General features: G+C 40.8%; 58 protein-coding genes and 1 pseudogene (1 of these 59 only partly in view). 37 read left to right on the forward strand and 22 right to left on the reverse strand.

What is annotated here, in order from left to right; all coding sequences use genetic code 11:
• The 3 genes from RMX69_RS18300 to RMX69_RS18310 form a co-directional block, all read right to left on the reverse strand.
• Window positions 1-383 carry the start of an adenylate/guanylate cyclase domain-containing protein gene (locus RMX69_RS18300; protein WP_322638335.1) on the reverse strand. Its footprint begins 1837 nt before the window's first position, so 383 of the gene's 2220 nt are visible here — the first part of the coding sequence; it begins with the start codon at window positions 381-383; its stop codon lies off the left edge, out of view.
• Between the two features lie 88 nt (window positions 384-471).
• Complete coding sequence (locus RMX69_RS18305) at window positions 472-1221, reverse strand: DUF928 domain-containing protein (protein WP_289799578.1); 750 nt, start codon at window positions 1219-1221, stop codon at window positions 472-474.
• A gap of 206 nt (window positions 1222-1427) precedes the next feature.
• On the reverse strand, window positions 1428-2105 hold the full coding sequence (locus tag RMX69_RS18310; protein ID WP_289799577.1) for a Mo-dependent nitrogenase C-terminal domain-containing protein: 678 nt from the start codon (window positions 2103-2105) through the stop codon (window positions 1428-1430).
• 230 nt (window positions 2106-2335) lie between these two features.
• Between RMX69_RS18310 and RMX69_RS18315 the strand changes: the two genes are divergently transcribed.
• The 7 genes from RMX69_RS18315 (at window position 2336) to RMX69_RS18345 (ending at window position 7752) form a co-directional block, all read left to right on the forward strand.
• Window positions 2336-2467, forward strand: coding sequence for a hypothetical protein (locus tag RMX69_RS18315; protein ID WP_322638299.1), 132 nt, complete (start codon window positions 2336-2338; stop codon window positions 2465-2467).
• A gap of 25 nt (window positions 2468-2492) precedes the next feature.
• Entirely contained in the window at window positions 2493-3593 is a 1101-nt protein-coding gene (locus tag RMX69_RS18320; RefSeq protein WP_289799575.1) for a glutamate-cysteine ligase family protein, read from the forward strand.
• A gap of 555 nt (window positions 3594-4148) precedes the next feature.
• Complete coding sequence (locus RMX69_RS18325) at window positions 4149-4505, forward strand: hypothetical protein (RefSeq protein WP_289799574.1); 357 nt, start codon at window positions 4149-4151, stop codon at window positions 4503-4505.
• A gap of 438 nt (window positions 4506-4943) precedes the next feature.
• Entirely contained in the window at window positions 4944-5483 is a 540-nt protein-coding gene (locus RMX69_RS18330; RefSeq protein ID WP_289799573.1) for a Dps family protein, read from the forward strand.
• 565 nt (window positions 5484-6048) lie between these two features.
• Window positions 6049-6816 carry a ChaB family protein gene (locus RMX69_RS18335; RefSeq protein ID WP_322638300.1) on the forward strand — a complete coding sequence of 256 codons (768 nt, stop codon included), beginning with the start codon at window positions 6049-6051 and terminating at the stop codon, window positions 6814-6816.
• Between the two features lie 428 nt (window positions 6817-7244).
• Window positions 7245-7478, forward strand: coding sequence for a hypothetical protein (locus RMX69_RS18340; protein WP_289799571.1), 234 nt, complete (start codon window positions 7245-7247; stop codon window positions 7476-7478).
• Entirely contained in the window at window positions 7471-7752 is a 282-nt protein-coding gene (locus RMX69_RS18345; RefSeq protein ID WP_289799570.1) for a hypothetical protein, read from the forward strand. The genes RMX69_RS18340 and RMX69_RS18345 overlap by 8 nt, the downstream gene beginning before the upstream one ends.
• A 291-nt stretch (window positions 7753-8043) precedes the next feature.
• Here RMX69_RS18345 and RMX69_RS18350 read toward each other — a convergent pair whose 3' ends face one another.
• The 7 genes from RMX69_RS18350 to RMX69_RS18380 form a co-directional block, all read right to left on the reverse strand.
• Complete coding sequence (locus RMX69_RS18350) at window positions 8044-9261, reverse strand: glycosyltransferase family 4 protein (RefSeq protein ID WP_289799569.1); 1218 nt, start codon at window positions 9259-9261, stop codon at window positions 8044-8046.
• A gap of 25 nt (window positions 9262-9286) precedes the next feature.
• A complete protein-coding gene (locus tag RMX69_RS18355) occupies window positions 9287-10819 on the reverse strand; it encodes a response regulator (protein WP_322638301.1) in 1533 nt (510 codons plus the stop codon).
• Window positions 10819-16800 (reverse strand): AAA family ATPase, encoded by a 5982-nt coding sequence (locus tag RMX69_RS18360; protein WP_322638302.1) that lies wholly within the window; start codon window positions 16798-16800, stop codon window positions 10819-10821. The genes RMX69_RS18355 and RMX69_RS18360 overlap by 1 nt, the downstream gene beginning before the upstream one ends.
• 98 nt (window positions 16801-16898) lie before the next feature.
• Window positions 16899-17531, reverse strand: a complete 633-nt coding sequence (locus RMX69_RS18365) for a response regulator transcription factor (RefSeq protein ID WP_322638303.1) — start codon at window positions 17529-17531, stop codon at window positions 16899-16901.
• A complete protein-coding gene (locus RMX69_RS18370) occupies window positions 17528-18364 on the reverse strand; it encodes a S1C family serine protease (protein ID WP_322638304.1) in 837 nt (278 codons plus the stop codon). The genes RMX69_RS18365 and RMX69_RS18370 overlap by 4 nt, the downstream gene beginning before the upstream one ends.
• Before the next feature lie 331 nt (window positions 18365-18695).
• Window positions 18696-19607, reverse strand: a complete 912-nt coding sequence (locus tag RMX69_RS18375) for a S1C family serine protease (RefSeq protein WP_322638305.1) — start codon at window positions 19605-19607, stop codon at window positions 18696-18698.
• Window positions 19570-19746, reverse strand: a complete 177-nt coding sequence (locus RMX69_RS18380) for a hypothetical protein (RefSeq protein ID WP_289799563.1) — start codon at window positions 19744-19746, stop codon at window positions 19570-19572. The genes RMX69_RS18375 and RMX69_RS18380 overlap by 38 nt, the downstream gene beginning before the upstream one ends.
• Window positions 19747-19913: 167 nt before the next feature.
• On the opposite strand from RMX69_RS18380, the gene RMX69_RS18385 reads away from it, so the two are divergent.
• The 12 genes from RMX69_RS18385 to RMX69_RS18440 all read left to right on the forward strand — a co-directional run bounded on the left by RMX69_RS18385 (window position 19914) and on the right by RMX69_RS18440 (window position 29675).
• Window positions 19914-20768 carry a uroporphyrinogen-III synthase gene (locus RMX69_RS18385; RefSeq protein ID WP_322638306.1) on the forward strand — a complete coding sequence of 285 codons (855 nt, stop codon included), beginning with the start codon at window positions 19914-19916 and terminating at the stop codon, window positions 20766-20768.
• A gap of 103 nt (window positions 20769-20871) precedes the next feature.
• On the forward strand, window positions 20872-21171 hold the full coding sequence (locus RMX69_RS18390; protein ID WP_289799561.1) for a 2Fe-2S iron-sulfur cluster-binding protein: 300 nt from the start codon (window positions 20872-20874) through the stop codon (window positions 21169-21171).
• A 75-nt stretch (window positions 21172-21246) separates the two neighbouring features.
• On the forward strand, window positions 21247-21399 hold the full coding sequence (locus RMX69_RS18395) for a hypothetical protein (RefSeq protein ID WP_289799560.1): 153 nt from the start codon (window positions 21247-21249) through the stop codon (window positions 21397-21399).
• 71 nt (window positions 21400-21470) lie between these two features.
• On the forward strand, window positions 21471-21896 hold the full coding sequence (locus RMX69_RS18400; RefSeq protein ID WP_322638307.1) for an endonuclease domain-containing protein: 426 nt from the start codon (window positions 21471-21473) through the stop codon (window positions 21894-21896).
• 34 nt (window positions 21897-21930) lie between these two features.
• On the forward strand, window positions 21931-22707 hold the full coding sequence (locus RMX69_RS18405; protein WP_289799558.1) for a class I SAM-dependent methyltransferase: 777 nt from the start codon (window positions 21931-21933) through the stop codon (window positions 22705-22707).
• A gap of 177 nt (window positions 22708-22884) precedes the next feature.
• On the forward strand, window positions 22885-23583 hold the full coding sequence (locus tag RMX69_RS18410) for a glutathione binding-like protein (protein ID WP_289799557.1): 699 nt from the start codon (window positions 22885-22887) through the stop codon (window positions 23581-23583).
• Window positions 23584-24287: 704 nt separating this feature from the next.
• The gene (locus tag RMX69_RS18415) at window positions 24288-24416 is read left to right on the forward strand and encodes a hypothetical protein (RefSeq protein WP_322638308.1); all 129 of its coding nucleotides are present in this window, start codon (window positions 24288-24290) and stop codon (window positions 24414-24416) included.
• A gap of 8 nt (window positions 24417-24424) precedes the next feature.
• A complete protein-coding gene (locus RMX69_RS18420; protein WP_322638309.1) occupies window positions 24425-25711 on the forward strand; it encodes a glycosyltransferase family 2 protein in 1287 nt (428 codons plus the stop codon).
• Between the two features lie 13 nt (window positions 25712-25724).
• On the forward strand, window positions 25725-25925 hold the full coding sequence (locus tag RMX69_RS18425) for an element excision factor XisH family protein (RefSeq protein WP_289799554.1): 201 nt from the start codon (window positions 25725-25727) through the stop codon (window positions 25923-25925).
• Window positions 25913-26248 (forward strand): XisI protein, encoded by a 336-nt coding sequence (locus RMX69_RS18430; RefSeq protein ID WP_322638310.1) that lies wholly within the window; start codon window positions 25913-25915, stop codon window positions 26246-26248. The genes RMX69_RS18425 and RMX69_RS18430 overlap by 13 nt, the downstream gene beginning before the upstream one ends.
• A gap of 150 nt (window positions 26249-26398) precedes the next feature.
• Window positions 26399-27871, forward strand: coding sequence for a Fic family protein (locus RMX69_RS18435; protein WP_289799552.1), 1473 nt, complete (start codon window positions 26399-26401; stop codon window positions 27869-27871).
• A gap of 97 nt (window positions 27872-27968) precedes the next feature.
• Window positions 27969-29675 (forward strand): D-aminoacylase, encoded by a 1707-nt coding sequence (locus RMX69_RS18440; protein WP_322638311.1) that lies wholly within the window; start codon window positions 27969-27971, stop codon window positions 29673-29675.
• A 63-nt stretch (window positions 29676-29738) separates the two neighbouring features.
• Here the strand turns inward: RMX69_RS18440 and RMX69_RS18445 are convergent, their stop codons facing one another.
• Complete coding sequence (locus RMX69_RS18445; protein WP_322638312.1) at window positions 29739-30053, reverse strand: helix-turn-helix transcriptional regulator; 315 nt, start codon at window positions 30051-30053, stop codon at window positions 29739-29741.
• 10 nt (window positions 30054-30063) lie between these two features.
• Window positions 30064-30399 carry a type II toxin-antitoxin system RelE/ParE family toxin gene (locus RMX69_RS18450; RefSeq protein WP_322638313.1) on the reverse strand — a complete coding sequence of 112 codons (336 nt, stop codon included), beginning with the start codon at window positions 30397-30399 and terminating at the stop codon, window positions 30064-30066.
• A gap of 364 nt (window positions 30400-30763) precedes the next feature.
• Here RMX69_RS18450 and RMX69_RS18455 point away from each other — a divergent pair, with 364 nt between their 5' ends.
• The 9 genes from RMX69_RS18455 (at window position 30764) to RMX69_RS18495 (ending at window position 38143) form a co-directional block, all read left to right on the forward strand.
• A complete protein-coding gene (locus tag RMX69_RS18455; protein ID WP_289799548.1) occupies window positions 30764-31675 on the forward strand; it encodes a restriction endonuclease in 912 nt (303 codons plus the stop codon).
• Window positions 31676-31781: 106 nt separating this feature from the next.
• Complete coding sequence (locus tag RMX69_RS18460; protein WP_322638336.1) at window positions 31782-32117, forward strand: hypothetical protein; 336 nt, start codon at window positions 31782-31784, stop codon at window positions 32115-32117.
• Between the two features lie 35 nt (window positions 32118-32152).
• Window positions 32153-32575: an Mpo1-like protein gene (locus tag RMX69_RS18465; RefSeq protein ID WP_289799547.1), complete on the forward strand. Its 423-nt coding sequence runs from the start codon at window positions 32153-32155 to the stop codon at window positions 32573-32575.
• Window positions 32559-33563: an aromatic ring-hydroxylating dioxygenase subunit alpha gene (locus RMX69_RS18470; RefSeq protein ID WP_322638314.1), complete on the forward strand. Its 1005-nt coding sequence runs from the start codon at window positions 32559-32561 to the stop codon at window positions 33561-33563. The genes RMX69_RS18465 and RMX69_RS18470 overlap by 17 nt, the downstream gene beginning before the upstream one ends.
• Before the next feature lie 261 nt (window positions 33564-33824).
• Window positions 33825-34565: a hypothetical protein gene (locus RMX69_RS18475; protein WP_322638315.1), complete on the forward strand. Its 741-nt coding sequence runs from the start codon at window positions 33825-33827 to the stop codon at window positions 34563-34565.
• A 5-nt stretch (window positions 34566-34570) separates the two neighbouring features.
• Window positions 34571-35632 carry an aromatic ring-hydroxylating dioxygenase subunit alpha gene (locus RMX69_RS18480; RefSeq protein WP_322638316.1) on the forward strand — a complete coding sequence of 354 codons (1062 nt, stop codon included), beginning with the start codon at window positions 34571-34573 and terminating at the stop codon, window positions 35630-35632.
• Window positions 35616-36521 (forward strand): ferritin-like domain-containing protein, encoded by a 906-nt coding sequence (locus tag RMX69_RS18485; RefSeq protein ID WP_289799543.1) that lies wholly within the window; start codon window positions 35616-35618, stop codon window positions 36519-36521. Before RMX69_RS18480 ends, RMX69_RS18485 begins: the two co-directional genes overlap by 17 nt.
• A gap of 39 nt (window positions 36522-36560) precedes the next feature.
• A complete protein-coding gene (locus tag RMX69_RS18490; protein ID WP_322638317.1) occupies window positions 36561-37838 on the forward strand; it encodes a P-aminobenzoate N-oxygenase AurF in 1278 nt (425 codons plus the stop codon).
• 14 nt (window positions 37839-37852) lie between these two features.
• A complete protein-coding gene (locus RMX69_RS18495) occupies window positions 37853-38143 on the forward strand; it encodes a 2Fe-2S iron-sulfur cluster-binding protein (RefSeq protein ID WP_322638318.1) in 291 nt (96 codons plus the stop codon).
• A 299-nt stretch (window positions 38144-38442) separates the two neighbouring features.
• Here the strand turns inward: RMX69_RS18495 and RMX69_RS18500 are convergent, their stop codons facing one another.
• Complete coding sequence (locus tag RMX69_RS18500; RefSeq protein WP_322638319.1) at window positions 38443-39030, reverse strand: Uma2 family endonuclease; 588 nt, start codon at window positions 39028-39030, stop codon at window positions 38443-38445.
• A gap of 153 nt (window positions 39031-39183) precedes the next feature.
• Here RMX69_RS18500 and fni point away from each other — a divergent pair, with 153 nt between their 5' ends.
• A complete protein-coding gene (gene fni, locus RMX69_RS18505) occupies window positions 39184-40233 on the forward strand; it encodes a type 2 isopentenyl-diphosphate Delta-isomerase (protein ID WP_322638320.1) in 1050 nt (349 codons plus the stop codon).
• Between the two features lie 202 nt (window positions 40234-40435).
• On the forward strand, window positions 40436-42271 hold the full coding sequence (gene sppA / locus RMX69_RS18510) for a signal peptide peptidase SppA (RefSeq protein WP_322638321.1): 1836 nt from the start codon (window positions 40436-40438) through the stop codon (window positions 42269-42271).
• Between the two features lie 76 nt (window positions 42272-42347).
• Here the strand turns inward: sppA and RMX69_RS18515 are convergent, their stop codons facing one another.
• Complete coding sequence (locus RMX69_RS18515) at window positions 42348-42905, reverse strand: HPP family protein (RefSeq protein ID WP_289799537.1); 558 nt, start codon at window positions 42903-42905, stop codon at window positions 42348-42350.
• A gap of 202 nt (window positions 42906-43107) precedes the next feature.
• Here RMX69_RS18515 and RMX69_RS29470 point away from each other — a divergent pair.
• The 3 genes and pseudogenes from RMX69_RS29470 to RMX69_RS18525 all read left to right on the forward strand — a co-directional run.
• Window positions 43108-43295: pseudogene (locus tag RMX69_RS29470) on the forward strand (signal peptide peptidase SppA); the annotation flags it as partial.
• 398 nt (window positions 43296-43693) lie between these two features.
• A complete protein-coding gene (locus RMX69_RS18520; protein WP_104909601.1) occupies window positions 43694-43933 on the forward strand; it encodes a hypothetical protein in 240 nt (79 codons plus the stop codon).
• A 208-nt stretch (window positions 43934-44141) separates the two neighbouring features.
• A complete protein-coding gene (locus RMX69_RS18525) occupies window positions 44142-45740 on the forward strand; it encodes an Hsp70 family protein (protein ID WP_322638322.1) in 1599 nt (532 codons plus the stop codon).
• Window positions 45741-46136: 396 nt separating this feature from the next.
• Here RMX69_RS18525 and RMX69_RS18530 read toward each other — a convergent pair whose 3' ends face one another.
• The 7 genes from RMX69_RS18530 to RMX69_RS18560 all read right to left on the reverse strand — a co-directional run bounded on the left by RMX69_RS18530 (window position 46137) and on the right by RMX69_RS18560 (window position 52396).
• Window positions 46137-46301, reverse strand: coding sequence for a hypothetical protein (locus RMX69_RS18530; RefSeq protein WP_322638323.1), 165 nt, complete (start codon window positions 46299-46301; stop codon window positions 46137-46139).
• Between the two features lie 26 nt (window positions 46302-46327).
• Window positions 46328-47479 carry a HAMP domain-containing sensor histidine kinase gene (locus tag RMX69_RS18535; RefSeq protein WP_322638324.1) on the reverse strand — a complete coding sequence of 384 codons (1152 nt, stop codon included), beginning with the start codon at window positions 47477-47479 and terminating at the stop codon, window positions 46328-46330.
• 82 nt (window positions 47480-47561) lie between these two features.
• Entirely contained in the window at window positions 47562-48008 is a 447-nt protein-coding gene (locus RMX69_RS18540; protein ID WP_322638325.1) for a response regulator, read from the reverse strand.
• A complete protein-coding gene (locus RMX69_RS18545) occupies window positions 48001-49764 on the reverse strand; it encodes an ATP-binding protein (RefSeq protein ID WP_322638326.1) in 1764 nt (587 codons plus the stop codon). The genes RMX69_RS18540 and RMX69_RS18545 overlap by 8 nt, the downstream gene beginning before the upstream one ends.
• Before the next feature lie 339 nt (window positions 49765-50103).
• Window positions 50104-50637 carry a L,D-transpeptidase gene (locus RMX69_RS18550; protein WP_322638327.1) on the reverse strand — a complete coding sequence of 178 codons (534 nt, stop codon included), beginning with the start codon at window positions 50635-50637 and terminating at the stop codon, window positions 50104-50106.
• A 497-nt stretch (window positions 50638-51134) separates the two neighbouring features.
• The gene (locus tag RMX69_RS18555; protein ID WP_289799529.1) at window positions 51135-51650 is read right to left on the reverse strand and encodes a L,D-transpeptidase; all 516 of its coding nucleotides are present in this window, start codon (window positions 51648-51650) and stop codon (window positions 51135-51137) included.
• 113 nt (window positions 51651-51763) lie between these two features.
• Entirely contained in the window at window positions 51764-52396 is a 633-nt protein-coding gene (locus tag RMX69_RS18560) for a bifunctional 4-hydroxy-2-oxoglutarate aldolase/2-dehydro-3-deoxy-phosphogluconate aldolase (RefSeq protein WP_289799528.1), read from the reverse strand.
• 229 nt (window positions 52397-52625) lie between these two features.
• Between RMX69_RS18560 and RMX69_RS18565 the strand changes: the two genes are divergently transcribed.
• Window positions 52626-52892 carry a hypothetical protein gene (locus RMX69_RS18565; protein ID WP_322638328.1) on the forward strand — a complete coding sequence of 89 codons (267 nt, stop codon included), beginning with the start codon at window positions 52626-52628 and terminating at the stop codon, window positions 52890-52892.
• A gap of 618 nt (window positions 52893-53510) precedes the next feature.
• Complete coding sequence (locus tag RMX69_RS18570; protein WP_185584679.1) at window positions 53511-53783, forward strand: GlsB/YeaQ/YmgE family stress response membrane protein; 273 nt, start codon at window positions 53511-53513, stop codon at window positions 53781-53783.
• Between the two features lie 291 nt (window positions 53784-54074).
• Here the strand turns inward: RMX69_RS18570 and RMX69_RS18575 are convergent, their stop codons facing one another.
• A complete protein-coding gene (locus RMX69_RS18575) occupies window positions 54075-55214 on the reverse strand; it encodes an AAA family ATPase (protein WP_322638329.1) in 1140 nt (379 codons plus the stop codon).
• A 306-nt stretch (window positions 55215-55520) separates the two neighbouring features.
• On the opposite strand from RMX69_RS18575, the gene RMX69_RS18580 reads away from it, so the two are divergent.
• Together RMX69_RS18580 and RMX69_RS18585 are read left to right on the forward strand one after the other, a co-directional pair.
• On the forward strand, window positions 55521-56351 hold the full coding sequence (locus RMX69_RS18580; RefSeq protein ID WP_322638330.1) for a metallophosphoesterase: 831 nt from the start codon (window positions 55521-55523) through the stop codon (window positions 56349-56351).
• A 219-nt stretch (window positions 56352-56570) separates the two neighbouring features.
• Entirely contained in the window at window positions 56571-57404 is an 834-nt protein-coding gene (locus RMX69_RS18585) for a metallophosphoesterase (RefSeq protein ID WP_322638331.1), read from the forward strand.
• The last annotated feature ends 267 nt before the right edge of the window (window positions 57405-57671 follow it).

The following is a 57671-nucleotide window of genomic DNA, read 5'->3' on the forward strand; positions in this document are numbered from 1 at the left end:
TGGACTCCAATCAAATTAGGAGTAGACTTAAAAACCTTAAGTAAATCTTGATAACCGGGATTGACGGGTAAATCACGATAAATATCTAAACCAATCGCTCTGGGTTTTTGCTGTTTGATTTTCTCTAACAAACTAGCAAGTTTTCCATCAGGCATAGGCCATTGTCCCTGCTTGCGGACATCTGCCTCATTAATCTCAACTATGACAATGCGGGTATCAGCCGGCTCTTGTGGACGGAGGAGAAAAAATTGATCTAGTGCTGCTAATTCCAACAATTGCAGTAATCCAGTCAAGCGTAGTGCAATCACCAGAGCTGTAATATTGGGAACAGCAAGTAAAACACCCCGCCATTGCCAGATGTGCGGTTTCAGCTTTGCCCACATAATATTTTGTGCTGAGTGCTGAGTTAGGAGTTGGGAGTTAGGAGTTAGGAGTTTTCCCAATGTCCAATACCCTTTTTGAATTTTGTGGTTAATTCTTAGATGTGCAACAATCAATCAATGGTTCGGAAGCGATCGCATTCAAACCTACAGACTTGAAAAATTGTCTCCAATCCAGCCTTGCTTTGAAATTATTTGGCTCAGTCCGGCGTAGCTGCACTAAACTAGTCAGCGCTTCATGCCAAATCCCAGCTTCTGCATAGATGGTGGGCAACTTGTACAAATTTGCCTTTGCTAACGCTTGCGACAAGGTTACTTCTGGCTGAGTGCGTTCCACCCAACCATCTACAGTCGGATTTTCACTAGAGTCTTGAGTATTACAAACAATTGTTAAGTACCAGTGATAAGTTTTACCTACAGCAAGTGCAGGGGCACTATCAGGAAGTTTAAAGCTAATAATTCCTGGTTTATTTGGAAGTGTAAAAGAGGTTTCATAAAATATATTCTGGTCTTCAGTCAAGAGCAGAAACTTGGCTGTTTTGAGTTGAGATGGAGGTATATACCAGAAAAATGTTGGATGTTGAGCAAATGTCAACCCTAATTTATCTGGAGGCATTAAGGGAATTATCAGTTTTTTGCCTGTTAGGCAAGAGCTACCACGGGTAGAACCACCAGCACTTGCGGGAGGTTTTCCCCGCTGTGGTGGCTTAAATGTTTGACTAACTTGCCAAGTTTTATTGGCATGGTACGACTGAGCTTGTACCTGTGCTGTTAAACCAGAAAGCAAATACAAAGGTAAGGAAAAGGGTACAAAATATAGAGATGGTTTAATCCCTTTCATATTGATAATGCCTGAGTTCTAGATTAGTCAGGTGAATAAATCAAGTATTCCCAAAAGCAGAGTCAGATTTTCCACTCAACTACAGAACTATTTATTGGGCATTGGGTATGGGGAAAGGGAAAGGGGTAAGGGGAAAAGGGGAAAGATTAAATTTATTCCTTTTCCCTTTAACCTTTAACCTTTTCCCCTACTCCCCTGCCCCCTACTCAAATATATGGTGAAACATCTTCACCGCATTTATCTGCTAAATAGGAGAGGGCGCGGAAACGTAAGCCTACCAGTTGCTCATATAACGGGTTAATTTTACACATCGGTGGTATATGCACAATCTTGCGTCCAAATAGGGTGACATCCCGCTCAAAAGGGCACTGGGCAGGAATCATTTTACACAAAAAGCGGGCTACTCTTGGGTCTTGGATATCTAGCCCATCGAGCCAGTCTTGCAGGGGGTGTAGGGCATTAATTTGACGCTTTGTCAGCCCAGGGCTGGCAATAGTGGGGGTAATTTGCTGTGGGTATTCCAGAGTTTGGCGAAGGGCTTCGAGTAACTCCTCTGGCTGTTCCAAGGCTTGGCAGAACTGTTGCAGAACCTCATCTTCGCTGGGAGAATAAGTACCATCTGCGATCGCTACCATTATCGCTGTCCTTAAGAAATTTTCTGCGGCTGGTGTACCTTTACCCAACGCTGCGGCTAATTCCTCTGCGGTAATTACCTCTAGTGAATCGAATTTAATCTTAGGAGCTAATTCATTTTCGGTGATGCTGGCAATTAATTCCTGTTCTTGGTCATCAAAATTACCATCAGCCCAAGCAATAGTAAGCAGTCCACGCAACCAAGCGGCAATCTGTTCGCTGCTGTAGGGGGATTGAACGGTACTTGTCATAAACTCACGTCTCAAGCTTTCCTCAGTCACTACTACGCTACCCTACCCAGTGACTATGAAGATAGTAGAAGCAACACAGAAAAATAAATCAGAGAAGTTTTCAAATCGCAACAGTCGGTCTTAAGGTAAAATCCATTTGTACCGTTATTGAGAATTTTTCTGCTTAAAGTGAATTCGATTGGAGTATCTCAAATATTTATAAGGTTCAAGACTGTAATTTGCGCTACAGAGTGATGGAGTTTTCTAAGTATGCGAACCTGCCAGCTAAATATCGCCGACGCTTTTCTCTAATGAATCGTTTACTGATGTTACTTCCTTCTCTATGGGATTGCGATCGCTTGGCATTAGTTAAATTAGGTTAACTCTAAAAAATTAAGGTATATATTAATGTTTTTCTTTGGCATTGAACATGAAGTCGCTTTCTTAAACAAAGAAGGAAAGTTTGCTGATTTTTTCCACACAAAATTTGCTGATTTCAATCAAATTATTGCAAGGCTACCCACATACCCCAGTGACTATCCTCAACTCCGCGTCGGCGATGCGGGTATTAAAATGAAGAGATGGTACATTGAGGGATTTGAAAGATTTGCGGATTCTGATGAAGTGATAGATTGTCATGTTAAAGGTATTGAGATTAGAACAACTATCCATTCTAATATTCAAGGCGCTATTACTGAATTATCAGAAAGTTTTGACTTGCTACGTAAGGTTGCCGCTGACTTTGGCTTATCACCAGTTTTGGTTAGTTTCAATCCTTACAATCCAGCTTTTGAGCCTCAACCCCCATTAAACGATTATGAAATCAAACAGTTAGAAGCTTATCCTGACGAACAAACTGCGAATATTCACATGGTATCTTATGGGCCAGATTTAAATATTTCAGTGGCAGATTTGTCAACTGAAGATGTGATTGATATTGGCAAAAAGTTAACTTATTACAGTCCCTATATCGTTCCTTTTAGTTATAGCTCTCCCTTTTATAATGGAGGTTTATGGGATGGACTATCGGTACGAACATTTATCAGAACTGGAAAAAGACCAGCTACTCTGGTTTTTGTTCAAAAAGAAGAACAACTGATTAATAGCACACCTTCCTTAACAAAAATTGCCCGCATTCCGGCGGAAGTGGGACGCATCGAATTTAAGGCTTGTGATAGCTGTGATGATTTTTTCATCTACGCAGCTTTGCTGGCATTATTGAAAGGTTTGGTATTAGATAAAACCTTGCCAGGTAGAGCAACTGTACCCGATGCAGCCTTACACCAACTTTCCGCAAAAGAAGCATTTGACAACGAAGATATTTTTGAGAATGCCACAAAAGTCTTGCAAGCAGCCGAAGTTGCTTTAGGAGACGATCCAGATGTTCATTATTTGACACCATTAAAAGTGCTACTGGCGAAGCGAAAAACAAGATCCCATGAATTAATAGAAGTGTTCCATCGGGTAAGTTCAATAGAAGAGGTAATAAGGCAGACTTATCAAGTTTAAAGCAAAGATTTATTTTTCTCCTTTTATGAAAGGGGATTAAGAAGAATCTTTATATAAATTGATACTTTACAAATTTACTCTCAAGTGCATAATCATTAAAATTCTTGGAATTGGATAAAGTCAAGCTAACCGAACATAAATAGTAAAGCCATTACTCTGCCAAAACTAGATTAAGTCGATATACCTAGAGGATGATTTTATTGCAACTAAAGATGCAGTAAACTTCATTCTAGAGATTGATGCAGACGTTCGCTTTTTCAGAGTAAAAGTGTAAACAGGGAACCTGAAACGAAGAATTTCAATTATGAAATCTAATGATTTTGTGAAATCTAATGATTTTGCTAAAGAATTAAGGTGGTATTTGCTTATTATCCCTTACTAATCCGATGCAGAAAGACAAAAGAAATTTCTTCGTCAGGTTCGTTTTTCAAGAACTTCTAAATTGACGCGGAGCTTGCCATTTTTATCATTGCTTAAAATTGTTAAGTAAAGGTATATGCTTCGCTCTTTTAGTATAAAGTTCTGCGTTGTTAAAGCTGTTATCGAGGATTTCAAATGAAGACAATTGCTTCTGTTTTATCTACTTTCCGTCCAGTACGTTTTCTAGTAGTGGCTTTTACTTGCGCCATAGTATTATTCTCTAATGCTTTTCCTGCTTTTGCAATTGATAGTTACCAAAGTAACCCCACCGAAGGTACTACACAACTGCTTGAAATTCAGCGCAAAACTGACGAAGCTGCTAAAGAACCACCACAAGGATTGAAACAGGTTCAAAAAGAGTCTAATAAAGGACTCAATGAGGTTCAAGGAGCAGCTGATATTGACAAGCAAAAGAGTCCTGAAAATTCTCAGGGTGCAAAATCTGTGGAAGAAAAAGCAAATAATTTGTTAGACAAAATTACAGGTAAGTAACAGAGTTAATACCTTAGTAATTTTTCATTAATAATGGGTGATTGCTTTTACGCAATCACCCATTATTATTTATAATAGTAATATATCTATTTTTTTAGCTGATAAAAAGCAAGGATATATAGCTAATTGATATTTATAAATTATCGTCAGAATTCAGCACCCAGGTGGTCGCCGAGCCTGTCCTGAGCGTAGCCGTAAAGCCTGCGGCATAGCTACGCTTCGGGCGCAGCCTCTCGTAGAGAAGGGCGTAGCCGAGGTGAGTCAGGAGTCATAATTTATCATGAATCTAGATCGACCGAATAGTACTACCTATTAAGGCATAGGTATAACTATGTAATGTAAGAATTAATCTCAACTCATAATGTTTCCTTTGGTTGATGTGGATGATGGGGAAAATTTGGCAAATTAATAAATAAGTTTGCTTAGGGATGGAAAATAATGCGTGCGATAAACATTGGTTTGACCGAAGAACAGCGTCAAGGTGTAATTAATCTGTTGAATCAAGATTTGGCAGATGCCTATTTACTGTTGGTGAAAACCAAAAAGTACCACTGGGATGTCGTTGGTCCTCAGTTCCGCTCTTTGCACCAGCTTTGGGAAGAACACTACCAAAAGCTGACTCTAAATATTGATGCTTTGGCAGAGCGGGTTCGTGCTTTGGGTGGTTATCCAGTTGGCACATTGGAGGGATTTCTCAAGCTTGCTACCCTCAAGGAACATGCTGGTAATGTTCCCACAGCAACAGGAATGGTGGCTAATTTAGTGGACGATCACGAGCAGGTTATTCGCAATTTGAGAGATCATGTGGATCAGTCTGGTGAAAAGTTCCACGATCAGGGAACTGCTGACTTTTTAACTGGACTACTCGAACAGCATGAAGAGATAGCTTGGATGCTCCGTTCATTTATTGAAGGCGAGGCAATAGATGCAGATGGTAGAAAGCCAGCAGCAGGGGCTAAGACTCCTGTAGGTGTATAGCTGATACAGCACTGACAGCTATTATGCAATACAGACCGCCAGACAGACCGCCAGGGAATAGACCGCCAGGCAATAGAATTCCCTGTCTAATGGTGCAAGTCCTCTAGAAGAGGACTAGAAAAACTTGGGTTAAAGCACTGACAGCTATTATGCAATACAGTACAGTTTTTCTTTTTGCCCTTTTCTATCATAGCTTTCAGCTTTGAGGATGTACCTCATAGCTGCCGGAAGTGCTGTAACGTCTGAGTTGAGGATGACTATCTGTGAAACTAGTTAAAAGCAGGAATCAACCCTGCTTTTAAGTGGTGTAAAAGAATTAATCTGCCTGCATCTACCTCTTCACGATGCCAATTTTGGATTTTGGAATTGAAAATTGGTTCGTGCGCCAACATAACTTGAAGTGACTAGCGTCAAGTTGGGAGACGCATCCATGCGACTAGCTCTTTTATGTCGGAGAACCCGTCCACCGCGTGGTTTTCCGTTATGAGTGCAGTCAATCTAACTCAAATCCAAAATTGATTGGTCATCTTTATTGCAAAAACAACATAATACAGGGAGTTTTTAAGTGCCAGAAGTATATAAAGCAGAACGTACTATTTCTGCTGTATTCAAAGAGCAGAAGCAAATTGATGATGTAATTCGACGTTTATTAGACAGGGGTGTGCCTAGAGATCATATTTCGGTCATGGGCAGAAATTTCCAGTCGGAAACGAGAATCGCTGGCTTTATTAGTAAAAAAGATGTGATTCTAGGGGGTTTGAGAACAGGAGCAGTTTTTGGTTCCTTGTTTGGTTCCTTTCTCAGCTTGCTTACGGGTGTAGGCGTATTGTTTATTCCCTTTGTTGGGCCAATTGTGGCAGCAGGACCTATTGGTGCGGTGTTGTTGGGGGCTGCTAGCGGAGCGATCGCAGGTAGTGCAGGTGCCGGTTTAGTATCGGTTCTGACTACTTTGGGGATGCCAGAAGATAAAGCGGCTATCTACCAAACTCGCTTACAAGCTGGCGAATTTTTCGTGATGGCAGAAGTTCCGAGCGATCGCACTGGCGAATTTCAATTGCTGCTCGAAAGTGCTGGTGGCGAAGAAATTAATACGATTGAGAAAACTCTGGCTCGTTCTTGTTCTGGACAGTGCAACAGTCCAGCAGACTTGTCGCCTGAAGTTCGCGCTCATCTTTCTGATGAAGCTCAGAGTACATTCATTGAACGATATAATGCTGTACTCAATGAAAGAAGTGACGAGTTCACAGCCGAACAAGCTGCTTGGGAGACTATTCACCAACAATATGATGAAGATGAAAATGGTGTCTGGTCTAAAGCTAAGGTTAAAGCGTGAAGAAGGCAGGAGGTAGTGTTTCGACTACGCTCAACTGCCGCGTAGTCGAAACTCAACAACCATGCAGGAGACAGAAGGTAGTCGAAACACTGCCTCTCTTGTTAAACTACCGAGCAAGACTAGATATCAGGGATTTATAACAAATAAATTATCCAATATTGTGGGGTGGGCTTTGTGGCTTACCCCACAAAAAGTAAGTATATTAGCAAGAATATTGGAAGATTTGTAGATATTTATACGTATTATGGCAAGCGATCGCACTTAGATATAAATTGCCTACTCTGGGACTAGTTTGCATAACTTTGGGTACATTACCGCAAATGCGCTGATACTTTAATTTCCCCTCTTCATAAATTCCGCAAAAACACCGTTACGCTATTTCTGCTTGTGATCAAAACTTAGAGCATCCAGTTTATGAGGGCGGATTTATGACCAACCCTGTAAAGACGGTTATCCAAGTCAATCTGGAGATGGCTCTAGAAGTAGCTCAAGAATTGGAGCAAGCTCCATACACTCAACTCGGTGCTTATTGTTTGGAAATTTTACGGGAAATCGGATGTGGTGGTACTGAACTCCCTGTTAACTTACAAACTCGCGATCAGCAGCTAAACTTCATTACAGGCTTTGCATCTTATGCTTTTGGGGAGGTACAAAGTGTATAAAGCATTAATCGATGATATATTTTCTGATTACGAAGATACAGAAGAAACTACTTTTCCTGCTACAGATGAAGATTTGTTAATTTTAACAGAAAAATTTTTAGGGTTTGAAATTCCCTCAAAGGTTTTCTTACAAGCTATAGCCATTGCTGATTACGACGGTGAAGCTGCTTTTCGCTACGTTGATAATTATTTGACTACTCTCAAGAATAAGAATAAGCGTAAGCAGAAGAAATTACTTGTGTTAGGTTGTTCGACTAGATTTGACAATAATTGATGTGCTGATTCATGAGATAACTAAAAACCAATACGATTTAGATAAGATCATTTGTACGACCGATGTAGAGACGTTGCAATACAACGTCTCTACACATATTTATCCCACAGAGATAAGAAAGAACAATTAGCAATTATCTAGACAAGCATTTTTAATGTGTGCTAATTACGAACTACGAACTTGTACTGAGTTTCGACTTCGCTCAACTACCGCGTAGCCATAAAGCCTGCGGCATAGCTACGCTTCGGGCGCAGCCTCTCCAAGAGTTGTATTACGAATTACGAATTAGTATTACTCTCTCCCAAGACAAACTTGTTCATAGCTTTTACCAGCCATATCCCAAGTGAATTCTGTTTCTACCAGTTCTCTGCCATTGTGAGACAATTCTGAACGCAGATGTGGACGCTCGAATAGTTGACTAATAGCGGTGACGTACTCTGCTGGTTTATTGGCTCGTAATGCCCGTAATGGATGACTAGCAACATCTACAGCTAATCCCTCTAAGCCGCGATCGCTGGCTACTACAGGTATACCAGCTGCCATTGCCTCTAAAGTTTTATTTTTAATACCAAACCCAGTCCGCATCGGTACAACGCAGATGGTGGCTCGATGTAAATATTCTGCCATCGAAGGTACACGCCCTAGCACATTAATTCCTGGTTTTTTATCAAGTGCTAAAACTTCTGCCACTGGGTGAGAACCGACAATATCAAAAGTTGTATCGGGATAGAATTTTTGGATTTCTGGCAAGACTTCGTTGCTGAAAAAGCAGACAGCATCAATATTTGCTAAATTATCCATTGCACCAATAAAAATTAGGCGATGTCCTCCGGGATCGGTGGTACGCCTAGGAAAAGAAACTAAATCTACGCCATTGGGAATAACTGTAATTTCACTATTGGGGTTAAATTCTTGTAGTTGAATTTTATCTTCTTGTGTTGTCGCCACAATTGCCGAAAATTTAGCGCAGTAGTTTTGCTCATAACGCCACAAAAGTGGCAGATTAATTTTGTCTCTGAGTGAATTTTCGGAAATGCCTGTTGCTAATTGGTTCTGACAGGTAGCGTAAACAGAACTATGAACATTAACGATGGTTTTTAGCTGTTTCTGAAAATGTGGCTGCACATAAATCTCATTAACGCTATGTTCGCAGGTAATGACATCACATTTTCCCGCTTCCACCCAGTTATTAACCCATGTTTGCATCTCAACTGAGTAGCGGTCAAGTACACTTGGCGGTGTTCCCTGCTGCAAAAATCTCCCAAATCGCTGTATTTTCTTGAATATTCCGGTGGATCGAGAATCTGGCGGGCGTTCAAAAATCACGAGATGATCTACACAATCACGTAATCCTGCTACTTCTGCGTCTGTAACATCACTCTCGCGTTGAGTCACAAGGGTGACATTATGGCGTTGACTTAAGTACTTGAGTAAATTAAATGTTCTAACTTGGGTTCCTCCGCGCGTTGGTGGGTAAGGAAAAGTGGAAGATAGCATTAAAATGTTCATACAAGCGTTTTCAAAAGTTTTTAGTTTAGGCAAAATAGGACGATGCAGGCACAGTCAATTCTAAAGGGTGCGATCGCATCGGAATTTTAATCATAAACTCTGTTCCCTGACCGGGTGCTGAGATACACGTTATTTGACCACCATGTTTAGAAACAATAATTTCCTGGCTAATCGACAAGCCTAAACCCGTGCCTCTACCTACGGGTTTTGTTGTAAAGAAGGGGTCAAATAGGCGATCGCGTACTTCTTCTGTTATTCCGGGGCCAGTATCGCCAATCCAAATAGTCACAAACTCATTGTCAGTTACTTCGGTGCGAATCCGAATCGTACTGCGGCAAAAGTAAATTTCCTGGGGCGATCGCTCTTTATCATATTCCTCCAAAGCATCAATTGCATTCGCCAGTAGATTCATAAACACTTGGTTGAGTTGTCCTGCATAACACTCCACAAGCGGTAGATCGCCATACTCTTTAACAAGTTGAATCCCTAGTTGGTTAGAACTAGCTTTAAACCGATTGTGCAAAATCAGCAGCGTGCTATCTAGCCCAGCGTGAATATCCACTGGCTTCATTTGGGCTTCATCCACGTGTGAAAAAATCCGTAACGACTGAATAATCTCGCGGATGCGGTCAGCCCCAACCTTCATCGAACTCAGCAATTTAGGTAGGTCTTCACTGAGAAATTCTAAATCTATCGCCTCAGCCAGTTGTTGAATTTCAGGTAGCGGTGAGGGAGTGTACTTAGCATAGAGGTTCAAGAGGTCGAGTAAGCCTTGGGTATATTCATAGGCGTGAATCAAATTCCCATAGATAAAGTTGACGGGATTGTTAATTTCATGGGCGACACCCGCCACCAATTGTCCTAGACTAGACATTTTCTCACTATGAACCAGTTGACTTTGAGTTTCTTGAAGTTGGCGAAAGGCAAGTTCTAGCTGATTGGCTTGTTCTCGATAGCGTGCTTCTGATTCCTGCAATGCTTGCTCTGTCAAAATGCGCTCTTGGATTTCCTGTTGCAGCAGATGATTAGATTCTCCAAGTGCAGATGTCCTTTCTTGCACCCGTTCTTCTAACTCAGATGTCAGTTTTAAGAGGGCGTTTTCTGCCTTAGTCCGCTCTTGAATCTCCTGTTCTAGATGCACATTTTGCTCTTGTAGTCTTTTAGTCAGATTTCGGATGCTTAAATGGATTTTGACACGGGCTAAAACTTCTTCATGCTGAAGCGGCTTAGTGATGTAATCCACCGCCCCAAGATTCAACCCTCTGACCTTATCAACCGTCTCAGAAAGCGCCGTCATAAAGATTACGGGGATGTCTTTAGTTGATTCTTGAGCTTTCAAGTGTTCACAAGTTTCAAACCCATCCATACCAGGCATGAGTACATCTAACAAAATTAGATCGGGGAGAGCATATTCGACCTGTTCAATTGCATCTTCGCCATCCTGCGCCACCAACACTTGGAAGCCAGAATCAGCCAAGAAATCAAATAACACTCCTAAGTTTGTCGGGTTGTCATCAACGATTAAAATAATGCCATTTTCGATGTTTAAAATACTCATTAATTTACCCCTACGTTTTTTAAAATTTCACGAATTTTTTTAATTTGAAAACCTTTAGCTAACTGACGCAACTCTAAAGAAAAAGGTGCATATTTTACATCCATTTTTTCCAAACAATCAACTTGTTCTACAATACCTTTAAGATCGCCTTTCATTGCTAAATTCAACAGAATTGCAATTTCGTCTGCGGAGGGAACTACCAATGATTGCTGAGAGTTCTCTGCTTGATTACCTTTAGATACTTTTTCACCATCTTCATAAATCCATTCCAGTTCTAAGTGATACTGTAACTTTTCTAAAAGCTCTGTTATGCGGATGGGCTTAGGTAGAAAATCATTGCAACCCGCCTCTCTACTTTTGTTGAGATCGAAATCAAAAACACTGGCAGAAGTGCCAATTATTATTACATTCTTTAGTTCAGGCGATCGCCTAATGCGGCGTGTAGTTTCAAAGCCATTCATTTGAGGCATCATCAAGTCCATTAAGATACAATCTGGATTTAATTCAAATGCCTTATTAAGACAATCTTGACCATCTACTGCTTCGATCATTTCAAATCCTAAAGGCGATAGCATCTTGACCAAAATTGCCCGATTTTCTGGTCTGTCATCTGCCACGATAACTTTCCGCTTATCGCCTTTAAAACTTTGGATATTTCGTTGCTCTTTTTTGATAACATCAGCGTATTTAGAAACTTCGGGCAAATCTAAATCAAAGAAGAAAATGCTCCCTTTTCCTAAGCTACTCTTCACCTGGATTTCGCCACCCATCATCTGAACTAATTGGCGGGTAATTGCCAGTCCCAATCCCGTTCCTTCTGCTTTGCGATTGTGATCTCCTACCTGCTGGAATGGCAAAAATATCTCTTCTAATTGCTCTGGTGCCATGCCAATTCCTGTATCTTCCACCTGAAACCGAATTTTACCTTCCTGATAGCCGACTTTGAAAGCCACGCCTCCAGTTTCAGTAAACTTAACGGCATTACCCAGTAAGTTAATCAAAGCTTGCCGCAACCGTTTTTCATCAGCCTTGACACCTATAGGAAGTTGAGTAACCTGTTCAAAAATTAAGCAAATACCTTTTTGTTCGGCGCGGATACGGCAGATTTCGGCAATGCCTTCGAGAAATTCTGGGAAATGAAAATCCGTTAGGTGGAGTTCCATTTTTCTCGCTTCAATTTTAGAGAGGTCTAAAATGTCATTGATCAGGTTTAAGAGATGGTCGCCACACTGATAAATAATGTTCACACCATCTTTTTGTGAGTTAGTTAAACTTTTTTCACGCTTGAGGATTTGGGCGTAACCCAAAATGCCATTAAGTGGTGTTCTCAGTTCATGACTCATGTTGGCGAGGAAATCACTCTTAGCACGGTTGGCTGATTGTGCAGTTTCTTCTGCTTTTTGCAGATGCACATTTTTTTCTTGTAACTCTAAAGTTCGTTCTTGTACTTTGGCTTCTAAGTTAGTGTTGGCTAATTTCAAGTCTTTATAAAGACGAGCATTTTCAATGGAAATCGCCGCTTGAGAGGATAACAGTTGTAATACTTCTAAGCGATCTGATGTAAATGCGCCAATGGTGAGATTATTTTCTAAATAAAGGATGCCACTAAGTTTTCCTTGATGGATGAGCGGTGTACATAAAACCGATTTGGGTTGATGGGTAGCGATGTATGTATCTGTGGTAAATGTTCCTTCACAAGTTGCATTGCTGAGGACAACATTTTCTTTAGTTCGGGCTACATACTTAATCAGTGAAATTGGTAGCTGCTGACTGGTTGATACTGGAATTTTTTGTAGCACAGTTACATCGGTTTTGTCTACTGCTCCTGATGCTTCTATTAGTAAGTCTCCTGATGTTTCTAAAATTAGGTAGCCTGTTTGAGCGCCAGCATTTTCTAGCACAATTGTCATTAATTTAGCGAGCAAATTGCTCAAAACTATTTCTCCAGAAAGAGCTTGAGATGCTTTCATAACTGTGGCTAAATCCAGCGAGTCGGAAGCATTTTCATCCGTAGAGCTAATTATCCGAGTCGCGTTCGTACTGACGGTTTCTCGCTTTGATATCCGAAATAGTTGGGGATATCTTTTTTCCAAGTCTTTGACTTTTGCCTTCGCTCCCCAACAACCATATCCATAGTAGGCATCGTTGAGATAAGTATTAGCAACTTTCTCTCTACCACAAGCGAAATAGAACTCTGCTGCTAGTTCCGAGGCTAGGGCTTCTTCTTGAATATATCCATGTTCTCTGGCTCCAGTTATTGCTCGGTCATAAAACGCGATCGCTTTGGCATCTTGTTGCAATACTCGCGCTTTTTCTGCTTCCACGAGATCGTATTTATGCTGATAGTTGGCAGGAGAATGCAACGCCCATTGCTTCATTTTTTTCTGCTGCGCTATCACTTGGCTGAAATATTGTTGGCGTAGCTTGCTGCCGTAAGCATCGCTTTTTGATACACCGGAATACAAAGCTAGGAGAGTCAGAGAGGAGTAGAACTTGTGTTCGGCTTTGTACATCAACCCTAGTCCACCTTGTTCGTATTTTTCTGCCAGCAAGGCATTCTCAGCGGCGCGATCGTAATTTTTAAATAAATAACCCAGAATCAGTTTAGAAACATAGATAGGATAAATAGCCATGTAATTATTGCTATTTATCAAAATTGGCAACATTTTATTTTCATCAAAACTTTCGCCAATTAATCGATATGGTTCCGATGTTTTCTTAATTAAATTCAAACCTGTTTGTCGGACTATCTTAGCATAAATTATTTGAAACTCTTGTTTGGTTCTTTGCATCAAAGCAATATAATGTGCCTGTTTTTGGAGAGCTATTTCTAGATTTTCACCGATAAAAAACAAATGCGTACAATAAAAACAAGCCGAATAAGAAGCATATTCTAAATCTCCTGTTTCTAGCCCTCTTTGGACACCCTCAATTAACGGCTCTATAGTATTAATAGCTGGTTCTTTCCAATGCCTGATAAAATAATTAAATGTTTCATAGATTTTCGCCGTCATCTCCTTCGCATTGAATTGATTTAACAGCTTTAAGCCTAGCTGACCAAATTGATAGCCAGAATCCATGTCTTCAAAAGCGCCACATAGGAACATTCCATAAAGTACATACGCATAAGCTGACAGAGGAGAGTTTCCATCTTTGAGACAGAGATTGGTCATTTTAAAAACGACCTGGGGATAAAGTTCGGGTGCTGCAATATAAACCGGAGGAATCAGATTGATTAAGACTCGCAGGGCAGCTAATTTATAAACATCAGTCATTTCTGGCAATTCTATTAAATCCTCAATCCGTTTTCCTCCTAAATTCAATCTAGTCAGTCTTGTTGGGGATTTAGCTGCTAAAGGCAAACCTAGCATTTTCAGCACTTGCAATCCAGTATTTAACGCAGCTTGCATTTGGTTTTTAGCAATATAAAACTGCATTTTTGTCTCATACACCTGGACTCGATCGAGTAGATTTTTTGCTTGTGACAAAACTACATCAGAAAGCATTTCTGCTCGCTCGAAATTAGTGTTGAGAAATTCTACTGCTGCTGTTTCTACATAGAGGTTGAGTGTCATGTCATACTGACACTGCCAACTATCTGCCGCAAGTAGTTCCAAACCTACATTTAAATATTTAACAGATGATTCATACGCTGTTGCTGCTTTTGCTTTCTGTCCAGCTATAAGATTGAGTTGAGCTAGTCTATCTTTTTGAGGCTGTTGGGTAATGAATTCAGCACCAACATTCAGTTGGTTGACAATTTCAAAAATGTTTTCTTCAATGTCCGTTTCCGAGGTATGTTTGAGTAGCAATTCACCGATTTTTAGGTGAGTCTGTTTTTTCTGATCATCTGGAATGAGAGAATAAGACGCTTGCTGCACCCGGTCGTGTAAGAATTTATAGGTGATGGGTGATGGGGGCTGGTTAATGTGCGATCGCCTATTCTCAGTCTCCATTTGTTCTGAGTCAAAAACAAGCGGTGTTTTGTAGGAATTGTTGAGGGGTAGAACCAAACCTGATTGCAGAGCTTCCCACAAATCGGCTGCTGTTTCTGACTGAGATGTTTTATTAATAATCGTCAACATATCTAAAGTAAATTTGTCTCCAATACAGGCAGCCAACTTTAATACACTCTGGGTTTTTTCAGATAACTTTTGAATTTGACTAACCATCAATTCAACGACATTATCAGTTATATTAACTCCCTGAATAAACTCAATATTCCATTGCCAAAAACTGCGCTCAAAGTCAAAGGATAACAAATTATCCTGATAAAGAGATTTGAGTAACTGAGTTAAGAAAAATGGGTTGCCTTGGGTTTTTGTAAAAACTAATTCAGCTAGCGGCTTTACCTTTAAAACTTCACTACGAAGAGTATCGGCTACTAACTGATTGACATGAGCAATATCCAAAAGCTGGAGGATAATGTTATTTACGATCGCACCAGTCTTTTGAATCTCCTCCAAGGTCTGAATCAAAGGATGAGTGACACTTACTTCGTTATCTCGATACGCACCAATTAGCAATAGATATTGGCTATCTGGGTCGGTCATAATTAACTGGATAAGCTTGAGGGAAGCTGAATCTGCCCACTGCAAGTCATCCAGAAACAAAACTAGCGGATGTTCGGGTTGACTAAATACATGAATGAATTGTTGAAACACCCGATTAAATCGGTTTTGTGATTCTGATGAACCTAATTGAGGAACTGCTAGCTGCGGGCCAATAATCCGTTCTAATTCGGGAATAACGTCTATAATTACTTGACAATTGGAACCGAGGGCATCTATTAGCTTTGATTTCCAAACGGCGATTTGGTCATCGGTTTCTGTTAGCAATTGCCGCATCAAATCTTGGAATGCTTGAATGAGAGAAGCAAAAGGAATATTCCGCTTGAATTGGTCAAATTTACCGGAGATAAAATAACCTCGCTGGCGCACAATCGGTTTATGAACTTCGGAAACTAAACACGATTTACCGATGCCTGAGTAACCAGAAACTAGCATCATTTCTGTAGTACCAGAACTGACGCGATCGAATGCTTCTAACAAAGTAGCAACTTCTATTTCCCGCCCGTAGAGTTTTTGCGGGATGGAAAATTGGCTGTATGAATCTAGTTGACCGACAATAAAGTGGGAAATCTCGCCATCCGTTTGTAACTGAGTCAGACAGGTTTCTAAATCGGCTTTTAATCCTAGAGAGCTTTGATATCTATCTTCAGCAGTTTTAGCTAACAATTTCATTACAATGTCAGAAACCGCTAAGGGAATTTTTGGATTGAACTCTTGAGGCGTTATTGGGGTTTTGGCAATATGGCAATGAACAAATTCCAGAGGGTCAGCAGCATTAAAGGGCAGCGAACCTGTCAACATTTCATAAAAGGTAACGCCTAAAGAATAGAAGTCGGTACGGTAATCAATTGACCGATTCATTCGTCCGGTTTGCTCCGGTGACATATAGGCGAGAGTGCCTTCTAATAAATTAGGATTGCTGATGCTTTGATTTTCTTTTTCTAACCGCGATGCAATACTGAAGTCGATAATTTTAACTTGCCCGGTTTTTGGGTTAATAACGATATTGTCAGGTTTAATATCTTTATGAATAATCTTGGCTTGATGCAGTTGAGTGAGAGTAGATGCTAGCTGAATGGCTATTGTAAGAAATTCGGTTAATGACAATTGGCGATCGCTAATATACTTTTTCAGAGATTCTGCACCAAAGTCTGCCAAAATTAGGGCTAAACCGTTATGATGATTTTCTAAAGCTAAAGACTTAACAATTCCTTCTATATCTACTAATGTCTGTGATATTTTATATTCATGTCTGAGTCGGGTTAGTTCTTCGAGGCTGGGATACTCGGCTTTCAGGGCTTTAACGATCGCAAGGGTTTGATCTAAATCCTTGGAAGCGCGATAAATAACAGTATCCACACCTTCATGCAGAGCTTCAATAAAGTTGTAACCGGGAAGGACAGGTATCATTTTTCTAAGCTTGAGTAGTGCTTTATTTAGGATTCCCAGCCAACCCAAAATTTCTCTAAGGCTAAATAAAGCTCAACATTTAAAAAAATGACTAAAGATCAAAGCATAATCAAACCCAGTCGCACACCCACAGCAACAGCCTCGGTGCGGCTAGAGACACTGAGCTTTTGAAAAATGGATGAAAGATGAAATTTGACGGTATGCTCAGAAATATGTAAACGTTTTGCGATCGCTTTATTTCCCAAGCCTGACCCAAGCATTCCTAAAACCTCTATCTCCCGTGGTGTCAAGCTTTGTACGGGATTCGTTACCACTTTTTCGCGGATAGACAGTAATTCTACAGCATCCGGGTGCAGCACCAGCAAACCAAAAGCGATCGCTTCTACAGCCGCAACAATTTCTGACTCTGTACTATTACTGGGCAATATCCCGCGGATACCAGAACGTAAGGCTGTCTCTAAGTCGATGCTGTCGAGTTCTTCAACAATGACGATCGTTCCTAATGGGTATTGCTGTTCTTGAATAACCAGCAATTTTTCCCATACCGCTTGTTGAAAATTCCCGCTCAAATCTACCAGCACCACATCCGGCTGTAATTGCTCAACTTCACTCGTCAAGACATCCAAATCGGATGCACTCCCCACAACCGTTAACCGAGGATTGGTAGTTACCACAGCTGATAACCCTGCTCGCACCACAGGGGAAGTAGCAACCACCATCACCCGGATCATGTCGCCTCCACAGCAGTTTTATCGGACTGCACGGCAACATAAATCACGAATTGCTGTCTACCGCGTAAGAGTTGTAGCGGCACAGATCCTTTACTTTCATGGAGATATTTGGTTAAGTCATTCATGCTAGTGAATAATCGCCCCGAAACTCCAATTAAAACATCGCCGATTTGCACACCAGCATTTTCTGCTGCACTGTCAGGTAAAATTGACAGCACCAATAAACCCAAGCTACGCCTACTTAAAAGCACAGGTTGCAGTGTAACTCCCAGCCGCGGACGACTATTTCCCTGTAAAAAACGCTCAACGGTGTTGCTGGGAACTGCCACAGCCAAACCATTAGCAATCATCGTGTTAATTCCCACAACTCGACCGAGACAATCGGCAAGTGGCCCCCCAGAATTACCAGGATACAGCTGCAAATCGGCCATAACTGCTCGTGGATTATTTGCATGGATAATTCCAGTTGTCACAGCGCCACTGTCAGCAAAGGGATTACCCACCGCTAAGACTAATTCACCCACTCGTAGCGCTTCAGAATTGCCGATAGTTGCAGCAGTTAAATCAGTGGCAACAATTTTCAGAGCTGCTAAATCCTGCTGTGGATCGAATTGGGTACGCACCGCATCAAATACCCTTCCGTCTGCTAATTCCACAGTTGCGCGATTGCTGGTTGCCACGTGGGCATTAGTGATAATTAGTCCGTCAGGTTGCCAAATTACGCCAGAACCGACTCCCAGAGAGCCGCTTTTTACTTTGACAGTGCGTAGGCGTAATTTAGCAGCTACCTCTGTCAGTTCCGCAGCGACGTTAGTTAATGTTGTGTTTGCCATGTTATACAGTTTTTGAGCGTGTCAAAGTAAAATCAATCAAACGTTCCAGCAAAAAGGTTGAAATTCCGAGTTCAGAGGCTCAACGTTCGAGCAAAAAGGTCAAAGTTCCGAGTTCAAAGCTTGAACGTTTGAGCAAAAAGGTCAAAATTCTGCGTTCAAAGCTTGAATGTTCGAGCAAAAAAGTCGAAGTTCCGCGTTCAAAGTTTGAACATTTGAGCAAAAAGGTCAAAGTTCCGTGTTCAGAGGTCAAAGTTTCGAGTTCAGAAGCTCAAATGAATAGAAAATTTAGATAAATCTTCACAAAGCTAGTTAAACTCATCCCAATTTGGGATTATTCCTCCTTTGTAGGTCGTTCGCCAACTGCGATCGCTAACTCAATTAACACTCCACCCCGGACAACTTGCACGTTGACAGCTTTACCAATGCGATCGCTACTATTGAGCAGCGCCAACACATCACCTGTGTCGCCCACAGTTACGCCATCGAACGTTACCAAAACATCGCCAAGCAGCACACCTGCATTGTCAGCTGGCCCCGCAGCCTCAACGTTGACAACAATTACCCCAGTTGCCGAACTTAAATTGAGAGCAGTTTTCAGGTTATTTGGTAAACGCACAGGTTGCATTCCCACACCCAAGTAGCCCTTAGAAATGCGTCCTTTTGCTACTAATTGGTCAACTACGCGATCGACTGTAGCAGTAGGAATAGTCAGAGCAGTACCACGCCGCCCCGATGTATTCATGCCTACCACAAAACCCGCCGCATCTACGAGCGGCCCACCTGCAAAGCCAGAGTATAAGGTGATGTCTGGGCGGATGAATTGGTCAATATTCCCGCCATTCATACTCCGCCAAGCACCGCTAACCACACTCACTGCACCCATCGCCGCTCTTAAATCACCTTCGCCACCTCTTGCCAGTCCTAATACCAGATGCCCAACTTTGAGCGTTTTAGCATCGCCAACTTTTGCCACGGGTATTTCTACATTTTCTAGCTTAAAAACAGCTATATCGGTGCTAGAGTCATGACCGACGAGTGTTACTGGTGCAGTACTACCATTTGATAAGGTAATGGTGATATTGTCATAGCGCTGGAGGCACTCATCAGAGGTAACAATAATGCCATTACGCCAGTGAATGCCACTTTGGGAAACACGAGTACCGCCATTTACCGCAACTACAGCACTTCCAGCTTGTTCTACGGTGTCAGCTAAACTGTTTGACAAAGCCAGTAATGAAGACATAAGATTTTTCTGCCAACTTTCTTAGATGTTCATATCGTGCCGTTTTATCAACACAGATGGCATCGGAAAAATGGGGAGAATTCATCCTAGAAAAATGGCTAGGATTTACATCAGCTTTTTGGTCTTGCTGAATAGACATAGGAGTGAAATTAAATATGCGTTATCTAAAACCCTTGTAGAGACCTAGTAATGCTACATCTCTAGATTCTTTTTTAGATTTGAAGCGATGTACATGGTCGGTGAAAGGGAAAATTTCAAGCGTATTGCGTTCTAAGGTGGAATAGCAATGAAATAGGAGATGAACCAATGCACACCGAATCAAGAGAAATCAACCTGTTGACTCCATCTAGAAACTTACCTCTCTATGGCAAAAGAATTTTAGTAACAGCACCGAGAAATTATGCTTATAGGTTATCCGAACAAATCATTAAAAAAGGTGCTTTACCTGTTTTCATGCCTACCATCGAAACCTGCTATTTATCAAAATATACTCAGTTAGATGCAGCTTTAGCCCACATAGACGAATTTGATTGGATTATCTTTACAAGTAGAAATGGCATCACTGCATTTTTTCACCGCATGAATGATTTAAATATTCCCACCTCTGCGGTGGAAAAATGTCACTTATGTGCTTTAGGAAAAGACGCAGAAAGCTTATTGTCTTTTTGTGGCAAGGTAGATTTAATCCCAACCGAACCTAGCCCAGCCGGAATTGTGGCTGAATTAGCGAAACTGCCGCAAATTCATGAGAAAAAAGTGCTGATCCCGGCTCCAGAGGTTGTGGGTTTGTCTGAGCCTGATGTTGTACCCAATTTAATTACAGATTTGCAACAATTGGGCATAAAAGTAACTCGCGTACCCACATATATTACGCAGGGCTTAGATAAAACTATCTACGGTATGGAATTAAACCTGATGCGTGAAGGAATTATTGATGTAATTGCCTTTAGTAGCACGGCGGAAGTAGAAAGCTTTTTGACAATGGTCAACTCACAAAGCGATTATGAACATTGTGTGATTGCATGTTTTGGCCCTTATACAACTGCTAATGCCCAAAAGTTGGGTATGAATGTCTCTATCGTGGCTAGAGATTATAGTTCATTTGAGGGATTTGCTGAAGCGATCGCAGCATTTTTTACTCTTACTTCCAGTTCAGACTAAGCTTTTCAGGATATAGAATAATCAACCAGATTTCACTCTAGACTAGCTGCACATAAACCCGTAGTATCAAAAATGGAGTTTATATTGAGTTAGGAATTTTTACATGGCAACTTACAACGTTACATTGCGTACTCCAGACGGCGAACACATAATTGAAGTCCCTGATGACGAGATCATCTTAGAGGTTGCTAACAATGACTATGATCTTGACTTGCCCTATTCCTGTAGCGCTGGTTCTTGCTCTAGCTGCACCGGCAAGCTGATTTCAGGTACAGTCAACCAAGACGATCAGAACTTCTTAGACGACGATCAAATTAAGGCGGGATTTGTCCTCACCTGCGTTGCTTATGCCACTTCTGACTGTGTAATCGAAACCCATCAAGAGGATGCGCTTCAAGGTTAAGAGGAGTTGAGGGTTGAGGGCGTTGGTATCAACTTAAGCCCAAACCCTTTTCAAATCTCGTTTCTCTGGATGGAAATGCTGCTCATTAGGCTGCTGCCTCCCTTGCTGGGGGTAGCAGCCGTCCATTGTATAGGTTACTTTAAAAAAAGTATCGAAATTAAGCTGCGATCGCAAGTGGGTGTAGATGTGCAGCAACTTTTTGATAATTTGCATTGTCTAAAAGATTAATCAAAACTTATAACCGCTCTAAGTCTGGATAAAAAAGGGGAAAGATAAGGGGACAAATGAGTTTGTTGTAGGTGCAGAATTATGGAATATCAGCCTCACCCCAACCCTCTCCCAAAGGTAGAGGGAGTCAAGAAGAAGAGGAAGAAGAGAATAAATATCAACAAGATTTATCTTGTTCCCCTCTCCCAGAGGGAGAGGGGCTAGGGGTGAGGGCAGAAATCTCTAAATTAGCTGGTAGTAACCGACAAATTCCGAAAGTATTATTAGAACGCGCCCGCAAGTTAAGAAAACAACAAACACCAGCAGAAGAAATATTATGGGAATGTTTAAGAAATAGACGTTTGTTAAATATAAAATTTCGCAGACAACATAATATTGGTAGATATATCACTGATTTTTATTGTCACGAAAAATTACTAATTATTGAATTAGATGGTAGTATTCATGCAAATCAACAGGATGAAGTAAAACTACGTCCGTGGGTAGAGAACTTCTAACCTAAACAATTGTTACAAAAATAGTTTTGCAGGTATGAAAATTGATTTTGGTGCAACTGCTACTGATTATGCAAAACACCGCGCTGGCTTTCCCAGTTCATTATTTAACAAACTGTCTGAATATGGTATAGGTTTACCAGGGCAGAATATTGTTGACCTCGGCACCGGAACAGGAACACTAGCGCGGGGCTTTGCCGATAGAGGTGCTGATGTAATTGCCATAGATCCATCAGCCTCACTTTTAGAACAAGCGAGACTGTTAAGCGAAGCTGTCCAACTGAAAGTAGATTATCGAGTCGCAACTGCCGAGGATACCGAGTTACCAGACGCCAGCGCAGATGTGGTGACAGCTGGACAGTGTTGGCATTGGTTTGACCGTCCACGTGCTGTCCAGGAAATTACTCGTATATTGAGAGTAAATGGCTTGCTCGCGATCGCACATTTTGATTGGATACCCTTAAAAGGTAATGTAGTTCAAGCAACAGAACGACTGATCAAAGCTCATAATCCCGCGTGGAATTTGGACGGCGGTAATGGATTGTATCCCCAGTGGTTACAAGATATTGGCGAAGGAGGATTCCGAGAAATCCGCACATTTTCTTACGATGTATTTGTCTCTTATACACACGAAGACTGGCGGGGACGAATTCGGGCGAGTGCTGGTGTGGGAGCCAGTTTGACACCAGAAAAAGTAGAAGTATTTGACCAGGAATTGGCAACATTGCTCGAAACACAATATCCTACACCAATTCTTCAGGTTCACCATAGAGTTTGGGCTGCGATCGCAAAAGCACCACAATCTAATTCGTAATTCGTAATACAACTCTTGGAGAGGCTGCGCCCGAAGCGTAGCTATGCCGCAGGCTTTACGGCTACGCGGTAGTTGAGCGAAGTCGAAACTCAGTACAAGTTCGCAATTCGTAATTAAGAAATGTCTGGAATACACTATTAACCTACAAAACAATTGCACAATTTTAGGAAAAGAACCATGATTGAACTTTACTATTGGGCAACTCCAAACGGTCATAAAATTACAATTTTCTTGGAAGAAGTAGGCTTACCATACACTATAATTCCTGTGAATATTGCGGCTGGAGATCAATTTAAGCCAGAATTTCTGAAGATTTCTCCTAACAATCGTATGCCTGCGATCGTTGACCACGAACCAGCAGATGGAGGCGCACCAATTTCGATATTTGAGTCTGGGGCAATCTTGCTATATTTGGCAGAAAAAACCGGGAAATTAATCCCCCAAGATTTACGTAATCGCACTCAAGTTTTACAATGGTTGTTCTGGCAAATGGCAGGATTAGGGCCAATGGCGGGACAAAATCATCACTTTAGTACTTATGCTCCCGAAAAGATTGAATATGCCATTAACCGCTACGTGAATGAGACAGGACGCTTATATGCAGTGCTAAATAAGCAACTAGCAGATAAAGAATTTGTGGCTGGCGATTATTCCATCGCCGATATTGCTGCTTATCCCTGGATTGTGCCTCATGAACTCCAAAGTCAAAAACTAGAGGATTTTCCTCATGTTAAACGCTGGTTTGAGGCAATTAAAGCCCGTCCGGCAACAATTCGCGCTTACGAGAAAGCAGAAGCATTCAAAACTGAAGCGCTCGATCCAGATAAGTTACGAGAATTGTTATTTAACCAGTCGGCGAAGACTATTCAGCCTTGAGCCATTTGAATTATCTTGTCACTGTGGCGATCGCTAAGTTAGTTCTAACCCAGATCACCAGTTGCAACTATGAGCAAAGATTTCTCACCATCTTCCTTTCCTCAATTCGGCAAAGTTTAGATTTCTCAGCCTCTTAACTCAATAATCTCATTTTGTAGGGTGTGTTATCGCGTCAGCGTAACGCACCGTCAGAGAATTTCGGTGAGTTAGGAATAAATTCCATAACGCACCCTATTACAGCAGTTTTCTTTTGTATGAGGTACAAAGTCACTGGTTTTGAGGCAGGAGGCAGATCGCTTTTAGCGTCTCCCCTTGGGAGAAGGCAGGAGGCAGGAGGGAGAAGAATAATTTGATTTGTGAATCCTTAGTTCTGTACCTCATTTAGCTGCAAACTGCTGTAAATTAAAGCTTGTGTATGTGCTGGAAAAAATTTATAGAGTGGCGACAGTCGCGGGAGTTGAGATTTTGCGACAGCGCCAACTAAAAGATAGTGTACCAGATTTGCGGTGGGTATCTGCGGAAACCTTCTGCCTGGTTGTTGAGCGACATGCCCTGAGCGTAGTCGTACCCCTCCGGGGAAGAAAGCTACGCGTAGCGTCCCGTAGGGAAGGGAGCCGAAACATTTACTCCTAGGTGATTGTGGAGTTTCGACTACGCTCAACTGCCACTTAGTCGTATTAAGATTAAATCTGTTGAATAACCCAGTGTTGAATGCTGCTCAACAATTGGGGCGGATTCTAGCAGTTGCAGCCGGGGTGGGCGGTTTCGTGCTGGGAGCAGTGACGATGCTATTATTACGTCGCAGGAATAAGCCACGAACCGAAAGGATATAACCAATAAAGTGGGAAGAAGCACCATTAGCTTTCATCGCCGTTTCAAAGCAACCATAGTAGTTTTATTAGTCTGGGGTGGCGTGAGTTTGCTGCACTGGCTACCAAAAACACAATGGTTGATGCTGGGATTAACGGCAATCCTGACTGTGCAAACGTTACGGATGCTGTTAGCTAAACCAGTGGCAGCAGTGATGCAGAATGAGATTTATTTACCGCTAGTCTCGATTTTAGTTCCGGCTAAAAATGAAAGTCTAGTCTTGGCTGATCTAGTTTACAGCTTATGCCAATTGAATTATCCAAGCGATTCCCTAGATATTTGGATTGTTGATGACGGTAGTACCGATGAAACTTACCAGATATTGAGGGAATTACAAACTCAATTTCCAGCTTTACAAGTTCATCGACGGGAATCAAAAGGTGGTAAATCAGGGGCATTGAATGCGGTGTTTCCCTTTACCCAAGGGGAGATTATTCTAGTCTGCGATGCTGATGCTCAATTACCTACCAATTTTCTCCAGCAAACAGTACCTTTGTTCCAGAAGCAAGCGATCGGTGCAGTGCAAGTGCGAAAAGCGATTTCTAATGCTAATACTAACTTCTTAACCCGTTGTCAGCAGATGGAAATGTGCTGTGATAGCTTTTTACAAACCCATCGAATTGCTATCGGTGGAATGTCTGAACTGCGCGGGAATGGGATGTTAGTTCGTCGGGAATTATTAGAAAAGTGTCAAGGTTGGAATGAGAACACTGTCACCGATGATTTGGATCTTTGTTTCAAACTCTATTTAGCAGGTGTGGGAATTGAGTTTGTTACAGTTCCATCAATTCAGGAAGAAGGTGTAACTACTTGGGAAAAACTTTGGCATCAACGCTGTCGTTGGGCTGAAGGTGGCTATCAGCGTTATCTAGATTATTTTCCGCAAATTCTTACTTTAGGTTGGGCAAAAGAAATTGATTTACTATTATTTTTTATATTGCAATTTCTTCTACCAATTGGACTAATTCCCGATTTACTTTGGACTATATTTTATAGCCATCATCCAGTTCTGTTTCCACTCCAGACACTACTCAGCGTCATTCTGACAATTGCCTTTATTGCTGGACTTTACCAATTTCAAAATTTACGAGGATGGTCTCTGCTTTGGGCAACAATTCAAGGCTCATTATACATGGTGCATTGGATTCCTGTGATGATTGTGACGACTTTAAAGATGTGTGTGCAAAAGGAGCGATCGCACTGGGTAAAAACTGAGCATCGTGGTCAAAATTTTGAGAGTGATTCTGTCAACAAATAAAATAACATTTAATATGCCTGCAAACTGCTGTATTCTGTATCGTGCCGTTATCAGTCGCGTAGAACCTGATAGAATATTATACCTCGCAGTGCGCGATAGCGTATTCACAGCTTTATTTGAAGAACCTATTGGTACACTTTTAATAGAAAGTGAAAATCTAAATTTACTTGTTTTCAATCCTGAAACTGAGAGGATTATCCAATGGATACCTTAGATAACTATCGACGCATCATCAAAGAGGTTTTAGTACCTTATACACAAATTCCTTATTCCTACGCAGTTATTGAGTGTAAAACAGTCTTTGATAGTGAAAATGACAGCTATTTGCTGATAACTCTTGGTTGGGACGGTGGTAAAAGAATTCACGGTTGCTTAGTTCATATTGACATTATCGATGGCAAAATCTGGGTACAACGGGATGACACAGAAGATGGTGTTACCTATGAATTAGAAGCTGCCGGAATTTCTAAAGATAAAATTATCTTAGGATTTCACCCGCAAAATGTTAGGCAATATACGGGATATGGCGTTGCATAAGTTTAACGGAGGAAATTGGAATAATTAGCGATGCCTACGGCGGTAAACTACGCACTGAGTAAAAGCTGAACATTGTGGTGGAAATTGTTACAGTGATTATGAAAATAAATAAGGTAAAATTTAAAATTAATTATCAAATATTAATGACTTATGGCATGGCAACCAATAGAAGATATATCATCAAGTTGGCAAAGTTTAGCTAGTTCGGAATTACCGCCTTTAGTCACTGTTTGGAATGAGCAAGCAGAGCGGCTTCGGGCATCTGGTGAGTTTAAAGTTTTCATGGAAAGACTACGCCGCGAAATAGCCATTGAAACTGGAATTATTGAGCGATTATACAACATAGATCGAGGAATAACTCGCCTTTTAATTGAACAAGGAATTAACGAAGCTCTGATTCCTCATGGAGCTACGGATCGTCCTGTAAAACAAGTAGTTTCTTTAATCAGGGATCAGGAAACTGCGATTGAAGGACTGTTTGATTTTGTGGGTGGGCAAAGAAATTTATCAACCTCCTATATAAAGCAGTTACATCAGGTTCTAACTCAGAACCAACAATATACAGAGGCTTTAGTTCCATCGACAGGGGAAATTGTTCGTGTTTCTCTCATAATGGGTGACTGGAAGCGTCTACCTAACAATCCTATGAGACCAGATGGCATTATTCACGAATACTGCCCTCCAGAACAAGTGGCATCTGAAATGGATAGGTTGATTGAATTGCATCATCAACATCGAAATCAGCAAATTCCTCCTGAGGTTGAATCAGCTTGGTTGCATCATCGATTTACACAGATTCATCCATTTCAAGATGGAAATGGCCGAGTTGCTCGATGTATTGCCAGCTTAGTTTTTATTCAAGCTGGTTGGTTTCCCCTAGTTCTTACTCGTGATGATCGTGCAGATTACATTGCAGCTTTAGAGCAGGCAGACCAAGGCAATTTGTCAAAATTGATTGCTCTGTTTGCCAAGAGCCAAAAGCAAGCTTTCATCCGCAGTCTTGGCTTATCAGAACAAGTCTTATCAGAATCCCGACGTACTCAGGTTATTATTGCTTCCATTGCTGAAAAGCTGAAGCAAAACCAATCAGCATCTATTCAAGAGCGCAGTCGAAAAGTTGAATATTTTGCTTCAAAGTTATTTGAGATAGCCTCTAATCGCTCACAAGATGTTGCCAATGAAATAAAGTTATCCGTACAAAATTTATTTGATGATGCTGATGCTTTTATAATTAGTGCGCCTGCTGGTGATAGTCGTTCATATTACCACCGCTACCAAATTGTAGAGACGGCTAAACAGTTAAGATACTTTGCTAATCTTCGTAATCATAACTATCATAGCTGGATACAATTAGTTATTAATATAGGAATATCAACAACAATTTTGCTTTCTTTTCATGTTCTTGGACATGAGTATCGTGGCTTGCTTGTCTGTTCCGCATGTGCATACCACAGAGACAATGCAGAAGATGGTGAGCGCAATATTAGTGACATTCAAGCCCTAACAGATTCTCCGTTCCAGTTCTCTTATGCTGATGAAGAGGGTAATCTAACAGAGCGTTTTAAGCAGTGGTTAGAAGATGTGATTGTAACCGGTTTGGAATATTGGAACAAGAGTCTCTGAAAGCAATTTCTACGAGGGGCTACGCCATTTCCAATAAATTCCCAGCCTATAATTGCCCTAAACAGATCCAATAACAACCAAAAGGCAACAAAGAATCATGTTGGATTTGCTGATTCAAAACGGGTTAGTTTTCGATGGCTTAGGCTCTCCACCTGTGTGCGGAGATATCGGCATTCAAAATGGACAGATTGTTACCCTTGCACCCTCCTTAACTAACCTAGCGCGTGAGGTGGTTGATGCTTCTGGGTTATGGGTGACACCGGGATTTATAGATATTCATACTCATTACGATTTAGAGTTAGAAATCGCACCAGGATTGAGCGAATCAGTTCGTCATGGTGTTACTAGCGTGGTTATTGGTAACTGTAGCTTGTCTGTTGCGATCGCAGAACCGCAAATCCTGGCTGATATTTTTCAGAGAGTAGAAACACTTTCTCATCGGCTGATTGCAAAATGGCTACAAAAGTCGGTTTCCTGGCAAACACCAGCAGAATATTTACAGCATTTGCAACAGTTACCCCTTGGCCCCAATGTTGCCCCAATGTTTGGACACAGTGCCTTACGCGCTTATGTGATGGGGTTAGAACGCAGTTTAACGGTTCAGCCGACAAAATTTGAACTAAAACTTATGCAGCGCATAGCCAGAGATGCAATAGATGCTGGCTTTATTGGCATTTCTATTGATATGTTTCCCTGGCATCGGATGAGCGGAGAGTGGCAAGGTTGTACAATTCCCTCTCAACACGCCAAATTTAAAGAATATGCGATGTTGGCGGATTTGTGTCGGCGTAGCCAACGCGTTTTTCAAGTCACACCCAACTTACAACGACTTGCTTCCTTTGTGGATATTCTGCGGATGGGTTCAGGGATTGGACAAAAACCACTGCGGCTAACCGTCCTCTCAGCCTTAGATGCCGTACACGATCGCAAATTATGGCGAATATTTTCCCCCTTACTTTTTATTTGGAATCGGCTTCTAAATGGGAATGTGCGCTTTCAAACCCTAACTGAACCCTTCACCATTTACTCAGATGGATCTGTGACTCCCCTATTTGAAGAATTTTCCACAGGCGCACAACTCAATGGCTGTCAGTCACGAGAAGAAAGACAACAACTATGGGCATCGGAAATTTTTCGTCGTCAGTTTCGCCAAGAATGGCTCAGTAAACGGCGTAAATCATTCCATCGTCAGTTAGATTTGATGGAAGTTATTCACTGTCCCGAAGCAAGTTGGCAAGGGTTAAGTTTTGCCCAAATTGCGAGTCAAAAGCAACAAGAACCAGTAGATTTATTTATCCACGCATTACAAAAATACGATACAGATTTACGTTGGGTAGCCACAGGAGCGAACGATCGCCTAAAACCCCGTTTAGCGATGATGAAGCATCCTCATATTTTGCCTGGTTTTACCGATGCTGGCGCTCACGTGCGTAACCTGGGCTACTATGATGGAGCTTTGTCTTTGCTCAAACAAGCAGTTGCAACCAAGTTCCTTTCACCGGAAGCTGCAATTTGCCGCGTTACCGGAGAACCTGCTGGTTGGTTTCGTCTTGATACGGGAGTTCTGAAAGTTGGTGCGAAAGCGGATATAGTTTTACTCGATCCCAATGCTTTAAATCAGCCAATTAGCCCGCAGGTGCAGATATCAGATCCGGTTTTAGATGGCGAACCTCGGATGGTTAAGCGTGGTTCGGATGAGATTGTGCAAGCAGTTTATATTAATGGGGTTCGGGTGGTTTGTGGGGGTGAAGTGAGCGATCGCTTGGGGCGTGAAAAGTTGGGAACTGTTTTGTTTCCTGTTTGAATTATCTCACGCAGAGGCGCAGAGGTGCGGAGATAAGTTTGAGAGGGGAGCATTGAATTGCTTTTACTCCACATCAGCAATGACTTGTCCAATATCTTGAGGAGTTGCACCTGTTGCTAACATTGCCCGAATCAACAATTCAATTGATACTGAAGCATCGCCATTTTCAGCTTTAGCAATCCGAGGTTGGCTAGAACTAATCTTAGTAGCGAGTTCACTTTGAGTCATCAGTTTTTGCCGACGCTCTTTCAAGTTTTGGCTGAGAGCTAGCTTAATTTCAACAAAGATAGTTTCTTCGGGTGTTAACTCCAAAAAATCTGAAACTGTGCCAATTTTCCAGCCTTTAGATTCCAAACGTTCTCTCTTAGCTCGATCCATCGCATTACTCCTATTGATCGGTATCATATTTGCTCAGACGCTTTTTGCAAATCTCAATTACGTTTTTGGATGTTGTTCTGGTTGTTTTATTAAAAACTTCAACAATCAAGATTGTGTCGTCATCAATTCGATAAATGATTCTCCAGTTTTTATCTGTATCTCTAATACGTAATTTATAACAGTGAATTCCTATACTTGGCATAGGGCGTGAATGTGGCAACCCAACGGATTCACCTTCCTGTAATTGTCTGAGCAGAACACCTGTTTCTATGCGTGCTTCTTGAGTGAAAGGTGGGGTTTTAACTTCACCATGTAACCAAACTAAAGGTTTACTTTGATCTCCCATACTGTATTTATATCATATCTGATATATCGATATAATATACCGATTAAAGGGAACTTATATTAATGGGATTCAGCTTCTTTGTGTGGGCAAGGTGAGCGATCGCCTGGGGCGTGAAAAGTTGGGAACTGTTTTGTCTCCTTGTTGAAGTATGTCACGCACAGACCAGAGGCGCAAAGATAAGTTTGAGAGTTTAGCATTATGCTAAAAATCTTAGTTCTGGTTCGATAATTAGGTTATAGTTCAATTGAGCAAGAAAAAAGCCTAATAAAAACTTACCTGACAAAAACTTTTTCGAGGTATGTCAGCAAAAACAAAGCATAGACAGACAAATAACTTTCATGTTTACTTTTAGATTCGATACAAAATGTCAGACTTAACAAGTATTGAAAAACTTAAGTTAGAAAAGCTGCTCGAAATGGGTGGTGGTTATATACTAGATTTTTCAAACAGAACCTTTCAGGAATTTATCTTAGAAAGCTTGAACATCGATATATATGATGAAAAATATAATTATCAAAGTGGCTCAAAAGCAAATCGATTAAGAAAATTTTGGAAAGAAGAACCTAATCCTATAGTAGGACAGTTACTAGAAAAATTATTAGAATATTGGAGTACGAAGAAGTTAATAGCTAATCAAGTTGTTAGCTATGAAAATAAAAACTTATTTGACGAATGTGAAAAAATTGCTAAAAGATTAAAAGAAGGTATTACAAGAAAATGTGATGAAGATTATTTAAAGAAAGAGCAATTTTCTTTGCTTCTATCTAAGCTGTTGTCAGAATTCGATAAGTTTGCAGGTTTAACAAATTCGGAAGATAAAAATAAACGAGGATTCTTACTTGAAGATTTACTAGAACGTATTTTTTCTCTTTATGAGATCCCAACTCAAAAGAGCTTTAAGAGGAATGAAGGTGGTGAACAAATAGACGGTGCATTTAAGCTTGAAAGCTGGTACTACTTAGTTGAATGCAAATGGACTCAAAGTCTAACAGATATACGGCAACTTGATAGCCTTTATGGTAAAATTAGTAGATCGGGTAAGCAGACATTAGGCTTGTTTCTGTCAATTAATGGTTGGTCAAAAAATGTATGCCCATTACTAAAGCAGAATTACGATAAATCAATTATTTTGATGGATGGTTATGATTTACGATGTGTTCTTGTCGAGCATAATCACTTGGATTTGAAGGATTTACTTTTGAAAAAGTTGGAGTGCTTAAATTTTGAAGGAGAACCATTTTATAGTGCAGCACAATTATTGGAAAATAACCAATAGTTCTAAATTTGGTAAAAAGTGTGATCGCTGATTAGGAATGTTAGGCTTAATTCGGGATAAAAGTTAGTATCTCTTGAAGTGACTCTATCTAAATAGAGGTTGATGTATGGAATTACGTCCAATTAGAACCCAAGCTGACTATCAGGAAGCTCTTCGAGAAATTGAGTTGCTGTTTGATACTGTCGCTAATACACCTGAATGCGATCGATTAGATGTGCTAAGTACCTTAGTAGAAGGTTGCGAAAAGGCACATTTTCCTATTGAAAAACCCGATCCTATCGATGTAAAACTCCAGATCGAAAAAGACAAGCTACAGGCAAGCAGTAGTATAAACATAAATAAAGAAACAGAAAATGAAAAAGTTCTATGTCCTCATTGTCAGCGCACTGCTACGAACGGTATTAAATGTAAAGGTATTTGTGTGGCCGATAATGACTATTGATGTATAAAATATATCCCTTTTTCACAAACTCTCTTATGAGTAATATCAATTCTAATCCTCAACAAAGCTTGAGAAATCGGATTAATAATCAAATTCTGGATCATCCTTTTACAGAGTATTGGGATATTTTTATTCTTAAACATCAACATCCAATTAATATTACTCTCCACATTCTAGGAATATTCTTTTTTTACAGTTTACTTTTTTATACTTGGAAATTGCAAAACTTTTGGTTACTCTTAGCCTTACCATTAACTCAATTATTGGGATTAACTGGACATTTTTTATTTGAGCGTAGCCATATTGATTTACAAGATGCTGTATTTTCTTGGCGGGCTTCTTATTGTTTAGGTAAAATGTTATTTAGAATTTTGACGGGTAAATATCGAGATGATATTCGCCAACGGCAAGAAATATTAAATAATTATCTATCAAACAATTATGCAAATATTCAATAATTGGAATGTAATTGCTAAGGGTTGGTATATTGCCTGTCCTAGTGATGAAATCCCTAAAAAAACAGCAAAATCTGTAGAAGTATGCGGTCATAAGATTGCCATTTTTAGAGGTGAAGATGGGCAAGTACGGGCTTTGGATGCTTACTGCCCTCATTTGGGGACAGATTTAGGAATTGGGAAGGTTGATGGTAATTGGATTCGTTGTGCATTTCATCATTGGGCATTTGATGAAACAGGAATTTGTCAAAATATTCCCTGTCAATCAGAAATTCCTAACCAAGCTAAATTACAAGCTTATGCAACAGAAGAAAAGTATGGATTTATCTGGATTTATCCAGATACTAAAGCACCAGAGGGAGTGGCTGATTTTGATGATTTGAAGGGAAAAGAAATTGTTGCACAAGCTGATATTGCATTTGAAAGAAGTTGCCACCATCATATTTGTATGATGAATGGGATTGATGCTCAACATTTAAAAACAATTCATCATTTAGATATCAAAATGGATCTATCCCTACATCGCAGCGAATTAGGGACGCAAATCGACTTTACTATGCGGGGACAATTCCCCAAAACTACCTTTCGAGAACAATTAGGTCAAAGATTTCTTGGTTCTTCATATCAGTATTCAATGCGTTATGCTCATGGCTGCATTGGCTTGTTAACAATGATGAAAGATGTTAGGCTTTTTCCGCCACTGTTTATGATATATGCTTATACTCCAATTGCACCTGGAAGAACGAGAATTCAACCGATTTATGTAACTGAAAAACGTAAAGGTATTGTGGGATATTTGCTGAGTCAGTTTTTGCTATTCTGTACTCGCTTGGCTTACTATATGCTCAGAGATGAGGATGGCAAAATTTACGACAATATTCGCTTTAATCCGAAGTTGCTCCTTAGTATTGATCGGCCATTAGCTGAATATATGGACTATGTAAACCAGCTAAAACCGTCTCGATGGTCAAAAAATAGGGGTGTAGAATAGTACATTGGGTTAGCGATCGCGTAACCCAACAAAAGTTTTGGTAATGTTGCGTTTTGTTTCTCAATCTCAATACATCTTAATTATTTTGTAGAGTGGGCGATTTCCATCAACTCTATATTGAGAAGGTGCAAGATGTGAATATAGAATTGTAACGTAAATAACCATTCTGGAATCTGTCACATTACACCGTAAATTTACCATAATGGTCGATAAAGTTTTAATTAAATATAATACAAATCGAATTTAAGTAATTTACGAGTAATGAAGAGTTTGCTGATTCCTGTTGAAAATTTGCAGCGAAGCGATCGCACCGCCATGTATGCGTTGCTGCAAAATCACTTTAAAGGTATAACCTGGGATGGCTTTCTAGTCGATTTAGAGCGCAAAAACTGGGTTTTGTTGTTGAGAGATGAAACATCCAACGCACTTAAAGGATTTTCAACTCTGATGTTATGCCAAAAGACTTTTTTGGGAGAAAAAATTAGTGTGGTGTATTCCGGCGACACTATTGTTGATCCTAGTGCTTGGTCGAGTACAACACTACCACGTAGTTGGATTGCCGCCATCAACTTTCTGCATCAACACTATGCAGCAAATAAACTTTACTGGCTGCTAATTTGCTCTGGTTTTCGCACTTATCGTTTTCTCCCTACTTTTTGGCAAGATTTCTACCCCCGTTATGATGTCACAACACCTACTGATGTTAAGCATTTAATGGGTAATTTGGCACAGGAATATTATGGTAGCTTATATCAAGAAGCAAGTGGTATTGTCCGATTTCCGCATCCCCAAATTTTACGGGAGGGGTTGATTGAAATTCCATCAGGACGACAAACTAATCCCCATATCCAATTTTTTGAGGCAAAAAATCCCGATTATCGGTTAGGGAATGAATTAGTTTGTTTAACTGAAATTAATTATGACAATCTCACCCGTTCTGGACAACGGATGTGGAAGTCAGAATCATCATTAAAATTTGTGCAAGATTGTGTTATTGTTTAACTTTTATGCCATCTACCAACCCACACTTAAACTTTAATAACTCAACACAATTTATAGAAGGATGGTACTGGGCATTACCATCAAAAAAATTAAAAATTGGCAAGGTAAAAGCGATAACTTTGCTAGGTAGAAATCTGGCGATTTACCGGGGAGTTAGTGGTCAGGTAGTAGCTATAGATGCTTATTGTCCACACATGGGCGCTCATTTAGCAGAAGGTAAGGTAGAAGATGATGGAATTCGCTGCTTTTTTCATAATTGGAAGTATGACAGTCGCGGAATTTGTGTAGATGTTCCTTCTATCGGAAAACCGCTACCTGTGTGTATTAAAACTTGGCATACGGCAGAAAAGTACGGCATGATTTGGGTTTGGGTGGGAGAAGAAAAGCCAAGTTCGCTGCCTTTTGTACCAGAGTTAGAACAGGCAGATTGCGATTATACATTGGGAACTCGATTTGTCAAAAACTGTCATCCCAATGTCTTACTAATTAATGCGATTGATGCTCACCATTTCAATACAGTACACAATCTGCCCTTAGAGATTGTATTTGATTCTCAAAACCTCAACCCTAACGCTATTAGCTTCAGCAACACTACACGAGGAGGTGATGATTCTTGGTTAATTCGCCTGATTCGTCCTTTATATTGCAACGAAGTTACTTATAGTATGTGTTACTGGTATGGCAGCACTGGAACTGTGACGCTAGGCCCGGATTTTCTGCATTTCTACATTATATTTACACTGCGAATGATCGAAGGTGGTAAAACTGAAGGGCAAACAATTCTTGTGACTCCTAAGCGTTCGGGATTTTGGGGATGGGTTTTAAATCGTGGTTTATTATGGTTAACTCAGCAGGTTGGTAATTACTTCGCAAAAGGGGATACGCAGGTATTTCAGACAATTCAGTTTGATTTGAAAACTCCTACTAAAGCAGATCAATCTATTCTGCAATTTATTCAGCACGTTAATCAACAGAAAGCTTTAACCTGGGGAACTTGGGAAACTATTAATTATCAAAATGTTCAAACCCTATCAACACCTAGCCCTGAACATGGATTCAAAATATAACATTGTCGGTTTTGATCTCCCACACACAGATTATGATGACCGTTTGCGACGGATATTAACAGCAGCATTACCCAATCAGAATAATTATGCTAATTACCCAAAATTAAATTATTGGGATGCGGAATTTTTCAATTTACATCAAGTTAAAGTTTTTCAACAATCTAATATTAATGAACAATCAGCTATTTTGGAACTTGCCAACCGCAGTTTCTTAGAAGAATCATATTTCATTGAGAAAGCAGGTGTTGGCTACATGGCAAAAATGGTATTGTTTGCAGAAACAGTTGAAGAGCGAATGCTTTATGCATTGTTTACGGCTGATGAAGCTACCCACCTTCACCAAATTAGCCATTTTTTACCAGCAATGGAAGTAACTAGTACGGACGATCCGTTTTTGCGCTTATTATCAGAAGTGGTTGAAAGTGCAGATAAAACAGTTTTATTGTTTGTGCTGCAAGTGGTTTTAGAAGGATGGGGTTTAAGCCATTATCGGCGTTTAGCTAAGGAATGTCGCCATCCAGTTTTAGCAGAACTTTTTTCCAGTTTTTTACAATCTGAATCTCGTCATCACGCTACGGGAACCACCTTGTTTAATCAAACTTCTGTTTCAGCATTGAGTCAAACAACAATTCTCGATGTATTGGCACAGTTTTTGTTTATGGTACAGGTGGGGCCACAAAGTGTACTAGCAGCAGTTGAACAAGTGAAAGGACATCTGACGCGATCGCAAAAAATCCAAATTCTAGAAGAACTGGATACCGAAACCCATAGTGGAACCCGATTACAAATATTGCGATCGCTCATGGGGATAAAATCAGCCCAGTCTATCCTGCAAAATTTAGAAGAACGCGGAGCCTTTGAACCACTCCCCGCTCATCAATGTGTGTAATCAATATCAATCTTATCTCTGCGTTAAATCAAAACGGATATGGAAAAAACTATTCATCGCAAATTACAAATTAACCACACCCGCAACAAACAGCAAGATCATACTGCTTTAATGGATGAAGCAGTTAGCAATTTTCGCTACGAAGATTGTCAAAACGAGTATTGGAACCCAGAGGAATTTTCCCTCCTATATGGTACACCTTTATGGGAACAGTCCAGTCAACATCAGCGTATAATTTTAAACCAACTTTACTGGGTAGCTTACTACTCACAAATTGTTTCTGCGGAAATTGCCACTATCTTTTTCAATCAAACCAGTGCAGCCGGACTTTACGCCCAAGAGGATTTTCGCTTAATCTGCGATACCTTAGATTTGGAATCCGCCCAAGAGCGATCGCACATTAACGCCTTCCGCACAATTGCCAAAGAGGTTGAACAAGCGTTGTTTGGGGAACTTATCTTTACCTACCCCATGCGCGGCCCCTTTACAGAAACGATGGTTTATGCTGACACCAATGCCCTAAAAACTTGGTGGAAAAAAATTCAACTTCAATACTTTGGGCTGATTTCTGCGAATAATACTTTTTTGGCTTGTCAGTATTTTACAGTCCGGGGAGTGCGGACACTAAACGGCAAGTTAGTACAGCACAAACTCAGCAATTATTATCAAAAGCATCCCCATCCTGAAGCTGCTCCAATTCCGGCTAAAGTCTCCTATTATCACTTTATGGATGAAAGCTTTCACTTCAATAGTTCGACAATTATATCTCACGATGTTGTCACTTGCCTTAAGCCACCGACTGCTTTTGAGCGACTGGTGGCTAATTTAGGATTGCTAGGATGTCAGCGCGATCATTTTCATTTTTCGGCTGCGATAAACGGGATTTTTTGGTACGATCCGGCGCTGTATGGCAAGATTTATCGGGTGTTGCGATCGCCTATTTTTGAGATGAGTGACAATGATGCTAAAGAAATGATGCGGTGTTGTTTTACGGAGGAGTCGGAAGGATTGCAGCGCAGTTTCTCAACTCATCAGGAGGCAATGAAATCTTATCAGGTGTATATTGAAAAGCTCGATTATCTTTGGCAACGTAATCGGGATATGTCGCTGATGGCTACTAATTCAATTTCTCGATATTTGGCGACTCAAAAAATGGCTTTTCAAGGTTTTGAAAACCGAGGGGATTTATTTTTAGCTCACGCAGAGACGCAGCACTTCTCTACAAGAGGCTGCGCCCGAAGCGAAGCTATGCCGCAGGCTTTACGACTACGCTCAGTGACCGGCGCAGAGAGGAATGGAAAAGTGTTGTTTAGGTAAGATTGTTGCTTATTATGGCTGACTTCTGTAAGATATACTTTCCGGGAAGTGATTTTGTTCCTATCACTCTGGAATGTCATGAAAATTTGTCTGAACATCTCACGATTCAGAATTCACCTGTTTTATTTGGTTGTCGGACTGGTATTTGTGGCACTTGTTTAGTTGAGGTTATTGGTGATATTCTTCCTCCTCAATCTGATGAACAAGAAATGCTGGAAACTTTAGCAGCTAATCATTCTCATGCGCGGTTAGCTTGTCAGGTTGATGTTACAGGTAATGTTGAAATTTGGAGACTGGAAGTGTAAATACTGAGTTGGAAACAAAATTAACTAAAACCCTTAATGGACATGGGTTAGAGGCTAACCGATTAAAAGTTATGTAACAGGTTTGGTAAGTAAAACTTAGGGTCAATTTTTATACAAAAAGTTTATTATACTCAGATTTTATGTGATACTGAAGAGAATAGGCAACACAAGGACAAGTGTTTATGTAAGCTGATTTATACGTCATAGTTACTGATTTACACAGACGGCGTAATGAGCAACAATTAGGCATCATTCGCTGTGAATGATGCCCACGCCATAAGCAGCGCACGATCACAGTTTTATTCCTCAATCAACTCAAAATTCACCCGTTCGTAAAGATCACGCAAGGCAATTTGAAAATCGATAGAATCTAAGACTAAAAATGCATCTTCACTTTCATATTCCTTGAAAATCCATTGACCTTCTGCTTGCTTGGCAAATTGTTCCACAGCAAAACTATACTGGTCAATCATAATATATTCTTGAAAACCAGGAATCGAACGATAATATTTAAACTTATCTATTTTGTCATAATTTTTAGTTGAATTTGATAAGACTTCAACAATTAATAAGGGATTGGTAATAGTTGTTGTACCTGTTCCCTCATAAATAGGCTTACCTTTGATGACTATAATATCAGGATAAGTATAAAGGCGATAACGGGGTATTGATACTTTAACATCAGCCATATATATGTCATAAGCTTGACCTTGCACTGTCAGGGGAAACTTGCGACAAAAATTAAGTGCAATTTTGTTGTGGTTAGTTGTTCCCCCTGTCATAGGTATAATTTCTCCATCTCTGTATTCATTTTTATATTCAGCTTTCTCTTCTAATTCCAAATATTCTTCTGGGGTGTAATAACGCTTTTCTGTTTGTAAAACCATATTAATTAACTCATAAAATGAGTGAATGGGTATGTTATCAATAGCGTAACGTACCCGAAAGATAGCAAAAATAAATATTTTTGTTATACAAATACGGTTGCAGACAATGTAACAATAGCGATCGCAAGCAAATCCTTTTAGCCATACCCACCAGTGAACGCCCCTACCAATATCTCTGCACAAACTCAAAATCGCAAAGCCGATCACATTCGCATCTGCTTAGAAGAAGATGTTCAGTGCGATCGAATCACCAATGGACTAGAACGTTATCGCTTCACCCATTCTTGCTTACCCGAATTGAACCACGACGATATTGATATCAGTACAACTTTTTTGGGGAAACACCTTGACGCACCCTTATTAATTTCTTCCATGACTGGCGGAACAGAACAAGCCGCAATCATTAACCAACGTTTGGCCCAAGTAGCACAACACTACAAAATTGCAATGGGTGTCGGTTCCCAGCGCGTAGCGGTGGAAAAACCCCAGGTGGCTGATACTTTTGCTGTCCGCAAGTATGCCCCTGACGTTCTGCTACTTGCAAACTTGGGGGCTGTGCAACTTAACTACAAGTACGGCTTAGATGAATGTTTGCGGGTAGTTGATATCTTAGAGGCTGATGCCCTGATTTTACACATTAACCCTTTACAAGAGTGCATTCAACCCAAAGGTGACACTAATTTTCGGGGTTTGCTTGACAAGATTTCTATATTATGCTCAAAATTACCAGTACCCGTGATTGCAAAGGAAGTTGGTAACGGCATTTCAGCAGCGATCGCCAACAAACTCATCGCCGCTGGAGTAGCAGCAATTGATGTCGCCGGTGCGGGCGGTACTTCTTGGGCAAAAGTAGAAAGCGAACGGGCAGAAAATCCATTGCAGCGTCGCCTAGGAAGGACGTTTGCCGATTGGGGTTTACCAACAGCAGAGTGCATTACAACTATTAGAGCGATCGCACCAGATGTGCCCTTAATTGCTTCGGGAGGTTTGCGTCATGGATTGGATGTTGCAGCTGCGATCGCCTTGGGAGCAGATATAGCTGGTTTAGCAATGCCTTTCTTACAAGCAGCAGCAACATCGGAGACAGCAGTAGCCGAACTCGCTGAAGTATTAATCGCTGAAATCACCACAGTCTTATTTTGTACTGGCAATGCCACCTTGTATCAGTTAAAGCACTCTGGCAGTTTACAGCGCATAGAATAAGTAGATAGGTCATTTGTCATTTGTAAATGCCCAATGCTCCTCAAGAGTGTTGAGTAATGAGTAATGAGTAATGAGTAATGAGTAATGAGTAATGAGTAATGAGTAATGAGTGGGGAATCTCACTTTTTTACTCAGAACTGGCTCAATGCCGCGCTACCGCTAACGAAACTGTTTTGCCCAATAACTAATAACTAAATAACTAATGCGTAATTTTATCAAACAAACTTTTGCTAGTTTAGTTGGCACTTTACTAGGACTAATTATTTTCGCTGGTCTGGGAACCACTGGACTGTTCTTGCTGATATTGGCTGCTAGCTCGTCTAAAGATACTGGGCCAAATGTGAAAAATAAGTCAGTGTTGGTTTTTGACTTGTCAATGAAAATTACTGATGGCGAGCCTAGTTCAGGGCAACTGTTTCAAAACACAATATCAGGTGTCGATGAAGATAGAATGGCACTCCGCAAAGTTATAGAAACTTTGGAAAAGGCGCGACGCGATCCGCGCATTGTCGGGATCTATCTGGATGCAACTAACACAAGCCAAGCTGGTAATGTTGGCTATGCCTCTCTAAAAGAAATTCGGAAAGCGCTAGAGGAGTTTCGCGCTGCGGGAAAAAAGATTGTTGCCTATGGCAGTGATTGGAGTGAAAAGGAATATTACGTGAGTTCAGTGGCAGATTCCATTGTCCTTAATCCTCTGGGAATGATGGAAGTCAACGGTTTGAGTTCACAACCAATGTTCTTAACGGGAGCATTACAGAAGTATGGCATTGGTGTTCAAGTCGTGCGAGTCGGGAAATTTAAGGGAGCCGTTGAACCATTTATTCTCAACAAGTTGAGTCCAGAAAACCGCGAACAAACTCAAAAATTGTTGGATGATGTTTGGGGAGAGTGGCGCACTGCTGTCGGCGGAAGTCGGAAAATTGAACCGGAAAAGTTGCAAGCGATCGCAGATAATCAATCTTTACTAGAAGCCACACAAGCCAAAACTAGCGGTTTAGTCGATCAAGTACAATACCCCGATGAAGTTGTCGCTGACTTGAAAAAGTTTACAAATAGCGATAAAGAAGACAAAACATTTCGACAAATTAGCCTGAGTAGCTACGCACAAGTTTCTGGTAAATCTTTGGGTGTAGAACGTAACTCCAAAAATCAAATTGCCGTTGTTTATGCTGAGGGCGAGATTGTCGATGGTAAAGGAGAAGATGGGCAAGTAGGAGGCGATCGCTTTGCGAAAATCTTCAACAGACTACGACAAGATAAAGATGTGAAGGCTGTTGTATTACGAATTAATAGTCCTGGTGGTAGCGCTACCGCAGCCGAAGTCATGCAGCGAGAAGTGAAATTAACTCGTGAGGTAAAACCAGTTGTAGTATCAATGGGTGATGTCGCCGCCTCTGGTGGTTATTGGATTGCTAGCGACTCTAATCGCATTTTTGCCGAACCAAATACCATTACAGGCTCAATAGGTGTGTTTGGGGTGCTATTCAATGGGGAAAAGCTGGCCAATAATAATGGTATTACTTGGGATTCGGTGAAAACCGGGCGCTATGCTGATAGTCAAACAGTTTCGCGTCCGAAATCGCCTCAAGAGTTAGAAATTTATCAGCGCAGTGTTAACCGGATTTATAGTATGTTTCTGAATAAAGTTTCTCAAGGTCGGAAACTCCCAGAACAAAAAGTAGCAGAAATTGCCCAAGGAAGGGTTTGGTCGGGTGAGGCAGCCAAAGAAATTGGTTTAGTGGATGAAATTGGTGGTTTGAATACTGCGATCGCATACACTGCCAAACAAGCGAAACTAGGAGAAGACTGGGAAGTGCAAGAATATCCTCGCACTAGCAGCTTCGGAGAACGCTTTTTTGGGCGGGCAACAGAAGAGGCGCGGACTGCTTTAGGCATTGAGGGGGCGCAACTCAAATCAGCCAATCCCCTCACCGCTGAATTTCAGAAATTACAACAGGAAGTAGAGATTCTGCAAAAGATGAACGATCCGCAAGGAGTTTACGCCCGTTTGCCTTTTAACTTGAAGATTGAGTAATTTTTTGTAGGGGTAACTCATGAATTGCCCCTACATTTTGTACTTGATACGATTAATTTTGCTCTAGAAATTAATGTTATAACCAGTGCTTTGGATACGTCCTTTCTGCTGCTAAATTATTAAAGATCACAGCGCATAGCACTAGAATCATCGATCCCTCAAAGGCAGGTGTTAGCAGAAATTGCCAGTCCGGTTTCGTCATCATAACGACTAATGCAACAGCACCCGAAGGTGGGTGTACAGTTCCGGTAAACTGCATAATTGCGATCGCACTAGAAACAGCCATTCCCATTGCCAAGGGAGAGGAACCGAAAAAATGCAGAATTATCAGACTCACTATGGCAGCTAAAAGATTACCCCCAATGACATTACGAGGTTGAGCCAAAGGACTGTCAGGGACACCAAAGATCAAGACACTTGTAGCACCAAAAGGAGCCATCAGCAAAGGAGAATTAGTTTTGACAGCAAGGTAGGACGTTGCTGTGATGGCTAAAAAACTACCGATCCAACTCCAAAAAACATGCCGATGATGAGGTCTTTCTATTGGACAGGTTAGCGGACACGAGCGCCATCTACCAAAGGTTTTAAACCAATAATTTTGCCACTTCAACCGAACTTTTTTACTATCGATCATGAATCAACCACTCGATACTCATGACTCCTTGAATTGACTGAGCAAGGCTTTGCTTAAGTTACAATAACATGACATTTATGAAAAAAATCTCTAAAAAGTATCTAAATACACAGATTTTTTTTGTTTTATTGGAGTCTTGCCTAAATAGGCTAATTTGAACAGCGAGGCGGATGAGTTGGCCTTGCCAAGGTCGTAATCAGGAGAACGCTTTTTTAGGCGGGCAACACCAGAAGCGCGGACTGCTTTGGGAATTGAGGGGACGCAACTCAAACAATCCAATCCCCCACCGCTGAATTTCAGAAATTACAACAGGAAGTAGATATTCTGCAAAAGATGAACGATCTACAGGGGATCTACGCTCGCTTGCCTTTCAACTTGAAGATTGATTAAATGCTTTTTGAGCATCCGTGGACAGTAACTCATCGAATACTACGTCAAACTAGTTTTGAGGATTTCTAGTAAGGATTTTAGTCCTTGTTTTCTCAAGACTAAAGTTCTACCCATCAATATTAAGACAGACTACTACAGCGATACACATGAGTTAGCCTCTTGAGCCATAAACCAGCTGACATCTGCTGCTTGGATGTGTAAAGTAGTTAAGAGTCAACTAAAATTTCCAACTTTTGCCAACCTTTGACAGAATTTTAGATTTATAATTTTGCTGAAGCAGCCCGGTTAAACAGTGGCTCAAGTATGGAAAAATCTAAAATTTTTTATTTAAACCAAGTGTATTTACACACTAACCCAGTCTAAAGTCTAAAATACAAAATTGAGTAAAACATCCATCTATGGCTAGAAAAACACAACGTCTTCTGCTGCTAATTGTTTCCTGTAGTATCACTGGTGTAATTTTAGGAGGTACTGCTGGTTGGGCAGAAAGTAGTCTCTGCCTGGAAGACAGTAAGGTTACAAGTGAGTGCCTAACCCAAGATCCATTCCAAAAAACTATCCAAGGAATGAGTACTGGATTATTAGCTGGGGCTGGGGCTGCTTTTGGTGCAGTCTGGCAGTTACGGAATGAAGATTGAGCTTACATCAAGAGTTAGGAGTTAGGAGTTAGGAGTTAGGAGGAGTTTCGCCAAATAATTTTTTGCGTAAGCGTAGCTAATCTAGGCATCGCATTCTTGATTTTATTAAACTGCCCTTAGATCATTAATTGCATTGTTGGTGGGTTATAGAGAATAATCACAAATAAAGCAGCTTTGGTATCTTTGTGCGAGAGAATAAATATAAAATATGGCGATCGCAATCGATTTTGGTACTAGCAACACAGTCATTGCTCGTTGGAACCCTGTAACCCAGCAGCCAGAAACCCTGACTCTACCAGGCTTATCAATTAAACAAAGTCTCAATCCGCCACTGATTCCCAGCTTGGTTTATGTTGAAGACGCAGCCCAAAATAAAGTCTTAGTCGGGCAACAAGTACGCGATCGCGGTTTTGACCTCAAAGGCGAAACGCGATTTTTCCGCAGCTTCAAACGCGGTATTGGTGCAGATATCCAAGGTTTCTTACCAGAATTAGATGGGCAAATTGTCACCTTTGAACAAGTCGGGCAATGGTTCCTCACTCAAGTAATTGAACAACTAGCACCCCTGGAAGGAGGGTTAGACTCTTTAGTGTTAACTGTACCCGTTGACAGTTTTGAAGCTTATCGTCACTGGTTGGGAAAAGTTTGTCAAGCCCTTCCCGTCGAACAAGTGCGAATGCTGGATGAACCCACAGCCGCCGCCTTGGGTTATGGCTTGGCAGATCAAGAAAATCTCTTGGTGATTGACTTTGGTGGTGGTACTTTGGATTTGTCCCTTGTGCGGCTGGATCGAGGTGTCCAAGCAACCACCAAGCCGTTAGGATTTATCCTCAAGTGGGGTAATAAGTCTCTGGCTGAAGATTCCAAACAAAAAGTCAAAACTGCCCGTGTATTGGCGAAAGCTGGGCAAAATCTGGGCGGTACTGATATTGACAACTGGTTAGTAGATTACTTTGCCAAAACTCAAGAGTTGGCAGTAAGTCCCTTGACAACAAGATTGGCAGAACGGGTAAAAATTCAGCTATCAACCCAAAATCAAGCTAGTGAAGTTTATTTTGACGATGAGACATTTGAAAGTTATGAACTGGAACTAAACCGCGACACTTTTGAAAATATCCTCAAAGAACACGCTTTTTTTGAGTTATTGGATGAGTCGATGACAACACTGTTGCAGCAAGCAAGACGGCAAGGGATAGAACTTCCAGATATTAATGCAGTTTTGTTAGTTGGTGGGACAGTGCAATTGCCAGCAGTGCAGACATGGATCAAACAGTATTTTGAGCCAGAAAAAATCCGTTGCGAACGTCCCTTTGAAGCGATCGCTCAAGGTGCATTACAGTTAGCACAAGGGATACAAATCAAGGACTTTCTTTACCATAGTTATGGTATCCGCTACTGGGATCGTCGCAATCAGCGTCACAAATGGCATTCTTTAATTAAAGCTGGACAGGCATACCCAATGAGTCAAGCAGTGGAATTAGTCTTAGGCGCTTCTGTAGAAAATCAGCCCAGCATTGAACTAATTATGGGAGAATTGGGAGCAGATACAGGTAGTACTGAGGTTTATTTTGATGGCGATCGCTTAATTACTCGCCGTATGGACAGTAGTGAAACCAGCGTCAAACCCCTCAACGATCAAGAAGGCGCGAGGACAATTGCCCAACTGACACCAGCCGGGTATCCTGGAAGCGATCGTATTAAAATCCTCTTTCAAGTTGATGAACAACGCTTTTTACGAATCACGGTTGAAGACTTGTTAACGAATGACACACTTTTGGAGAATCAACTTGTGGCACAGTTGAGTTAGTTAACTAATGGGACTTCCAAATAAAAAAATATCCAACTATTTCTTGTGGGGTGGGCGACACGATAGCCCATGATTAGGGGCGCTCATGTTGCCATTGGTGTCAACTTAACGCGAAACCGCTTGTCCGCCGGGAATTTCAATTCCCGTCTCATATCATGTTCGCCAAATTACCCATAATAAAATAACCCCTCCCCGCCTGCGGGGAGGGGAGACAAAGCACAGCTTTGGCGGGGTGGGGTTCTTCGGGTTTAATAAGCAATCAAGCGGACATGATATCATCGCTAAAGTCATCTGAAGATGACTAAATAGCACCAAAAATCTCCAGTCTACTTCAGTAGACTTAAGCTATTAGCCCGAAAATTTATTTCCGGGCGGGCATGGAAGCCAACAGATAAGCTATTTCCAGCTTAAGTTGACACCAATGTCATGTTGCCCACCCCACAAAATTGAATAATTTATTTCTTGGAAATCCCTAAAAGGATTTAAAAGTAGGATACCGCAACCGATATTGTCAGCTACTAAGAGTAATTGATGAATTTGAGCAGTAGCAGCAATCATCATATCTGCTTGGGTGTGTGTTTTCTCGCTTAATTTTCGCGGAACGCAGAATTTCCTATTGGTAATAATACTGTAACGTTAGTACCAATACCAACTTGGCTTTCAATAGAAATTTCTCCTGTATATAAATCAACACAACGTTTAACAATCGCCAACCCCAGCCCAGTTCCTTGAATTTTTCCAACATTGTTGCAACGGCTAAAGGTTTCAAATAATCGATGCCGATCGGTTTCAGGAATACCAATACCGCGATCGCTAACACAAAACTTCACTTTATCATTTAGGCAACTGACTTCAACTCGAACTTCACTACCAGATGGAGAATATTTCAGTGCATTTGAAATGAGATTGGAAAGGATATGCCTTAAAAGAGCAGCATCCAATTCTATTAGATGTAAATTTGACTGAAAATCTAAAATGATGGAATGTTGATTCTTATCGCTATATTCCAAAGAGGCGATTAACTCCTCACAAAAATCTTGGAGATGAAGTTGACTTAATTCAATTTCAAAATTCCCTGTATCAACTTTTCCCAACAAGATCACTTCATCCAAAAGTTGACACATGTGGTTAACTGTTGTATTGATCTGTTGAGAATAAGTTTCTTTCTTCTCCACAGTCAGGTTGCTATCATAGTGGAGTAGCACTTCACTCAAAACTCGTAATACACTTAAGGGATTCCGAAATTCATGGGATACCATTGAAACAAAGTAGGACTTAAGCTGGTTTAATTCCCGTTCTTTATCCAGTGCATCTAATGCTTCTCGTTCGCGATTTTTGAGTTGTTGGAGAATTTGCGATCGCTCGATTGCGTACCGAATACTACGCCGCAGAAGTTGGATCGTCACCTGATCTTTCACCAGATAATCCTGTGCCCCCTGCGCCATCGCTTCCAAGGCTAATTCTTCATCATCAGATACGGTCAAAATAATAATTGGAATGTCAGGAATCACTTGATGCAACCTTGATACAGTTGCCAATCCCTCAGAATCAGGCAACCGTAGATCGAGCAATGCCAGATGGAATGATTTCGTACAGCAATAGTTAATAGCCTCGCTCAACCGCTTTGCATGAACTAGTTTCCAATCACCGGTCGCTGCTCTAAAGAACACGCGTTCAAACAACTGGGCATCTGTAAGGCTATCTTCTACTAATAAAACTTCAATAGATTCTTGCTGCATATAAAAATGAATCTCCGTGGCTGACAATATCGGATATAAATGAAGTATTAGACCAGGGATTTAATAAAGGTAGAGGCTAACTCTACTCACCAGGTAACTCAACAGCAGCCAACCAAAACTCATCAATCAGTCGAACAACACGAATAAATTTCTGAATATCAATTGGTTTGGTTATATAGCAATTGGCATTAAAATTATAGGAGTCTAGAACATCTTCTTCATCATTTGATGTCGTTAAAATTACAATCGGAATTCGTTTCAAAACTGAATCTGCTTTAACTATTTTCAACACCTCACGACCATCTATTCTGGGGAGGTTTAAGTCCAACAAAATCAGATCGGGACGTAGGGCATCGACAAACTTTTCTCGATGACAGAGATAATCTATAGCTGCCTCACCATGTTTGACCCAATGCAAATTATGGGCAACTTCAGCTTTGCCAAGTTCGCGAATGATTAAATTGGCATCACTAGCAGAGTCCTCAACTAATAAAATTTCAATGGGTCGTAAATTAGAATTGCTACTCATAAATACTACAGGGGATAGTAAAATAAAATGTTGTACCGATGCCAAGGGAAGATTCAGCCCAAATTTCTCCACTATGGCGCGTCACAATTTTTTTACAGATGGCTAGTCCAATTCCTGTACCGGGATATTCATCGTGGGTGTGAAGCCGTTTGAATACCTCAAAGATTTGGTCTAAATATTGCGACGAAATACCAATACCATTATCTTTCACCTGGAATAAATAATCTCGATCGCGTTTTGTGGATTGAATCTGAACATCAGGGTGATTGTCTTCATGGAATTTAATTGCATTACTAATCAGATTTTGGAAGAGTTGCACTAGTTGATTTTGGTCTGCGTTTAACGTTGGTAGTGGTTCGACGGTGATAGTAGCCTGATTTTCAGCGATCGCCACACGCAAGTTACGTAGTGCTTGCTGCACAGCCAGATTACAATCAGTGGTGACAAATTCCTTACGACGAGTGCCCACCCGTGAGTATGCCAGCAAATCTTGAATGAGTTGTTGCATTCGCTTTGCCCCATCCACCACAAAGTTAGCGTAGGATTGGGCTGTGCTGTCAAAGCGATCGCCATACTCACTCATTAGTAATTGGGTATATCCTGCGATCGCCCGCAAGGGTTCCTGTAAATCGTGAGAGGCGACATAGGCAAACTGTTCTAATTCCTGATTTGATTGCTGCAACTCCTGATTTAATAGTTGCAATTTTTTGGTCGCCTCGGTCAGTTCGGCAGTACGTTCGGTAACGCGCTGTTCTAACTCTTCATTGATCCGCAAAATCATCAGTTCTGCCTGTCTGCGTTCGGTAATGTTTTCAATCGCAGAGAGGATACAGATTGTCTCTTCAATTTGAATTAGTTCAGCCGAAACATAGCAAAGAATTTGTTCGCCGTTATGTTTCTGAAGTTTCGCTTCATAGTCTCTGAGTTTTCTGTGGAATTTCAACTCTTGAAGCATATATTGGCGATCGTCTGCTTTCTGCCAAATCTGCACTTCTAAAGCTGTACGCTCTAGCACCTCCTCTCGGACATACCCAAACAGCCACTCAAAACTATGGTTCACATCCAAATATCGTCCCTCATCGAGAGTGGTGATACTTTTAGCGATCGGGCTGCTATAAAAAGCTTTGGCAAATTTATCTTCCGAGAGTTTCAATGACTGTTCTAGCTGCTGGCGTTTCTGCTTTGCCCGCAAGGCTAGGATACCAAAACTCAAACTATCTGAAAGTTCTGTCAACAAAGCTAATTCTTGCGGATTAAACGCATCGGCTTCAGAGGAGTAAATATTCAAAGTTCCAAAAACTTCTCCTCCATCAAATAGAGGTATTACCAGCGAGGATTGATAGCCACGTTGCTGTGCCGCCTCACGCCAGGGAGCAAAGTTGGGGTCTTCCAACATATTTTGGCAGGCGATGGGCCGGCGCGATCGAATTGCCCTGCCGGTCGGTCCCTGTCCTCGTAGTGTATTTGCCCAGGTAATATTCACAGTCTTCAAGTATTCAGCTTCGTAGCCTGCCCAGACAACAGGTTCAACAGTCTTAGCTTCGTCGTGACAAACATACCCAACCCATGCCATGCGGTAAGCCGCCTCTTCAGTAATCAGGTGACAAAGGGTTTGCAGTAGCGTTGCTTCATCGACGGCTCGAATCACAGCTTGCGTACAGGCACTTAACACCCGCAGCGCCCGATTGATCACCTGAAAATCCCGCTTTAGATCCTTAAATAAGTCTTGGGGTAACTTGTTTGGCAAATGATCCACAATTAGCAAGTGCAGAAATAGAAGTCTTCTATTAAGAAGATTACGCCCCAAAATTTATATAGAGGACATTTCAAAAAATATTTAAGGAAATCTTAATTAATTTCAACCTTTACAGACAGTTTCAATCCCAATCCCTGATATGATAATTCGTTTAAATTCTGCGATTGTTACCATTACACCTTACAAACCATTTTTAAGCATAGACAGTGAAGAATATTCCCAATTACTCAAAAATGTGTTTTTAGTCTAGCAATTATGTATAGACAGGTGCTTAACTCCATGAACGCACCCGTCTATACATCAAAGGAAAAATTGCAGATATTTATTACGAATTAGCAATTATTTCCGCACAACTACTAATGTTCCTGTTGAAGTCCAGTTGTAAAGATTGCGAGCTTGCTTAACAGGTAAATTTACGCAACCGTGACTGACTGGAGTCCCAAAACGGTTATGCCAATAAGCGCCGTGAATGGCATACCCTCTGTAGAAATACATTGTGTAAGGAACGTCAGGAATGTTGTAGCCTCTGCCTCGCATCCGATGAGTACGATACTTAGAATTAATCCGAAATCTACCTATGGGTGTAGGAGTCGCTCGCTTACCTCCAGAAATGCGATATGAATGAACAAGTTTATTACCTTCCCATGCACGTAAACGTTGCTCTGACAAATCAATTTCAATCCAGCGAGATTGGCTAATATTATTAGATACAGTGATGCTGTTTTCATCGACTGACGTGGCTGTTGCTGTAGTCGAGTTGGGTGTACCTGTTAACGGCGATGACCAAGAGAATAAAGTCACCACCATCAGCGCCACGCCTGTACAAAAAGTTCCTGAAGAACGAATCCCACCACGGCGAATCCAAGTTTGCATTATGCCTCACCTTTTAAACTACGCAAAAATTATGAAATGAAGTAATTTTCTGGAAAACTCCAAATTCCAGAGTGACTACTCACTTTCTGTGGAGGATTTACGCAATTCATCCGCTAATGCTTCTCAAGACAAGTCCTAAGCTAATCCACATTCAATTGGTATATTTGTCATTTGTCCTTAATTAAATGATGAGTCCTAATACCAATGACCAACAACCAATTACAAAGGACAACCTTTACAAAAAATCTGTCATTTAAATGTCTAAATGCAAACTTTCCCCGAATTCATATTTGCATTTCTAATTTCACACAGTAATTGTCAGGATTTCCGCTTATTTATTAGGCAAATCTTTAATGCCCTTTTCTATATTTTATTTCAAGTTCGGTAATTTGGACTCCGAAGATTCCCAGCATAAAATCTTGCTGGGAATCACTTAATTGTCTTGATTTGTTGTTATTAATGATTTTATCCAAATTGCCTTTTGGTTGCTTCACCTACTATTTCTGGATAACTACTGGTGTCCCTACCGATGCCCACTCAAATAGCCATTTAGCGTGTTTAGGTGCGAGATTTACACAGCCGTGGCTGACTGGCGTACCAAACCTTTTATGCCAGTAAGCCCCGTGAATACCGTAATTGCCTTGGTAAAACATCGCATGAGGAACATTGGGAACGTCATAGCCGCTTCCCCGCATCCTTGTAGTTTTGAACTTGGATTGAATATTAAAAGTACCAATAAGAGTGGGAGTGGATTTTTTGCCAGAGGAAATAGCACTTCCATAAACCACTCTGTCACCTTCCCAAGCTATTAACCGTTGCTTTGAAAGATCAATTTGAATCCAGCGCTTATCCGATTTTTGTAATGTCTGGATTTTTTGTGCAATCACTTGATTTTTGGAATTCGCCCAAGCTTCACTGGTTCCAGTAGTAGTAAAAACACTTAAGGACAGTGCTGTACCAGTGAGGAGTACTTGTAAGCGACGCACCCAGTCAGGAGAAATTTGTCTTTTCATTTTAGATACACTCACACTCAAATCATGGGGTCTTGAGAAACTTATCAGGTTTCACCTTTATTTCCATATCTATTACTTTAATAGACGTGGATGTTTGATGATTTGATTCTAAGTTAACCTAACTGTTGCATTAGGTTTTTTGCCTGAGTTGCGATCGCTAACCAATTTCCCTCTATGACAAGCTTTTGGGGAAATAATTCCCCGCTCAAACCGACAGCGATCGCTCCAGCTTGCAAAAATTCTTTGGCATTTTCTAGAGTCACGCCGCCAGTAGGAATTAAGGGAATCTCACCCAGTGGCCCTTGCAAACTTTTGATATAGTTAATCCCTCCCACTGCTTGTACGGGAAACACTTTTACACAACTAGCGCCCTGACTCCAAGCAGTAACAATTTCTGTAGGAGTCATAGCTCCTGGTATAATCGGCACATTTTTTTCTTGTGCTGCTTGAATCATTGCCGAATCAACATGGGGTGTGAAGAGGAATTGCGCCCCAGACGCGATCGCTTCTTCTAGCTGCTGCACATTGAATAGCGTACCAGTGCCAATGATACAGGCTGGTAATTCCGAACGTAGTTGACTGATTAATTCCCCAGCGCGATCGCTATTCCAGGTAATCTCAATTAGCTGCATTCCCCCAGATGCTACAGCCATTGCCATTTGCTGCCCCAATTCGATTTGGGGGGCGCGGATAACTGCGATCGCTCGATGTTTTTGCAACTGTGATAACCAAATTTGATTAGGCATTTTAACTGGGAATTGGGGACTGGGAGTAGGGACTCGGACTAGAAAATAGTTTTCAATCTAGTAAATACCTAATTTTTAATACTAATGCCCAATCCCCGATTCATAATCCCCTTAAAACTTGCTTCTTGCATCAAGCTATGAGATATTACATATAAATAACGTAAACTCTATAGCCTTGCCGTAGTTTAAAGTTAGTGTCTTAGCATTTGGGTTTAAAGGAGTAATTAAAATGACAATTGCACGACAAAACACAGCAGCATCCTTACCAATCACCATTCACCATTCTGAAAGCGTCGATATAGCTAGCTTATGGAAGCTTGTGCGACTAAGTGCAAATGAATTTTGGTGGCGCACCAAGTCATATACAACGATTCTGGGCGTCATGCTGCTGACTTTAGTAAGTCTGATTTTCCTAAGTATGCATTGGTCTTACCGCAGACTGTTCCCATTGATCGGCCATCAAGTCATTGGCAGCGATCGTGGGATAAGCAATTAAAAATTAAAAGCCATATATGAGGTTGGTAGGAATAAACAATCGTCTCAATTATCTGATTTTGCTTCCTTTACATTACTTTAGAGACAGTCTCTAAAAACTCAGCTTAATTCTTCTAGTAGAGGAGAGAGCTAATTAAAAATGCATATACTGCAATTACCAAGCAATAGTTTATATAAGCCCCTAGTTAAAGACCTACTAGGAGCTTTTTTTTAATTGACTATCTACCTCAAATGGGTCATATAGCATTTGTCAGACAGCTTAGGACATTGGCAAATCGTAAGGGAGCATCCCGTTTTGGCGAATCGCCCTGCGCTAAGGCGCACGCTACGCGAACAGACTATAAGTCTGGGGCTACACAAACTAAACCCACCTTTCCTTTGGAGAACCCGAAGGAGTACGTTTGTATAGCCGCGATTTCCAATCGCCAGGTATTTCTGTCACATATATCCATAGCCGACTCCTCCTGAGCAGGATGGTAGCCGCAATATACTAAAAATCTCGTAGCAATTAAACTATTCCTAATGGATATTCATAATTAATTCTGATGGTAGATTAAGTTAGAAATGAAGATCGTTAATATGTATTTGTAAGTCAAAAACGTTTACCAACTTAACAACAATGAATATTCTTGCTTGGATTGTTTTAGGTCTAATTGCTGGTGCGATCGCAAAAGCTATCTACCCCGGTCATCAAGGTGGCGGAATTCTAGGAACCATATTGTTAGGAATCATCGGTGCTTTTGTTGGCGGTAGTTTAGGTGTATTTTTCAGTACGGGAACTTTATCTCTAGCAGCTCCTAGTCTCAGCATTCCAGGTATTGCAGTAGCAGTTCTTGGTGCAATTGTCGCAGTTTTCTTGTGGAATTTATTAACCAACCGCAGTGCTGTATAAAAAATTGCGGTAAATCAATGACAAAGATTTAACAAATTCATTTAACTATTTTTAACTGTGAATTAAATTGAAAAAATAGCGCCAGTCTGTGATAAGTCTGGCGCTGTTTTGTAATTATAGAGGTTCTCAGTAGAGTCCAATACAGACTTAACCCCAAGCAAGCCCCTTCAACCTCTCTATACCGTCAGGTTAGAGAGGAATTTCTGTATTAAGCTCGATTTTGGGACAGATATTGGTAAAAATTTTATAGGAAGATTAGCGATCGCTAAGTGTAAAATTATCTTAACAGTTTTAACTAGCTCTAAGAATTCCTATACCAGCTTCTCTTTCAATGTAATCTGCTAAGTTGATAAAATCTTCACGCGGGTAGCATCTTCCGCCAACTAGATCAAAAGCTAATCTACTGGCAGGATTTTCTGGATTTTCGAGTATATGTATACCCCAGTAGTAAAGTAGGTCGCTAGTCCGAATGCAAACTTCTTCTGGATCTATACAATGAAATTTTTTATCTATTTTACTAATTTCTTTATAAGTATTAGAATAAACTTCTTTAAGAAGCCTTAAGCGTTTAATACCAGGATCTTTAAAATTGTTAACTAATACAAATAAATGAGCTAAATTATTGATTTCACGTATTTCTTTAACAGTATCTTGAATAACTTTACCGTGCTTGCTTATTCCCAGTGGATTGAAGGTTGTTGGGATAATACAATAATCTAATCGCTTAACTAGCTCTGAGGGATTACGCTCTAATGCTGGCGAGCAATCGCAAATTACTATTTGACAGTCACGGGCAGCATCTTCATGCCAATCATTTCCATCAAAAACTTGAATAGTTGTACCTACCCCTTTAGGATTGGGAACAAAAACCCCATCACCTACTAATTTTTGCAGATTTTGTTCTGGGTCTAAATCCACAAGTGCTACATTAAATCCTTGCAGCGCTAATGCTCCTGCTAAATGACCTGCTACAGTTGTTTTTCCTACTCCGCCTTTACAGGTAAAAACTCCAAAGTAAACTTTTTTTGGTGGAGGTGGGGGAGGGTCTTCGCCGCTAGGAATCGCAACCAGCTTATTTTGATGGGCAATCCCACAGCGAACTTTAGTATCTTTACCCCAGGTTCTGATTAATGCCAATGCTGGGCCACCAAACCCTTTTGTAGTTATGAACCAACCAAAATTAAATTTTTTGCCTTCGTCAGAATCTAAAAAGTCAGCAAACTTTAAAAGCTGTGGCGCTGTTACGTTACTTCTTAGCCATTTAACCTGAACAACAACAATTAGGTTTTCTTTTTTGACCACTAGGTCATAGTCAGGTTGATTGATCTTTGCAGTTTCAACTGTCCAACCTGCTTTATAGATCAGTGTTTCTACGTGCTGCATAAAGCGGGTAAAATCTTCGCTGAATGATTGTTCTGAAGGTGATGACATAAACAGTTTTAAATGTTTTGGTTCAACAGGTGGTAGTATGTAGCACAGTATACTCTATAAAAATTAACCTTGACCGTATAGTTGATTTATATACGTAACATGAATCACTATCCCTCGCCTTCCAAAGAAATGCACCATACTCTGACGTAAATTAACAGCAAAGCTACGTCTGATTTAAAAAAGTATAAATACGCTAAAACCTACAGCTTTAATAAAATTTTCAATAACTTGCACTGGTCGCTGTACACGAACTGACAATGTTTCGTTAAGCTGTAAGCGCTATGATTGAACTTTATTAAACGTCTTATGCATTGGTTGTTATCTGGGCCGTTGAGTACAGAAGCATTAACGGTTAACATTGCAGGGTTGCCTGCATCTTTACAAGGTAAAAAGCTGGTGCAGTTGTCAGATTTTCACTACGATGGTTTGCGGCTGTCGGAAGAGATGTTAGAAAAAGCGATCGCAGTGACTAACGAAGCTAAACCAGATTTAATTTTATTAACTGGTGACTACGTAACTGATGATCCGTCGCCAATTCACCAACTGGTACTTCGACTCAAACATTTGCAAAGTCGCAGTGGAATCTATGCTATCCTTGGCAATCACGATATATATAAACACGCAAAAGCAGAAGTTACAGAAGCCCTTACTAGCATTGGAATTCACGTCCTTTGGAACGAAATTGCCTATCCACTAGGAAAAGAATTACCACTCGTCGGACTGGCTGACTATTGGTCACGGGAATTCCACCCCGCAACAGTTATGAACCAGCTAAACCCCGACACACCCTGCATTGTTTTATCCCACAACCCAGATACTGCGGAGATATTACAAACATGGCGAGTCGATTTACAATTATCTGGTCATACTCACGGTGGTCAAATCGTGATTCCTGGAATTGGTCCTGCGGCGTTGTTTTACGAAAAGCTTGTAAAAAAAATACCCAGAAAAGTGAGGCATCGATTCCCATTTCTAGAAGTAAATGTTTCTGTTGTAGTCAACCATTGGGAATGGGCGCAGGGTTTGCATCGGCTAGGTAAAAATCAGCTATATATCAATCGTGGTTTGGGAACTTACCTCCCAGGACGCTTATTTTGCCGCCCAGAAGTTACTATGATCACCCTACAAGGTGAGTAGGTAATTCCAAATCTAACAAAAAAGAACGCAATTTCAGCAGGTACTCTGGCTAATGAGTGCTTACAAACTCAGCCATAACCTGCTACTTTCATCGCCAAAATTTAAATCGAATGAATTAATTGTATCTGAAGTAGATGACATAAATTATTGCATTTTATCAAGTTACATTTTTATTTTTGGTAAGCTGTAAGCGCTGGTATGAGGAGTATCGGTTAACTTATGCATTGGTTGTTTACGGGACATTTAAGAGTAGATAAAATAACGGTTAAGATTGCGGAACTTCCTGCATCTTTACAAGGTACAACGTTAGTGCAGTTGTCAGATTTTCACTATGATGGTTTGCGACTGTCGGAAGATATGTTAGAAAAAGCGATCGCACTTACTAATGAAGCTGAACCAGATTTAATTCTATTAACTGGTGACTACGTAACTGACGATCCCACACCAATCCATCAATTGGTGCTTCGACTCAAACATCTGCAAAGTCGCTGTGGTATCTACGCCGTACTTGGGAACCACGATATCTATTACAGCCACTCTAAAGCAGAAGTTACACAAGCGTTAACCACCATTGGGGTTCACGTACTTTGGAATGAAATCGCCTATCCATTAGGAAAAGAATTACCATTGGTAGGACTAGCTGATTATTGGTCACGGGAATTTTACCCCGCACCAGTGATGAATCAACTAGACTCGCTTACACCGCGCATCGTTTTATCTCATAACCCAGATACAGCCAAGATATTGCAACAATGGCGCGTAGATTTGCAACTATCTGGTCATACCCACGGTGGTCACATCGTGATTCCGGGCATTGGCCCTCTAGTACTCTATTACAAAAAGCTACTCAAACAAATTCCCAAAAAATTACGGCGTTGGGTAACATTTTTATTAGGAGACTGCTCAAAAGTAGTTCGATATTGGGAGTGGGCGCAAGGTTTTCACAAGGTGGAAGAAAATCAACTATATGTCAATCGTGGTTTAGGAACTTATAAACCAGGACGTTTATTTTGTCCGCCTGAAGTGACTGTAATTACCTTAGTTAGTCATTAGTCATTGGTCATTGGTTACTTGTACTGAGTTTTGACACAACGACTACGCCCTTCTCTACGAGAGGCTGCGCCAACGGCTACGCTCAGGACAGGCTCAGTGCATCGCTGCGCGGAAATCGAGCGACTTGTGCCGAGCGAAGTCGAGGTAAGTCGAGATTCAACTACCGCGTAGTCGTTGGCGTAGCCTCTAGTAGAGAAGTATTGGTTATTAGTCTAAATAAATGACAAATGACAAAAATGCATCATAACACTCAAAGCAGAAACCGCC

It is taken from the genome of Nostoc sp. EspVER01, assembly GCF_034530635.1.
Classification (GTDB): Bacteria; Cyanobacteriota; Cyanobacteriia; order Cyanobacteriales; family Nostocaceae; genus Nostoc.

What these genes read in the sequence shown, in the direction of transcription:
- RMX69_RS18550 (WP_322638327.1), bottom strand. Translation starts at nt 50,637, where the DNA reads ATGCAAACTTGGATTCGCCGTGGTGGGATTCGTTCTTCAGGAACTTTT.
- RMX69_RS18340 (WP_289799571.1), top strand. Translation starts at nt 7,245, where the DNA reads ATGACCAACCCTGTAAAGACGGTTATCCAAGTCAATCTGGAGATGGCT.
- RMX69_RS18580 (WP_322638330.1), top strand. Translation starts at nt 55,521, where the DNA reads ATGCATTGGTTGTTATCTGGGCCGTTGAGTACAGAAGCATTAACGGTT.
- RMX69_RS18565 (WP_322638328.1), top strand. Translation starts at nt 52,626, where the DNA reads ATGACAATTGCACGACAAAACACAGCAGCATCCTTACCAATCACCATT.
- RMX69_RS18470 (WP_322638314.1), top strand. Translation starts at nt 32,559, where the DNA reads ATGCAAATATTCAATAATTGGAATGTAATTGCTAAGGGTTGGTATATT.
- RMX69_RS18310 (WP_289799577.1), bottom strand. Translation starts at nt 2,105, where the DNA reads ATGACAAGTACCGTTCAATCCCCCTACAGCAGCGAACAGATTGCCGCT.
- RMX69_RS18370 (WP_322638304.1), bottom strand. Translation starts at nt 18,364, where the DNA reads ATGGCAAACACAACATTAACTAACGTCGCTGCGGAACTGACAGAGGTA.
- RMX69_RS18560 (WP_289799528.1), bottom strand. Translation starts at nt 52,396, where the DNA reads ATGCCTAATCAAATTTGGTTATCACAGTTGCAAAAACATCGAGCGATC.
- RMX69_RS18430 (WP_322638310.1), top strand. Translation starts at nt 25,913, where the DNA reads ATGGATACCTTAGATAACTATCGACGCATCATCAAAGAGGTTTTAGTA.
- RMX69_RS18305 (WP_289799578.1), bottom strand. Translation starts at nt 1,221, where the DNA reads ATGAAAGGGATTAAACCATCTCTATATTTTGTACCCTTTTCCTTACCT.
- RMX69_RS18355 (WP_322638301.1), bottom strand. Translation starts at nt 10,819, where the DNA reads ATGAGTATTTTAAACATCGAAAATGGCATTATTTTAATCGTTGATGAC.
- RMX69_RS18520 (WP_104909601.1), top strand. Translation starts at nt 43,694, where the DNA reads ATGGCTAGAAAAACACAACGTCTTCTGCTGCTAATTGTTTCCTGTAGT.
- RMX69_RS18425 (WP_289799554.1), top strand. Translation starts at nt 25,725, where the DNA reads ATGCCTGCAAACTGCTGTATTCTGTATCGTGCCGTTATCAGTCGCGTA.
- RMX69_RS18455 (WP_289799548.1), top strand. Translation starts at nt 30,764, where the DNA reads ATGTCAGACTTAACAAGTATTGAAAAACTTAAGTTAGAAAAGCTGCTC.
- RMX69_RS18435 (WP_289799552.1), top strand. Translation starts at nt 26,399, where the DNA reads ATGGCATGGCAACCAATAGAAGATATATCATCAAGTTGGCAAAGTTTA.
- RMX69_RS18485 (WP_289799543.1), top strand. Translation starts at nt 35,616, where the DNA reads ATGGATTCAAAATATAACATTGTCGGTTTTGATCTCCCACACACAGAT.
- RMX69_RS18350 (WP_289799569.1), bottom strand. Translation starts at nt 9,261, where the DNA reads ATGAACATTTTAATGCTATCTTCCACTTTTCCTTACCCACCAACGCGC.
- RMX69_RS18495 (WP_322638318.1), top strand. Translation starts at nt 37,853, where the DNA reads ATGGCTGACTTCTGTAAGATATACTTTCCGGGAAGTGATTTTGTTCCT.
- RMX69_RS18585 (WP_322638331.1), top strand. Translation starts at nt 56,571, where the DNA reads ATGCATTGGTTGTTTACGGGACATTTAAGAGTAGATAAAATAACGGTT.
- RMX69_RS18540 (WP_322638325.1), bottom strand. Translation starts at nt 48,008, where the DNA reads ATGAGTAGCAATTCTAATTTACGACCCATTGAAATTTTATTAGTTGAG.
- RMX69_RS18330 (WP_289799573.1), top strand. Translation starts at nt 4,944, where the DNA reads ATGCGTGCGATAAACATTGGTTTGACCGAAGAACAGCGTCAAGGTGTA.
- RMX69_RS18575 (WP_322638329.1), bottom strand. Translation starts at nt 55,214, where the DNA reads ATGTCATCACCTTCAGAACAATCATTCAGCGAAGATTTTACCCGCTTT.
- RMX69_RS18490 (WP_322638317.1), top strand. Translation starts at nt 36,561, where the DNA reads ATGGAAAAAACTATTCATCGCAAATTACAAATTAACCACACCCGCAAC.
- RMX69_RS18450 (WP_322638313.1), bottom strand. Translation starts at nt 30,399, where the DNA reads ATGGGAGATCAAAGTAAACCTTTAGTTTGGTTACATGGTGAAGTTAAA.
- RMX69_RS18395 (WP_289799560.1), top strand. Translation starts at nt 21,247, where the DNA reads ATGCTGCTCATTAGGCTGCTGCCTCCCTTGCTGGGGGTAGCAGCCGTC.
- RMX69_RS18375 (WP_322638305.1), bottom strand. Translation starts at nt 19,607, where the DNA reads ATGTCTTCATTACTGGCTTTGTCAAACAGTTTAGCTGACACCGTAGAA.
- RMX69_RS18380 (WP_289799563.1), bottom strand. Translation starts at nt 19,746, where the DNA reads ATGTCTATTCAGCAAGACCAAAAAGCTGATGTAAATCCTAGCCATTTT.
- RMX69_RS18480 (WP_322638316.1), top strand. Translation starts at nt 34,571, where the DNA reads ATGCCATCTACCAACCCACACTTAAACTTTAATAACTCAACACAATTT.
- RMX69_RS18465 (WP_289799547.1), top strand. Translation starts at nt 32,153, where the DNA reads ATGAGTAATATCAATTCTAATCCTCAACAAAGCTTGAGAAATCGGATT.
- RMX69_RS18320 (WP_289799575.1), top strand. Translation starts at nt 2,493, where the DNA reads ATGTTTTTCTTTGGCATTGAACATGAAGTCGCTTTCTTAAACAAAGAA.
- RMX69_RS18365 (WP_322638303.1), bottom strand. Translation starts at nt 17,531, where the DNA reads ATGATCCGGGTGATGGTGGTTGCTACTTCCCCTGTGGTGCGAGCAGGG.
- RMX69_RS18325 (WP_289799574.1), top strand. Translation starts at nt 4,149, where the DNA reads ATGAAGACAATTGCTTCTGTTTTATCTACTTTCCGTCCAGTACGTTTT.
- RMX69_RS18530 (WP_322638323.1), bottom strand. Translation starts at nt 46,301, where the DNA reads ATGATGATTGCTGCTACTGCTCAAATTCATCAATTACTCTTAGTAGCT.
- RMX69_RS18460 (WP_322638336.1), top strand. Translation starts at nt 31,782, where the DNA reads ATGGAATTACGTCCAATTAGAACCCAAGCTGACTATCAGGAAGCTCTT.
- RMX69_RS18390 (WP_289799561.1), top strand. Translation starts at nt 20,872, where the DNA reads ATGGCAACTTACAACGTTACATTGCGTACTCCAGACGGCGAACACATA.
- RMX69_RS18500 (WP_322638319.1), bottom strand. Translation starts at nt 39,030, where the DNA reads ATGGTTTTACAAACAGAAAAGCGTTATTACACCCCAGAAGAATATTTG.
- RMX69_RS18515 (WP_289799537.1), bottom strand. Translation starts at nt 42,905, where the DNA reads ATGATCGATAGTAAAAAAGTTCGGTTGAAGTGGCAAAATTATTGGTTT.
- RMX69_RS18555 (WP_289799529.1), bottom strand. Translation starts at nt 51,650, where the DNA reads ATGAAAAGACAAATTTCTCCTGACTGGGTGCGTCGCTTACAAGTACTC.
- RMX69_RS18570 (WP_185584679.1), top strand. Translation starts at nt 53,511, where the DNA reads ATGAATATTCTTGCTTGGATTGTTTTAGGTCTAATTGCTGGTGCGATC.
- RMX69_RS18535 (WP_322638324.1), bottom strand. Translation starts at nt 47,479, where the DNA reads ATGCAGCAAGAATCTATTGAAGTTTTATTAGTAGAAGATAGCCTTACA.
- RMX69_RS18525 (WP_322638322.1), top strand. Translation starts at nt 44,142, where the DNA reads ATGGCGATCGCAATCGATTTTGGTACTAGCAACACAGTCATTGCTCGT.
- RMX69_RS18405 (WP_289799558.1), top strand. Translation starts at nt 21,931, where the DNA reads ATGAAAATTGATTTTGGTGCAACTGCTACTGATTATGCAAAACACCGC.
- RMX69_RS18360 (WP_322638302.1), bottom strand. Translation starts at nt 16,800, where the DNA reads ATGATACCTGTCCTTCCCGGTTACAACTTTATTGAAGCTCTGCATGAA.
- RMX69_RS18385 (WP_322638306.1), top strand. Translation starts at nt 19,914, where the DNA reads ATGCACACCGAATCAAGAGAAATCAACCTGTTGACTCCATCTAGAAAC.
- sppA (WP_322638321.1), top strand. Translation starts at nt 40,436, where the DNA reads ATGCGTAATTTTATCAAACAAACTTTTGCTAGTTTAGTTGGCACTTTA.
- RMX69_RS18475 (WP_322638315.1), top strand. Translation starts at nt 33,825, where the DNA reads ATGAAGAGTTTGCTGATTCCTGTTGAAAATTTGCAGCGAAGCGATCGC.
- RMX69_RS18445 (WP_322638312.1), bottom strand. Translation starts at nt 30,053, where the DNA reads ATGGATCGAGCTAAGAGAGAACGTTTGGAATCTAAAGGCTGGAAAATT.
- RMX69_RS18440 (WP_322638311.1), top strand. Translation starts at nt 27,969, where the DNA reads ATGTTGGATTTGCTGATTCAAAACGGGTTAGTTTTCGATGGCTTAGGC.
- RMX69_RS18410 (WP_289799557.1), top strand. Translation starts at nt 22,885, where the DNA reads ATGATTGAACTTTACTATTGGGCAACTCCAAACGGTCATAAAATTACA.